Origin of the sequence: Sphingobacterium paludis, from assembly GCF_004364125.1 — a bacterium.
GTDB classification, from domain to species: Bacteria; Bacteroidota; Bacteroidia; order Sphingobacteriales; family Sphingobacteriaceae; genus Sphingobacterium; species Sphingobacterium paludis.
This window is the reverse complement of sequence record NZ_SNZV01000005.1, coordinates 1-57,671: the sequence shown is the minus strand read 5'-3', so window position 1 is coordinate 57,671 and position 57,671 is coordinate 1. Positions and strand designations below refer to the sequence as shown.

Genomic DNA, 57,671 nt, shown 5'->3' with positions numbered 1-57,671 from the left:
CCAGGTTTTCCTTCATCAAAGAACTGACCGATAGCCCATGTGTAATATATGATACCAACCACGCCAGCAGTCCCTAGCAAATTGTAATGCAACAGACCCTGGATAAGGGCAAACAAGGCGAATATCAGCATCCCGATGCTCATGACGAAACATAGCAAGATAAGAATTTCAAAAAAATTATAAGGGTATTTTCGGAAGAAAAGCTTAAGACACCATGCAATAAAAACGCCCATAATTATATTAGCATACCCGTAATGGCTTTGTATCCATTTGAAGATCGATACAAGACTAGTATCTGCGACGCCATCGTATTTCATATACTGGTCTTCAATATGAAAAAAACCATTAATAAGACTATATATCAAGGAAGAGATAATGATAAAGATAACCGGCTTCACCAGTCGGGTACGATCATTTGTTAGAAACTGATGGATACTTTTCCCAGGACGTAATAGCAATTGTTGAATGGTGTACAATATCCCCTTCTCAAAATGGAGGATATGTTCAATTTCATGAACGATGTAGTGGCCATTTATGCGTTTTAATTTTAGGGCTCTCCCACAACTAGGGCAGTAGTTGGAATCAACTTCCCCGCTGCAACATGTGCAATTCATACGTATGTTAGTCTAGATTAATAGTATTGTTTATTAGATTACTAACCCGGTTGCACCTGATCAGCTTACGCGAATATAGTATAATAAAATCTTATTTTTCAAGAAATCATTTCCTACTTGCTTTCATAGTATATCTTGAATCTAATTGAGGACTATGTAGCAAAAATCAGATACTATATTGCTTATTATTCCACCTTCCCCATTTAGGATACGAAAATGCGCGATTTGGCTACATTTCAGCGCGGCTAGTCCTCGATATTTGTAATATCAATTTTAAAGAAATGCATATGATCGATCAAAAAACAAACGAAGGTATAACAGATAGCCTGGGTACAAGAAATACAAAGGAAACAAAAGTTTGGTTCATTACGGGCGCATCGCGCGGTTTTGGGCGAATATGGGCGGAGGCAGCACTGAAGCGGGGCGACAAGGTCGCAGCCACAGCCCGCAAGCTGGAAAGCATTGCCGCTTTGAACGAACAATTCGGCGATAATGTGCTTACCTTGGCACTGGATGTCACCAATGCTGTACAAGCGAAGGAAGCCGTGGCGCAAGCTCACGCTCATTTCGGCAGACTGGATATTGTGCTAAACAATGCCGGTTACTCCTTGGTAGGTACGATTGAAGAAGCGAGTGCCGAAGAGGTAAAAGCGATGTATGATACCAATATATTTGGTGCGATTAGCGTCATCCAAGCCGCTTTGCCCCTGCTACGCGAACAGGGCTATGGCCATATCCTAGGCACGTCAAGCAACTTAGGACATGTGACCCTACCGGTGATAGGCTACTACGCCTCTTCGAAATGGGCATTTGAAGCCATCCACGAGAGTCTGGCACTTGAAGTTAAAGACTTCGGTATCAATGTCACCATTATAGAGCCTGGCGCCTACGCAACGGAGTTCGGATCGCAGGAGTCGCTTAAATTTGCAGCGGGTATGGAGGTGTACGAGGATTTCAAAAATAAGTTTTTCCAACAACTCCAAAATATGGAGCGCGGAAATCCAGAAGCTACACCAACCGCCTTGTTTGCAGCTGTTGATAGTGAGAAACCGCCGTTGCGCCTATCCTTAGGCAGCCAGAACCTGGCTTGGGTAACGGATGAATATAACAAGCGTTTAATGGAATGGGAAGCCTGGGAAGATGTAGCGATTGCTGCACAGGGATAAAGACAAAAAAAAGAGAGATAGCCGCTAGTCTCAAGACAATCGGTTATCTTTACTTGAAACCTTGACGACATGAAAAAAGAAGAAAAGCTACCGCACAGTTTCAGCTCACTAGCCGAGGCCGCACGCACTTTTGGTTTACCGGAGCCAAACCATCCGCTTATTGCTATATTGGGTATTGAAAGCACGCAAATCGTCGAACACAACGTTCCGCAATCACATATCCTCAATTTCTACAAAATATCGTATAAGCCCCGTTTAAGCGGCCGCATCAAATACGGCCAGCACTATTACGACTTCGATGAAGGTGGCCTTCTATTTGCAGCGCCCGGACAGATTATTGGCAGTGACGAAACCCACGGTGGCGTATGTTCACAGTATACATTGTTGATCCATCCGGACTTTTTTCTTTCCTACGCGCTGGCCAAAAAGATAAAGCAGTATGGATTCTTCTCCTACTCGGCAAATGAGGCACTGCATCTGTCAGATAAGGAAAAAGCAACCATAATCTCCATTTTTGAAATTATTGAGGAAGAGCTCAACAGCCGGTTGGACGACTTTAGCCAAGATGTAATCATCTCACAAATTGAACTGCTACTCAACTACGCTAACCGGTTTTATCGTCGCCAGTTTATCACACGAAAAGCCGTTAGTAACAACTTACTGCAAAATCTAGAAGATATTTTGGATACGTATTTTGAAAACGAGCAATCGCTGAAGAATGGCATTCCTACGGTGCAATACCTTGCCGATAGCCTCCACATCTCGGCGAGCTACCTAAGCGATATGCTGCGCTCCCTTACGGGGCAAAATGCGCAGCAACACATCCACAACAAATTGATAGAAAGTGCGAAGGAGCAGCTGTCGGTAACGAGCTTGTCCGTAAGCCAAATTGCCTATCGCTTGGGGTTTGAGCACCCCCAATCATTTAGTAAACTGTTTAAGACCAAAACGAATCAGTCTCCGGTAGAGTTTAGAAAGCGCTTTAACTAGCCTAGTTAAACGCTGTGATAGGTCGTCGTAAAAAGCATGCTACCCGTGCGCTTCACCAACAGCGCATGAGCGGAGCTGCAATACCGAAGTCGGCAATAATTTCGCCATACAACACTTACTTATCCGACCAGACGGCCAGCTCATTGCCGGATGGATCGGCAAAATGAAAGCGGTGCCCCCCAGGAAATGAAAACACATCCTTTACAATCGTTCCTTCTGCATCGATTACTTGTTGTTTTGCAAGGGCGAGGTCTTCATGATATAGCACTGTCAGGGCGCCATTGACTACTTCTTCTTCTGTTCGCTCGAAGCCTCCATCTAGACCACTTCCGGCAAACGCAATATAATCTGGACCGTAATCTACAAAAGTCCAGTGAAAAGCTGTGTTATAAAATTCTTTTATAGCGTTCAAATCCTTGGCTTTAAACTCTATATAATTAATGTGGTTATTGATCATAGAATAATCCTAAAAGCTGTATGCAACACAAATTTACATTTTTAAAAAGTAAATCCTCGAAATATATCCTGCCCTGTTTAGAGACGAGACGCGTTGTGGTAAAACTCCTTGATTTCGAAATTATGCTGATTTAGTTTTGTCAATTCTTTGATCAGGTAATAGCGATGGAGAAACCCCGTTAAGACCAGGATTTTTTTACCTGGATACTGAAGAGATATATCGTAGATATTTTGTGCCATGGTCTGGTTCCGCAAGTCCCAAAAACCGGCCATCCGTTCAAACCCATCTTTGTAGCTGATTTTCTCGCCGTCCGGCTTCGTGACAAATCTCTCGGAAAATTCGGATCGCCTATTCGTTATCTTAAGTAGCTCGTTATATTGGTAGCGCTGTCTCTTTTCTGCAAGACTATCTGTCTTCGCATTGTTAAAATGTTCGGGTGCGAGCGCAGCGATGTTCATAAGCTCATTTGTGATATTTTTAAAGGTGCTGTATATATGCTCCTCTTCTATAGTCAGTTTCTTCGTGTTAAATAAGCTATCTATTAATCGGACAGTCAGATTATCCGTAGGCACCATCCCCGCATTTCTTCGATAATTGTTTCTGTCCTCGTAATCAAAGGGAAATCGCAGTAAGCCTGGGTTTTGCTGTAGGTAAGCGTTACTCGCTTGAATTTCATTACCCTTGAAAGCTATTGCGTTAGCTTCATATTCGCTCATTCATTCACGGTCTACTTCGTGTAAAATAATATCAGGCTTTATGTCATTCATGATCGCCAATAAAATTGTCGGATTATAATTCGGGACGCTGTCGTGTATGTTCCCTATAATATAGACTTCTGTATTGGCCCTCTGCCCAAAGGCGTTGTTAATTAATAAAAATAAAGCAGCAAATAGGATCGAATTTTTCATAAGGGGTTTCGCTGAGCAATAATGTTGGTTGATGCAATGTATACTATTCTTTGACGGCAAAAGTGCCTAAAATAAATGGAAAGGACAACCTAAGTAGACAACACAAGGCTAGACGGCCCTAATTTAAAATATCTAGACCCCAGCAATGCGTATACATAGCAGCTAGCCGATTGCACATCGGGATAACTACACCGTGTACAGACTAAAACATCCATAATCGGTTCGTACACCTAACTTTTCACCAATAAAAGCGATGTTATAACGTTTCACAAGATGTTCGATTTTAAAGCTGTGCAAAAGTTTTTTACGGGCGAAATCAAAAATATGCGCTCTGTTGTGCTGTACCAGAACCAGTTTAGCTTAGTCAGCGTTAAAACAAAAAGCGTTTACATCTTTTGAGTATTCGGGAATCTCGATCTCTTTTATCTGAATTTCGTCATAATTAGTGAGGTCGAAATTGCGCATACCCCAACTTCCATATTGCTGCCTTACCACCAGTACTTTATTATCGTCAGCAAACTCGAATTGGTACACCATTTTTCAGTAGCTGTCTGCCTCCAATTTGGAAAAGCTATATTCTTTAGATCTTGCGGATCGCAGACCTAATGTTCATCCCTATAAAGCTGCTGACTTATTCGTTTATTTTCGTTGGCCGAATCCCTTTAACGTTTTGCCAGTCAAGCGAGTTCCATCCGGGTAAGCCCAAAAAAATGATGGATCGTCATATTCAAAAGTAATGGAGTTTGTGCCTACTGACCTATACGCAACAACGGGTGTATCGAGTCTGCGCCACGCGATGGTATCGATTTTCAATAGACTTTTTCTAAATAAGACTTCGGGAATCGGCCCAATGCGCTACTTTCCTATAAAGAAGCCCATTCATATGGCATTATAAAAACACCCATAAAAAAAGAACATGTATAAAAAAGCATCGCTATTGGTATTTGATACGAAAACGGGCAGCTTAGAAAACAGTTTCAAAACTTGGTCGTACTGCCCACTAAACATCGCACTTGATCTAAAGCAGAACAGCATTTTCGTCAGCCAATCTAACGACAACAATATCACCGTATTGGACGGCAACACGGGCGAGATTATTGATAAGGTATACCTCGGCGTTAACAGCTCCCCTATCGGCCCGCTTTACGATGCGGCGAACAACCTTATTTACAGGGCCAATCGGGTAAAGCAGGAAATAGCCGTCGTAGACGCAACGACTTACAAAGTCATCGACCGGATCCCAACCGAAGGGCTGCCGAATACCATTAGCTTGGATCCGCAAACCGGTATAATTTACGTGACAAACAAAGAAGCCAACCGCAATGCGGAGCCCCTGGAAAACGGCAACACGGTTATGAGAATACGGTATAAAAAAGGCTAAAACGACCCCATAATTTCGAACGTCAACATGACTTTATCATTTCGCTTACTCCCCTTACTATGCATATCCGTTGTTTCTACACTTTATGCACAAACAACAATTAAAGGCCGCGTGCTGACGGCGGGCCATGCTCCGCTGGCAGGCGCCACGGTAGCTTTGCTACACTTGCCCGACAGCACGCAAGTTGTCCAGCAACAGAGCGGTGCAGACGGCAGCTATCAATTGCACATCAACAGAAACGGCAGCTATACCTTGCAGGTAAGGGCATTAGGCTTCGCCGAATACCACTCGCCTTACCTGGATCTCAGCGCCGCACAGCAACGATACATGGAGGATGTGTATCTCGACGACGAAGCCACGGAAATTGCGGCTGTCTCCGTGAGTGGGCAGCAGCCGGCCATCCGCCAATATGTGGACAAATTGGTCGTGAACGTCGAGAATTCCGTACTCGCTGAGGGCAATAATATGTTGGAATTGCTGGAAAAAACACCCGGCATTGTATCAGACGGCAAAGGGAATTTTTCCATACAAGGTCGAGCAGGCGCGAATGTACGCATCGACGGACGCGAAACCTACCTCACCGGCGCACAACTGTCCAACCTCCTACGTGGGTTGCAAGCTGCCGATGTCGCGAAACTGGAACTGATGAGCAACCCCTCCGCCCGGGAAGATGCCGCCGGAACCGCAGGCATTATCAATATCGTGACCAAGCGAAACAAACGAAATGGATTCGGAGGAGACGCATTTGTGCGCGGCTCGCAAACCCGACGTTCGCAAGGAACCGTGGGAGGAAGTATCCACTACAAAGTCAGCGGCCTAAATATCTATGCGAACGGCTCGGTGGGAAGGGAATACTCGGAAGACAGCACACGGATAGAACGTCAATTTTTCAACGGTGGTCAGCTCCAGACTACGCAGCGGCAAAAGGAAACAAAAGAGCTGAGCCCAGGTAAATTTCACAGCCTACGCACAGGCGCCAGCTACGAGTTTCAAGATGGTGGCGTCCTCGATGCCAGCTTTCACTGGCTTCGTGGACGCTTCATCAGCAGCGCATTAATTGCTATGGAAACCAGCACGAGCAGCGGCTCTATCACACAATTTGCCAGCACGCAGAATAATTTTGATGAACAGTTTAACAACCTAAACTTCAACATCAATTACGTCAATAAGTATGCTGGTGAAGATCATTTTTTGAAAATTAACTTCGACTACGCGCCCCACAGCAACGATTATAACAACCGTTTTCGGACAGATATAAACGACCTACCGAGCAGCAACATTCGTACGTCAGCACGGGCGAACGTACAAGAGCTGACTAATACGACCTATGCTGGACGGTTGGATTACAGCAAACCCTTTAGCGAGCAGGCCAAGCTGGAAATGGGCTGGAAGGCCACCTATTTCTTTATTGACAATGACGTGCTCAATGATACGTTGCGTGGCGACGACTGGCAGCGTGATGCCAATACCTCCAACCAATTTCAATACACACAACATATACAGGCGGCTTATTTGCTCTATTCTGGAAAAATAAAGCGCTTCGAGTACCAGGCCGGTTTGCGTGGGGAATATACCTTTATCAAAGCCAATCAACTAACACTTGATGACATCAGCCGTCAGCGGTATTTCGATTTGTTTCCTAATGGCTTTCTGTTGTATAACATGAATGATAATCATAGCATCCGTGGTTCATTCAGCAGCCGCATCGAGCGGCCCGGAGATCACGATATCAATGCCTTTCGGATCTACGAGGATGCCTTTACCTATTCCGAAGGTAATCCAGAGCTGAAGCCCGAGCGCAGCTATATCAGCGAGATCGGCCATGCCTATAAAAATTCGCTCATCAGCACGCTCAGTATGAGCTATGGTTATGACGTAATCAATTGGATTGCGCGCGCAGGAAGCAATCCCGGCGAAAACCTGACGCGCCCAGTGAACATAGGCAACTATAAAAACTACAGTGCCAGCGTGATGTACAACCATCGCATAAGCTCATGGTGGTCGGCCAATCATTATGCCAATGCCTTCCACAACCGATACCGTGGCGAGATTGAAGACATCGTGTTGGATTCGGAAGGTTCTAGCTGGTCGGCAAACAGCCGCCATACCCTGGAGTTGCGCTGGGGCCTGCGTACAGAGATATCGGGCTATTATAACTCGGGTGTAACGACGGGCGCCATGCGAACGGATGAACGCTATGGCTTAGACCTAGCCGCAGAAAAGAAGCTGATCAACGATCGGGCCATGCTAAAACTGGCCGTCACAGGCCTAATCCGTAACGGCAACCCCCGTTATACAAGCACCTATGGCGACTTGGTCGTTAGGAACTCCGCCTATCCCGACAACAGAAAGGTAATGCTCTCATTAAGCTACCTCTTTGGTGATTGATACGAAGCTTACGCAAATTAAAGGAATAATGTTATGCGCCACAATAAAACACAGCAGGCTATATTGGACGTATTAAACGAACAACCGCATCCGGTATACGCCGATTATATCTTTATGCAGCTCAATCTGCTAAGCAAATGCCACAGTTATGCGGCGATATATCGCAACATCCGGGTACTGTGTGAACAAGGATTAGTAATAGCAGAGAAGACAGGGAGCGCAAGACGAAAAAAAATACAAATTGTCCGTTGAAAAATAGCTGCAGGAAAACAAAAACATTATTTATAATAATTCTAAATAATTGTATATTTGCGCTGCCTTGGATCAACAAACATCGCCTATACACGTTAATCATGCTACGTTCGAGCAACTGTTCGAGCGGTATTGGAAACGTATGTATGCCTTTGCGGTAAAGATTACTACGGACGAGGAAGATGCCAAAGAGATTGTGCAGGATATTTTTAAATCCTTATGGGAAAGACGTGAAGCGCTCAATATACAGGATGCCGAAAGGTATTTACTGCGCTCAGTAAAACTTAAAACGATGGAATACATCCGCAACAAATCAACTCGGCAACGGCACCATGATGTGATCTTAAACACAGCGCAGATCGAGTATGAAGACCAGCAGGTGGAATGGAAAGAACTGAATGGAAAGGTGCATGCACTGGTTGAAGCACTGCCCAAACAATGCAAAAACGTATTTAAAATGAGCCGGGAAGAAGGCCTGACCAACAAAGAGATCGCCGGGCTGCTGTTTATTTCAGAACGTGCCGTCGAGTACCACATCAGCAAGGCCGTCTCTACACTGCGATTAGCGCTAAAAAGATGTTATTGAAACCCTTTTTTCCTAGTCAAGATAAGGCCTTTCCTTTTAGGGTAAAGTTTCTATTTATTAAACAGTTTGTCCAGCCCTCATCCCTTCCGTCCTTAGCCAGGACATGGCGTTCCTTTTGTAGGGCAAAAGGAACCAAAACCCCGTCGCTTACTTTTGTTGCATCCTTATTGGATAGTGCAAAGCCAAATGTCTACAGACGCAACAAAACTGATGCGACATGCCGTTTAATAAAGGAAGGTGCAATTGAAAGTAAAAATTCAAAAGTTAAAAGTTAAAAGTCAAAAGTGAGAAGTTACAAGTTAAAAGTGAAGAGTTAAAATGCAAGAATGATAATTTGAAAGTCAAAGATCGCATTTCCAAATACCAAAATCTGCATCCTAACATCTCACTACTAATATCTAGATTCTCACTACTGCCCCAGAAAGATTGCTTCGTTGTGCCTCCTCGCAAAGACGCTCATTTTCGCATTACGCAATACGCACTACGCGTCACCCATTCTCCATACTAAGTACTATATACTACGCATCTAAAACATACCTCTATTACGCATGATCCATCAACCTAGTAGTCTCGCTAAAGCAAAAGTGAAAATTGCTTCCTCGTGCCTCCTCGCAAGGACGTTCATTTTCGCATTACGCACTACGCATTACCCACTTCACCCATTCTACATACTAAGTACTATAATCTACATACTAGTCAAGCAATACACCCTACACAATACTCGCAAATATATATTATCTTTGTTTTGTGGATAAGTTGAAGATCAGCAAAGAACTCTTGGAACGCTATGAACTTGGTCAATGTACCGAGCAGGAACAGGCTACCGTAAGACTTTGGATGGATGCTGATGATTTAGCGCTGGATGAATCGCTATCCGTGGAGGATCTCGGCGTCGAGCAGGATAACACAACCTCGGCAAATCAGAGCGATGCGAAAGATCGGGTCGTCAAACAGGAGCTGTGGCACAACATCAGTGCACATATGCAGCGCCCATCTTCAGCTATGGAAACAAAAAAAGCCTGGTCTTCCTCCTCGGTCGGCTACCGCGAACTGCGCAAAAGGTCCTTCCGGCAGGCGCCTACTTGGCTGTCCATTGCGGCGGCAGCAGCTGTATTCTTGTGCATAGATTGGTGGACGCTGTCTAAGAGCAACAGCAAATCGGGGAATTTTAATGCAACTAACTCCGAACAATCATTGATGCTTTGGGAGGAAGATGGCTTCGCGTTAACACTGAGTCAAAATAGCTCTGCCTCAATCAACTTGCAAAGCGAAAACATTACCGTATCAGGCGACGTACTTTTTACGCCAAAGCGAGATTTCGTGTTGCATGATAAATATGGGAAAACAGATTTTGATTTTCGCCAAGGCCAAGTTTACTATATATCCACGAATCCCAATACCAGCAAATTGATGGTGTTCTCCAAGCGTGAGCTCCAATATTTGCCGCCTATTCTTCAAAAACATATTCGTAAGCAGTTTAACCTCACCTAGACAATGCGCCTGTTTACCTGCTCCTCGCCTACCTATTTTATAACCCTATGTATAGCCTTTGTAGCAGCCGGTCTCGGAGTTTCGTGTAATACATCTGGAGGAAGCTCAGACAGCGACAGCGAACAAGAGTTGCTAGCGCCCGACACAAACAATCCCTTTGTGCCTGCGTACTCCTTATTTGCCAGTAAAGCTGGCAAAAACACGTTTATTTTCATTGATAGCAGCTGGACGCGCATATCCACTGCACCGATACCACACGCCGAGTTCAATCGGGAATTCATTTTGCGGAAGGGACATCTCTACCAAGTTAATCCAAAGACGGACTACTTAATTCAATACCGAATCGGATTCGACGGCTTAGCGGCGTTAGATTCGATACAACTGATTAACGACAACATCGAACAATACCACTGGAAAAATGATTCGGATACCCTGTTAATCTGTAATGTCGTACATGCTGGACAGGAGACTGCGCGCTTTTACGAAATTGACACCAAGAACTTTTCGTTACTTCGCGAGGCCGAACTGCCTTTACCAGCAGCTGTAAACGATTTTGATATCCTCAGCCTGGGCTTGTTACGATACCAGAACGATAAACTATGGATAGCCTATGCCTACAGCAAGATGCTGAGTCGCACGGCATACAGCACAATAGATACGATGTATTACCGGACGCTAGACTTCGCCTCACTCCGCGTATTATCGGAACAAAAAGACACTCGATCAGCCAACCCTGGCGGGATCAATACCATACAGTCATATAGTGGCACAGCCGAAAATGGCGACTTTTATTTTATGAGCGGACCTGGGATTGCTGCTGGAAACGCCATGCATCTGCCTACAGCTATATTCCGAAGGAAACATGGTACAGAACAGGTTGATCAACAGTTTATGATCAATGTGTCCGAGCAGATCGGTAACCATGCTTATGGCTTCTGGTACCTGGGTGATAACCAGGCGCTGGTGCGCAGCGAACAGGCAGACAAGTTTGCGGATTTTTCAAATCACCACTTGGTACATCAGTTTGATTATTTTCTGACGGATCTGCGATCCGGCAAGATGGCAAAACTGCCTCTTCCGCTTGATAAAGGTACCCGCAAAGAAAACTTGGTTCAGCAAGGCAACGACCTCTACATTGCCATTGATGATGCAGACGATCGGCATAGCGTATGGCGTTATGACTTGAATTCCAAGAAAGCTACCCGTTACCTAAGTCCTAAACTTTCAATCGATTATCTCCTACGATTGGATAAAATCCGATAATTTCGGCTTTTTTTTACACCTGACCTTCGGTAATGACACGCATACGCTACTTTCTTATGTGTCATTAATCTAAATAAATATATGTTAGGTCTTAAATGGAGACTTTGTCTTCTCCTGTGTATCGCCGTATGTGGAGCATACGGACAGGTCGCGGGCGTAAATGGGTGGGTGAAAAGTAAAGATAATCAAGGGCTGGAAGGCGTTACCATACGTATCAGACAGCAAGAAGCCGTAGCTACACGAACGGATGCATCCGGGAAATATTCGCTTTCGGCATTAGCATCTGGCGAATACACCATCGAAACCCAGCTAGTGGGTTATAAAAGCCAGCAGAAAACGATTCGTATTGATTCAAGTGTATCCACAACAGTCAATTTCACCTTGGAAGAATCTGCTGAGCATATCGAGCAAGTGGAGGTAACTGGGCAAAGCAAAACCAAAGAGATGTTGCAATCTGGCTTTAACGTCAACGTGATTGAGACCCAGCAATATGCAAACACGAATGCCGACATCAATCAAATCTTAAATAGAAGTACGGGCGTTCGCGTTCGGGAACAAGGTGGATTAGGCTCTAACTATTCCTTTTCCATCAATGGGATGTCTGGCAATCATATTAAATTTTTTATAGATGGCGTGCCTATTGAAGCTTATGGCAGCGGCATGTCATTTAATAATATTCCAGTGAATATTGTGGAGCGTATTGAAGTATACAAGGGTGTCATCCCAGCGCATCTCACCTCGGACGCCTTGGGCGGTGCCGTCAATATCATCACGAAACGTGACCGTCGCAAGTCGATCGATGCCAGCTATAGCTTTGGCTCGTTTAACACGCATCGGGCAGGGCTAAGTGGAAGCTACACCGACCCGAAAAAAGGGCTGCATGTCAATGTCAATTCCTTTTATAATTATTCGGATAACGATTACCGCATGTATAGCAATCCGGAAGCCCGCGTTTACCTGGATGTAGTAAACCCGAACAATTCCAATCAGTTTGATACCATTTCCTCTGCCAAGCGCTTTCACGATGCATACCGATCGTATATGACGCAGGTAGAAGCCGGATTATCTAGCAAACGATGGGCCGATGTATTTGTGCTGGGCCTTACCTACAACAACATTTATAACGAGGTACAGACCGGTGCTACGCAACAAAAGGTTTACGGTCACGTGTTTGAAACGAGCCGAAGTATCGTCCCTAGCCTGCGCTATCGCAAGGAAAACCTCTTTGCAGAAGGTCTGTCAGCCACCATCTTTGCTAATTTTGCGAACGATCGCTCAGTAGTAACGGATACCAGTTCCTACCGTGTATACCGATGGGATGGTCGGCCAGACAGCTATTTCCCGGAAGCGGGCGAGATCAACCTGACCAAATCCATACGGCATTACCAAGGCTATAACAGCCTAGTGCAAAGCACGTTGAACTACGAGATAACCGCAAAACAAATCGTGAACCTCACGCATTCATTTACCGGCAATCATCGTAAAAGCTACAATGAGATTGACCCCTACAACCACAGCTTCCGACAGAACAACCGCGTGAGCCGCCATGTGCTGGGATTAAATTACATGCACGATTTTTTCGAGAAGAAGTGGCGCAATCAACTGTTTAGCAAATACTATCATTTTGGCGGGCGTGTAGAAAATGCAGATAGCTCGGAAAGCCGGCAGTCTAAAAGCTACTTGGGCTATGGAGCGGCTTCCAGTTACGTCTTTACTAACGGGCTTGGCGTGAAAGCGTCTTACGAACACGCTTATCGTTTGCCAACCCTAGTGGAACTTTTTGGAAACGGCGTAGATGTATACCCCAATGCTGGACTGGTTCCCGAAAGTAGTGATAATTACAATCTAGGCATTTTTTACAATGGAATTTTGCGAGAGAAGCATGGCATCTATGCAAGTGCAGCCATATTTTACCGGAATGCAGACAACTACATACACCGCACGCCGCCGGGGGTGGTTTCTGGCTCGTCAGAGAGCTTTAGCCAATACTATAACTACGGCGGGATACAGGTCGAGGGAGCGGAAGCGGAGATCACCTATTCGTACGGAAATCTATTAAAGTTCACTGCCAATGCCAGCTACGAAAGCGCAGTAGACCGGGAACAATATGTTCGCGGCACAAACCGCATCAAAGTGACCTATGGCAATAGACTGCCGGATAAGCCTTGGCTATATGGGAATACAGACTTCATCATCGGCAAGAACGATCTGTTGGGCGTAGGCACACGATTGGAATTCAATTGGTTTATGCAGTATGTCAACGAATACTCGACCACTTGGTCCAAGCTGGGTGATCGATCGACCAACTACTACATCCCTACGCAGTGGATCCAGAATGTAGGGTTGACCTATTCCCTTAGGAATGGCCTTTACAACTTCACCTTGGAGTGTCGCAACCTGACCGACCAGATTGCCTACGACAATTCCAAGCTCCAGAAACCCGGACGATCTGCCTCTTTAAAATTTCGTTACAATTTAAATATTCATTAATTAACACATTTGATATGATCAAATTAGCACACACAAAAAAACGTGTATGGGCGATAGCGTTGGCTTTCGCCGCTGTAAGCTTGACGGCGACCTCGTGTAAGAACGATGATGCGCCGGCAATAGATGATGTAGTAGACCCTGAATTTGCCGTGATTGTCGGAACCGACAACGGACGCTATATGCTTCCTATTGAGGATCTGATGCGTGGCGTTATCTCGCCGGTAGGCAAAGGTACGAACGTATCCGATATCCTAAACTGGGAAGAAAACTTGATGCAAAAAGGTCGGGATATCTACCATGTAAATCCGGAAGCTAATAAATTTGGAAAATACCGATTCGAAGATGGTGTATTGAAAACCATCCGCGAGATTCCTTTCTCTCAACTGCCGAGCTTGTATTTGGGCTGGCACGCTTGGCTCAGCGATACAGAACTGATGTTTGGGGCGCGCTCCAATAATTACTATGCTATCGTTGATGTAGAAAATATGGTGGTAACCAAAAGCGGCGAGTTCGAAAAAACCGGTGTTCCGGCAAACCATAGTCGTCGGGTATTTTCCGTGATTCCGCAAGGCAGCAAACTATTTCTTGCCTATGGATTATACAACGAAGAAACGAAGATACATTACGATAAATCATACACAGCGGTCATAGACTATCCAAGCCTAAGTAATTTACAGGTTACTGGAGAAGACTCACGTTCTGCCCCACTAGGAACTGTACGAAATTCCTACTTCAGCAACTTCCACGATAATGGTTATACCTATATTCTGACCATTCCGATGCCGGTGTTGGGCGGTGGTAAGGCAGCTATGCCAACCGCAATATACCGTGTGAAAGATGGCGAAAGCAAGCTTGATCCAAATTATTTCTTTAATATCAGCGCGCAGCGCGGCGGCGACAATCAATTGGGCGTAACCTACATTGGAAATGGTAAAGCGATGTTGATTAGCGCGCATGATACGCAAACCAATATCAAGGAATTCAACGACTGGTGGTATGCGGCTATGTGGGAATACCTTATTATCGACGTGAACACGCAACAGGTGGTGAAGAAACTAGACTTTCCACTGGTGGGCAACTCGCGCTCTGGCGTCGTGCACAATGGCAAAGCATACATTGCAGTGAATGACCCGAAAGCGGATGGTGTATACGTTTGGGAATACGACTCGGCGGCAGATAAATTGACGCGCGGAGCACGTATCGACGGTGCCGATGGTGATACGCCCATGCTTTACCGCCTAAAATAAGTTTGTATATACTACCTATGATCCTCCGGTCTCATCTGTTGACCGGAGGATATTTTTTATCAATTATCCTGAAGAGATTCCGAGAACATGAAAAAAACACTAGTAAAGATCAATGCCTGGCTTCACCTTTGGCTGGGCTTGGCATCAGGCATTATTGTCGTGATCCTTTCCATCACTGGCTGCGCGCTGGTGTTCGAGGAAGAAATTAAGTATTCTTGGCTATACAGCGCTTCACCGACGACCGAATCTGGAAGTGAAATGTTGTCCCCTAGCGTGCTTTATGAGCGAATCAAAGCTGTACATCCGCAAAAGGAAATGGAAAGCTTTTGGTATTACGGTCACGGGAAACCAGTTAAAGTTAGTGTAAGCGACGGCGATACGCTGTTATTTGTTAACCCTTACGATGCACATATCTTGGCTGAGGTAGACCATGAGGATTTCTTCCATTTTATGGACGAGGGACATCGGCATTTATGGCTCCCGTCAGAAATAGGACGCCCTATCGTGGGCTGGGCGACACTGCTATTCTTCGTTATTACGCTCTCTGGATTGATCTTATGGTGGCCGAAACGCTGGAACAAGCGTATGATCAAGCAAAGCTTTACCATCGACTGGAAAACGAAATGGAAGCGTATCAACTATGACTTGCATAATGTGTTGGGTTTTTACTCGCTGATATTGGCATTAGTCATGGCCTTTACGGCGATGATGATGTCCTTCCCTTGGTTGCGCAAATCCGTTATTGAACTTGCGGGTGGCTACCCCCGACCGCCGCGACAAACAACAACGGAAATCATACAAGAAAATAGCGTCAAAACAGATGCCCTACAGGTGGCCGATGCCATATGGCATAAGGTTCGTACGGAAATAGCCATGCAAAATAAAGACGCGGTGATTGTTCACATCCCTGAGGATGACGATAACTTGGTATATGCCTGTACCGATATGTATCGGGGCAGCTGGCGCGACCTACGCTTTGATCGGTACAGCATGGAGTTGCTCCCGAGCTCGCAAAAGCCAATAAGTGAAGCAAAAAGCGGCGAGTGGATCTCCCGTTCAAACTTCGGGCTGCATACAGGTTATATCGGCGGACTGACGACCAAGATCCTCTACTTCCTAGCTAGTTTGATCTGCGCAACATTGCCTATCACGGGATTCTATGTGTGGTGGCATAAGGGGAAAAACGCGACTAAAGGCAAAAGGAAGGTTGTTAAACCCGCATTAGCTTAAGATTTATCCGCATGGTGTCTATGAATATGTTAGGCAAAGAACCAGCAGCATACTCGGAGAGATTTGATCAATGCATTTGTTTTTGCAAAGTAAGGGCAAAAATGATTGTACGTTGTGAGCTATAGTTGTGTAGCTTTTAAGGGTTGATTAGCTGCAATATGCGCATGTTTTTGCTGAAATACTATCAAAAAAATACATGCCCTAGTTAAAATTGGATTGAACCTATTCAAGGAAAGAAAGCATCAGCGACTACGCTGAAGCACATACGCTTCTTTTTTTCTTATTTTTTGACCTACGAAGCTTTTTGCAACAAAGCCCAACCAAAATGCATCTTCCGCACGCACCGGCTCTTCATCATTTCGTTTAAATTCCACGACGCTTTCAAGATCATTAAATTGAAAAGTGATGCTATGAGTCGTCCTTATACCAGCGCCAAATACGCTGTCATCCAAGCTATCTAGAATACCAGCTATAATATCTTCGCTTCCGGTAATTTTCATATTCTCTGAACGTCGTCGAGGGCTTTTGGTTTTAAGAAATCGCCTATTTTCTACTGAAAAAATGATATTAGATCGTTTTAGCACAAACTGTAGATATTGCACGATCAACGAATCTACCAGCTTTAACGAAAAAAGCAAGGTGGCGACTACACAGTGGCGCCACCTCGTTTAAAAATAATTTAAGGAACTATTTACCAAACGACGCATTTATATTGTGTTTCAATGCATACTGCTCGCCGAGATCAATCAGATGAACATATTTCTCTTCGAATGCGGGACCATATGTCTGGATAATATGCGCTGATGCATCGTGGATTTCTTTCTCCGGTTGTTTTTTATCGCACATAGTTGCAAGCGCTAAATATTCTTTCTTGTATACGGGTAAAGCATAGTTAAAAAGCTCCAACGATTTTTGTTTAATCATTTCGCCCTCATCATCTGGAGCGCCGCTTTCTTCAATTCTTTTAATGGTTTGTTCGATGTACGCAATTTTTGCCTCGACGACCTGCTGCGCTTCATTGCCATTTTTCTTACTGGCAGGCACATCGGGAAACTCAACCGTTTCATCATGCAGACTCTTCGTAAAGCGCTCCGAGCCAAACCCATGCAGTATATTGGTATTCAAGATCGTGGTTTGAAAAAGCTGATCGGGCGTTGAGCGGCCGCAGCTTGCAAGCAGCGCAAATACAATAATTACAGGAAACAAAAGAGCTTTAAAGGTTGTGTGTTTGTTGTTCATGGTGATAAAATAATAAATATTCAAATTTTAAGATATAGATTACCGATTTGTAAGGCGACAGCTTAACGCACTACGCCAATGCCTCCTTTTATAAGGCGAAAGCAAGCTTATGCAAAAATCAGTCCCTGTCTACCCTATTGGCCGACAAAACTACAGTTAAATCATATTTTTAGTAAGAAAGGCATTTGTTGATGTCCATGCTCTCCATATAACAGAAAACAGCGGCATAATACCTCGTGAGAAAACTTTATTTCATTTGTTGTTTGACCCAGTCTGCGTAGGACAATACACCTAAATGCGGCTGGCTTTCGCCATCCAACATCGCTAGAAACTCTAGTTGGTTTCCATCGGGATCATTGAAATAAATGGCCAAGGCTGGCATCCAGCAAAATACCATCGGCGCTGTTGTTCCATCCTTCAAAAAATTGTAGGGTTGTAAGTTATGCTCTTGCAAGAAACCTACCGCATGATCCAGAATAAAATCTCTGTCGCAATGGAAGGCGAAATGGCGACGCTGCAAATTGACAGTTTCTTCCCAAAGACCCAGCATACTCGTCTTATCATTTCCGGGCATAAATAGAAAAGCAATCCGCCTACCTTCGTCCAAGTACGCCACTTCCAGCTTCAACACCGTGGTGTAGAATAGTATTGCTTCTTCCAGATTACTTACCTGAACGTGCGTTTCGTAAATTCCTTTTATCATTTTTTGAATTAAATTTCGATACTGTGTAAAATCCATATGGCAGCGGATCCAACCTACTACGCTATCAAATACTGTGTCTATCGTTTTCGCGAACTTCTCTTGATCACGTAGCACGAATTTGAGTAGTTATGCTGATAAAAAACGCACAAATTGGGTGAGAATTTAAACTTTTACCGTCGTTTTACATGACGTACGTAGTTGTTTATGCAAAATGGAGCATAATCCTCGTTCCATAATAACTTCGGTTAAAATTTGAGCCGCACAGCAAAGTAGTTTCGCTAAGTTAGCAGTAAGTTTGTGTTTAATTGTTCGTGCTCTTTGACCAACAAGAAAACAGTTTAGAAAAATATGTGTTTTCTTAAAGAACTTGTCAGAAGACACGGAAACAGCAAATAAACATAAAAACTATCCTTATGAGTACATTTTCAGTGAAAGCATTCGGTACGGATGCGGCAGAAGCAGATTTGAAGGAAATAAGCATTGAACGTAGAGCCGTAACCGCTACGGACGTTGAAATCGAAATCTTATTCTGTGGCGTATGCCATTCCGACCTACATACCGCGCGTAATGAATGGCACAATACCATCTATCCTAACGTTCCCGGTCATGAAATTGTAGGTCGCGTCACGAAGGTTGGCGAGAGCGTCAGTAAATTTAAAGTGGGCGACCTAGCGGCCGTGGGCTGTATGGTAGATAGCTGCCGGGAATGCGAAAGCTGTAAAGAAGGTCTGGAGCAATACTGTGAGAAAGGAAACGTCGGCACCTATAATTCTCCCGATGCACATTTAGGTGTGCAAACCTTTGGCGGCTATTCGCAAACGATTGTCGTGGACGAGAGCTACACGCTACGCGTTCCAGAAAACCTGGATCCCGCAGCTGCCGCACCGCTCCTGTGTGCAGGAATTACAACCTACTCCCCGCTACGTCATTGGAACGTTGGACCAGGACAAAAAGTGGGTATTGTCGGGATTGGCGGTTTAGGGCATATGGGCGTTAAATTAGCCAAGGCGATGGGCGCTCACGTCGTAGTAATCACGACATCTGCATCGAAAGTAGAAGATGCAAAACGTCTAGGTGCAGACGAAATCATATTATCAACCGATGCAGATCAAATGCGTAAAAATGCTGGAAGCCTACACTTTATACTAGATTGCGTATCTGCATCCCACGACATTAATGCTTACCTAAGTTTGCTAAAGCGTGATGGCTCCTTAACGTTGGTTGGTGCGCCCGAACATCCGCTACCCGTAGCGCCGTTTAGTCTCATTCCGGCTCGTAAAAGTTTCTCTGGATCCATGATCGGCGGCATCCGCGAAACCCAAGAAATGCTAGATTTTTGTGGTGAGCATAACATCACTTCAGATATTGAACTAATCAATATGCAAGAGATCAATGATGCTTACGAAAGATTGCTCAAAGGCGATGTGAAATACCGCTTTGTGATTGACATGGCCTCATTAAAAAACTAAGTTAGCCCGATTTGAAGGCGCATATCACGCTATAGTAAATTAGAATAAGTCCCCGCCAAGTCTGACATGATTGACGGGGATTTATGCATGTATCTGCTACCCCAACAACAATTCTTCATCAACATTCTTGCACGAAAACCCGTCAAAAATTAATACTTTAGCAAGATAAGTCTATGTCTGAACCAAAAATTTTATTACATGTCGCTTGATCTTAAAAGCTTTATTGCATACGTTGGAAAAAGAAACCCCAATGAGCCCGAATTTTTACAGGCCGTAACCGAAGTAACCGAAGATGTTATACCCTACCTGAACCGACACCATCCCGAGTGGAATGATCTAAAAATATTAGAACGAATGGTAGAACCTGAACGCGTTATATCATTCCGTATCAACTGGTTAAATGATAATAATGAGGTAGAGGTAAATCGGGGCTACCGTGTGCAAATGAATAGTGCTATCGGTCCATACAAAGGCGGATTGCGTTTTTCGCCAACGGTCAACCTGAGCATTCTCAAATTTTTGGCCTTCGAACAGGTCTTTAAAAACAGCCTGACAGGCATTCCACTTGGTGGTGGAAAAGGCGGAGCTGATTTTGATCCCAAAGGCAAATCCGACAACGAAATTATGCGGTTTTGCCAAAGTTTTATGACCGAGCTCTTTCGGCATGTAGGCTCCGAAACCGATGTGCCTGCTGGCGATATCGGTGTGGGCGAGCGCGAAATAGGTTACCTATTCGGTCAATATAAGCGTCTTCAAAACGCTTTCACCGGTGTATTGACTGGCAAAGGCAAGACTTGGGGTGGCTCAAACATACGTCCGGAAGCCACGGGCTATGGCTTGCTTTACTTCGTGAAGGAGATATTGGGACATAACGGTCAACAGCTTGATGATAAGCGTGTAGCTATTTCTGGCGCCGGAAATGTCGCCTATTTTGCTGCACAAAAAGCTATCGATCAGGGTGCTACGGTGATTACCTTATCAAACAGTACCGGTACACTCTACGATCCCGAAGGCTTTGATGGCGATAAACTAGATCTTTTAGGCACGCTGGGACGCGACCTGCATCGATACACCGAAACATACCCCTCGGCTGCTTTTCATAGCGATAAAAAACCGTGGAGTTTCCCCTGCGATATTGCATTACCTTGTGCCACACAAAATGAACTCGATGCAGAAGACGCCGCGCTGTTGGTCAAGCAAGGCTGTTTCCTCATAGCAGAAGGCGCAAATATGCCCTCGACAGCAGAGGCCATACACATTTTCCAAGAAGCGAAAGTGCACTTCGCACCTGGAAAAGCAGCAAACGCCGGTGGTGTAGCCGTATCAGGGCTGGAAATGTCTCAAAACTGGATTGGCGAACAATGGACCCGCGAAGAAGTTGATCGTAAATTGCAAGCTATCATGGCCCGTATCCATACAACCTGCGTAGAATACGGCCAAGAAGATGGTAAACACGTCAATTACCTCAAAGGAGCCAACATCGGAGGGTTTATAAAGGTCGCCTCGGCGATGAAAGCGCAGGGATTGGTTTAATTTCAACTGCTGATTTAGAACACGTAACTTTTGACTTTTAAATTTAGACCTTTCACTTGTTACTTATCACTTTTGATTTTTTTATTGTTCACTTTTTACTTTTGAATTTTTACTTATCACTTTTGAATTATCACTTTTGATTTTTTTATTTTTTACTTTTTACTTTTGAATTTTTACTTATCACTTTTGAATTTTTTACATTTGAATTTTTTACTTTTCACTTTTTACTTTTGAATTTTTTACTTTTTACTTTTTACTTTTTTAAAATGCGTATCATTGCTGAACTCCCTCATCCCGATTGTAAGATATCCATCTTCGCGATGAACCAAAAATTTATCATCAAATTTGAGCAAGGAACCCTAGAACAGTCTTATAAACTCGCCGAGACCGATGTTGTTGGTGGTGTGAATGGCGTATTCGAGCTGCTCGATGAAACATTTATTCAGGCCGTATTGACAAGCTTCACTTCGATGCGTTCATCGTTTATTGATGCCTATAGACGTTATGAATCTTAACTACTGTGCAACTTTTAATAGATACTACAAAACACTGTATTTTAACAATATAAGAATAGATAAATAGTGATACAGAATAAAATTCTGTATCACAGATGCGTTTCTAAAGTATCTTTGACTAAACTTTAAATGAATACACGATATAAAATAGCATATCGTACTCGTAAACAATCGCTTAAGAAACCGTTCAGAATATTATTCGGTTATTAATTTCCTCAAAATAGATACGCCTTCGGTAGCCGCAGCCGGTATGCGTTTGATATGCCCATCAACGGAAAATGCCGCCGCGTTCGGATCGATTAAATACACCGCACAGTTTGCGTTGACTTCATAGAGTAAGTTGGCCGCTGGATATACCTGCAACGATGTGCCGATGACCACAAATATATCGGCATCCCTGACCATCTGCGCTGCGATCTCTAAATTAGGGACAGCTTCACCAAACCACACCACGTGCGGGCGTAGCTGACTCCCCAATTCACAGGTATCTCCCATATTTATTGCGTCGGTATTCATCCCGTACACAAAGCGTGGGTTAAGCGACGATTGCGCTTTCATAATTTCACCATGCAGGTGCAAAACATGGCTGCTGCCAGCGCGCTCATGCAGATCGTCGATATTTTGGGTGATAACTTGAACATCAAATTCGCTCTCCATTTCGGAGAGTGCACGATGCGCGGCGTTGGGTTGCGCAGCAATACACTGCTCCCGTCGAAGGTTGTAAAATTCCAATACCTTGGGTGCGTCCTTTTTCCACGCCTCGGGTGTTGCGACCTCATCAATGCGGTAACCCTCCCACAATCCATCTGATCCTCTAAACGTTTTCAACCCACTCTCGGCAGATATGCCTGCACCCGTGAATACCACTAATCTTTTTGACATTCTGCTAAGTTATCTATAATCCTCCGATTTTTGGCACGCATTGGCATCCGTAATAGAAGGTACGAAGTCATAGGGTCTACTGCATACGACACCTAAATTATTGCTTCAGCGCTGGATCGTTAAAGGTGTTACCATCCTGTATGTTACCCGAATCGTATCCCTTCTTGAACCAATACGCGCGTTGCTCGGAAGTACCATGTGTAAAAGATTCGGGGTTCGAACTGCCATACGCCTGTTCCTGCAAATGGTCGTCGCCTACTGCGGCTGCCGCACGCATGCCATCCAAGATATCGTCATAGCTCAGCTCGATTGCGCTGTACTCTTGCACATAATGCGCCCAAACACCGGCGTAAAAATCAGCCTGCAACTCCGTCATGACCGATATTTTGTTATACTCTCGTTCGCTTAACTTCGCACGCATAGCGTTAGTTTTCTCCAGCACGCCCAACACATTTTGAATGTGATGGCCAACTTCATGCGCAATAACATAGGCCAACGCAAATTCGCCCTTGGCGCCATACTTCTGCGACAACTCCTTATTAAAACTTAAATCCAAGTAAATCTTTCTATCACCCGGGCAATAGAATGGACCATAGCTTGACTTGCCGGTACCACATCCCGCCGTTTCAACAGCGCCGTTGTATACCGTTAACACCGTTTTCGGATAGGTTTCGCCCTCCTTTTTGAAGATATTGGCCCATACATCCTCGGTACTCCCTAATACAACATCAGCAAAATCCAATAACTTGTCTTCCTCCGGCGTCGAGTCGTAAGGCGCTTCGACAGCCGAAGAGCCCGTCGGCTGACCGCCCTGTTGCATCTGCTCCAATATCTGCGCAGGATCTCCGCCCATCAAAAGACCAACAATAAGGACGATCACGCCACCGATGCCGCCCAATGTTAATTTTTGCCCGCCGCTCATGCCGCGTTTATCTTCTACATTGCCGCTTCTGCGGCCGCTTTGCCATTTCATATACAAGTTTTTTAGGGTAATTTGGACTATTTGTATGCTATTACCAGTCGCTGATCATCCGTACTATTTCCGCAACCAATCTTTCACTTATTCCTCCAGAGCAAAATATCGGCCAAGTGTAAGTCAACAAAGTAAAATACATAGCTCGGCAGAATTTTGTATTTTCGCGCACAAATACAAAGCACATGTCAATCGAAAAGCAACTTATTGAACGCAGCAACAATGCTTGCGAACTTTGCCTTCATCCTGCAACGGGCTTACGGATGTATACCGTGCCACCACATGATCAGCAAACGCTAGAAACGAGCCTGTATAGTTGCGGCACATGCATCGACCAGATAGAAAAAAGAGAACAACTAGAAGCGGCGCATTGGCAAAAGCTGCCGCAAACAATGTGGTCTGCACATGCGCCCGTACAAGTAGTTGCTTGGCGGATGCTAAGCCGCCTGCGGCAGGAGTCTTGGGCAGCAGAAAGTCTGGATATGCTCTACCTAGACGAGGAAACCTTGGTTTGGGCAAAAACAACCGGCGACCACGAACAGGATGGCACCGTGCACTTTCACCAGGACAGTAATGGTATGCGGTTACATGATGGCGATACCGTGGTACTGATCAAGACCTTGGATGTAAAGGGCTCTACACTTACGGCAAAACTAGGAACGGTCGTCAAGAATATCAGGCTGGTGGCCGATAGTGTTGAACAGATTGAGGGTAAAGTAGACGGGCAGACAATCATCATTCTGACTAAATACTTACGGAAGGGCTAAATCCTTATTATTTCCAATGGAGACTAATTGTTTAGCGTCCATTGGAAATAATGACCTTCTGCATATAGCACCTCTTCGCGGTATACATATCGGAAATCGATATAGTCGTCGTTACAGCCCGTGCTGTCTGCGCAACAAAAACGACGGCTTACCTTGAAATGTAATCTAAATGACCCTGTTCCAGATTCCTTATCGTATTGAAATTTGCCGATATGTAGATCAATCAGTTCCGGGCCGCCATCGCTATCTGACAATTGGTCTACGACGTAACCCTGGACGCGCTTCGTGTCCATATCGCTGATGCGCTTCAAAATTTGGTCCGGATGTGCGGCGCCCGCTACCACCAGCTCTTGGGGTACATGTATGTTAATCGCAAGGGTATGCTGTGTATTCATGGCATAAAATTTTTTCAGTAAATTTTCGATCTGGGAAGTGCTGCTGCACGACTTGATCATCCAACTGTATACTATGGAAATAGCGGGTAACCGCACGAAATACGGTGTAGTTGATTTGCTCCTGTGTGAAGCGATGCAGACCGCTGTCAAATGTTATGCATGCTCGTTTAGCATCGGTCAGGTAAGGGCGCTTGTCGTTTTTCCGGAATTTTACTGTAGCTACCGATACAGAAAAGAAATCCTCCCACTTGTCTAGGGCAGCGAAGACAACCTGCTGGAGCAGGATATGCCTGATCCGGTCTGCTGCATAAACGGTCAGAGAGGTTGCAGGAATATAGCTGTAAATAACACCCTCATGCATATATGTTTTTTGCGACTTTTTGATGGACATAATGGGCCATCGTCTACCAAAGACAGCTAGTTCCTGCATACGTAGCGCGCCAGCAACTTTATTTTTTTGCCGCAGTAAATTTCGTATAGCCCATAAGGCTTCACTTTTTGGCATAGTGGCAGGAATGCATACAATCTTTACACGATCATCCCAGCGCGTGACCGCCACGGCGTCAGCCTCACTCACAAAAACATCAATATGCTGATTATCCACCTCCCATTGCATAGGGCAAAATACGCAAAAAAACACAAGTTATGTTACGTAATCGTTACGGATTTTACGAACAACTTTTGCTAAGTTTGCAAGGATACACTAAATAACAGGATGGAAAACAAGATCGTTTTTTCGATGCCCCCTTTGGCAATGTTGAAAATCGGATTGTTTCGTCAATTTCAAACAACAAATCAGTAACATGAAAAAAATTCTTGCTATGGCGGCCATCGTGGCTGCATCTGGAGGATTCGCTTTTGCGCAAGAACATCAAGCGATCAACTTATCATATATGGACAAAAATGTGCGTCCACAGGATGATTTCTACAACTATGTAAATGGTAACTGGATGAAAACAGTAGAAATTCCTTCAGACAAGGCACGTTGGGGGTCCTTTGATGAGCTCCGTGAACACACGGATGGCGCCGTATTGAAAATCTTGAAAGAGTCATTGGACAACAAGTTTGACAAAGGCAGTGACGGACAAAAAATTGCCGATCTTTACAAGTCATACGTAAATTTCGAAACACGTAACAAGTTGGGCACCGCCCCAATAAAACCCTATCTACAAAAGATCGATGCGATCAAAAATTTCAACGATCTCTACGCCTATTTGCTTGAGGTAGGTCCAGAACGCGGAAATCCATTTTTCAGTGCGTATGTTTCTGCACACATGAAAAACAGCGATATCAATGCCGTGTATTTAGGCGGTGGGGGTCTTGGTTTGGGTCGATCTTATTATCAAAAAGTGGATGAGAAAAATACGGAAACCTTAGGACAATACGCGGAATTTATCTCCAGCTTGTACAGCAAGGTGGATCAACGTACACGCGATCTGAAAGGCCCTAAAGTGCTTGCTTTTGAAAAAGAAATAGCATCAAACCTGAAGACTATCGAAGAATCGAGAGACGCTCAAAAGCGCTACAACCCAGTCGCTGTAGCAGATTTAGGTAAGCTCGTGAAAAATATCGACATCGCGAAATACATCAAACAACTAGGTTTTACAGCCGACACTGTCATTATCGGCGAACTTAAATACTACCAAAACCTAGACAAGATTTTACAGCCTAGTAATCTACCACAAATTAAGGAATACTTGAAGTTCCATGTCATGAATGATGCTACGGGCTACTTAAGTAAAGAACTTGATGAGTTGTCATTTGATTTCTATGGCAGAAAATTGCGTGGTCAAAAAGAACAACGCGATCTTGACAAGCGCGGTCTGGAATTTGTTAACGGTACCGTTGGCGAGCTTCTTGGAAAGCTTTATGTCAAAGAAAACTTCCCACCGGAAGCCAAAGCTGCTTGCGAGGAAATGGTGCAGTATCTTGTTAAATCCTTCAACATGCACATCCAAAATCTAGATTGGATGTCGGCGGAAACAAAAACAAAAGCCTTAGAGAAATTATCCAAATTTAAGGTGAAAATTGGCTACACCGATAAATGGAAAGATTATTCTAAGCTAGCAGTGGGCACATCACTTTTTGACAACATCAAAGGGATCAGCCGTTGGAGCTTCCAGGAAAACTTGGCTAAACAAAACAAGCCTGTTGATAAATCGGAATGGGGCATGACGCCGCAAACGGTTAATGCATACTACAGCCCGTTGTATAATGAGATTGTATTCCCTGCCGCTATCCTGCAGGTGCCCTTCTACGATTACAAAGCCGATGCCGCTGTGAATTTCGGTGGTATTGGCGCAGTAATCGGCCATGAGCTATCGCACGGTTTTGACGACTCGGGCTCACAGTACGATGGAAACGGTAACTTAAACAACTGGTGGACACCGGAAGACAAAGAGAAATTCGAAACGGCGACAAATGCATTGGTTGCTCAATTTGAATCCTACGAGCCTGTACCGGGAGTGTTCGTAAATGGACGCTTTACGTTGGGCGAAAACATTGGTGACCTTGGTGGCTCTTCCGTAGCATTCGATGCGTTAAAAATGTATCTGAAAGATAAGGGCAACCCAGGTCTCATCGACGGTTTTACACCAGAGCAACGTTTCTTCCTCTCTTGGGCAACGATCTGGCGCACAAAAACGACCGATGAGTTTGTCGTCAATCAGGTTAAAACAGATCCACACTCGCCGGCACAATACCGTGCATTTGCACCTATCGTGAACCTAGATGCCTTTCATGAGGCTTTTGAAACCAAACCGGGCGATAAGCTCTATAAAGCAAAAGAAGAGCGTATCAAAATTTGGTAATCCTGCGTTTACTAAACAATATCAAGAGGGTGGCATGCAAAGACAAGCCACCCTCTTTTCTTTAATGACCGATTGACTAGATGCTGCGCTTATAGCCCGGCTTATTCATCATCTCATCCAATGCGTATTTTCCCGAACCTGATACCAGAAAAACCAATAGCAAAGCCAGCACTAAAATGGAAAACCAAAGTTCCGAGTTCAGAAAGCTAAAGCCATTCGTGATATTGACAAAGAAAACGGCACCGATCAAAATAGGCAGCTGTATGATCACGGCCAATCGGGTTTGAAACCCCAGCACGATAAATAACCCACCGACCAAATGGGCAAATACAACATAATGCACAGCAGACCAAATGGAAAGCTGGAAATGAGCCTGTCGAAACAATTCTGCTACGGTATCGCGATCGTTTACAAAACTGATTCCTTTAGCAAAAATAACGACTCCCAGAATAATGCGCAGATAGTCCAGCCAACGTGGATGATGACGATCACCCCAATGTTCAATTTTTTGTACTAGATTCATAATAGACCTCCTATTTAAATGTATAATAAAGGTAATACGTATTGCGTGTTGCCTCTTGCGTTGAACCAATGATAGGTTTATAAGTCAATATCGCACAAAAATCATGCTTAAAATCATCAATCGCTTCTTCGTTGTCGATACTTTTTAATACATTTAACACGAGAATGTCATCATGTAAAGGGATAATAAAAAATAAATTCTATAATGGTAATAATCAACAATTTTGAAGAGTACAAGTCGCACGAAGGAAAACAGCTTGGAGAGTCCGAATGGCATACGATAGATCAGCCCCAAATCAATAAGTTCGCCGACGCAACTCTCGATCACCAGTGGATACATGTGGATAAGGAAAAAGCAGCATCCGAGGGACCTTTTAAATCGACCATTGCTCATGGTTACCTCACACTATCGTTGATTCCTTATCTCTGGAAACAAATTGCCGATGTTCGAAATGTGAAAATGGAAATCAACTATGGCATCGAAAACCTCAAGTTTGGTCAGCCCGTGTTGGTGGATAACCAGGTGCAGCTGCGTGCAAAGGTAAAATCTATTGTAAACCTCCGTGGTGTAGTGAAAGCTACAATCGAAGCCACATTAGCGATTAAAGATAACCCAAAGCCGGCCTATGTTGGTGATGTTGTATTCCTCTATCATTTCGCATAAGCACATAGCGCTGTAAAAAAAAAGATCTAATGAGGTGCTCATTAGATCTTTTTTTTTAGCTGCTACGTCGCTATGTTACACCTCATAAAATTCAATCGGCAGCTCATCAGGATCAGCCGCAAACGTAAATTTTTTCGCAGTCAATGGATCGATCCTGACCGTTTCACAAAGCACGCCAAATCCTTCCAGTGTTCGGATGGTCAGATCAACATCGTCCACTGCAAAGGCGAGATGCCGCAAGCCTGCCGATTCTGGATACGAAGGCCGAGCAGGTGGGGAAGGAAACGAAAACAGCTCGATAACATACCGCCCATTCAGAGCGAGGTCAGCCTTATACGATTGCCGCTCGGCGCGGTAGGTTTCTGATAGAAGCTCCAAGCCTAGTATATCTCGGTAAAAGAATAGCGATTTCGTATAATCTTTGCAGATAATCGCAATATGGTGTACCCCCTTCAATCTTAGTGACATAGCGCTACAAGTTAAATCAAATGAAAGAGATCCGTAACACCTAATATCTTGCGGGCTGTAAAGCCCTCTGCATACCGCACCTGAATACTGCGACCCAGCTCGGCCGCACGCCCTTTAGTGGATTCCATAAAATCTGGGTTGGAGATGTAAGTTTGTGGCTCCGCATCATCGGCAACGGCGTTAAACTGTGTGGTATACGCTAAAATTGCTTTTTCTTTGATAGACCAAAATGCAGTGATGTCCATCAGTATGTCGGGCTGAATGTATTTATCCTGTATCAATTGCAGTTGAAGACGTGGCCTAAAAGCCTCCTGCTCCTTACCGTCGAGCGTTGTGGCAATCCGCCGCAAGCCACTGAGAAATAGGGCATCATTGACCAATACACTTGCACGGCCATGATCCGGATGCCGATCATCCAAAGCATTCGTGATGACGATCTCGGGCTGATACTTTCGTACCGCACGAATGATCTGCAACTGGCTTTCCTCGTCATTACGGAAAAAACCATCGCGCAGTGCAAGATTTTCCCGCATATGTACACCCAATATCGATGCCGCTTTTTCGGCTTCATCGCGGCGCGTCTCCGCCGTACCGCGTGTACCAAGCTCACCCCTCGTCAAATCGATAATGCCGACCGTTTTACCTTCCGCAACATATTTTGCAATAGTGCCCCCCGCACCCAGCTCCGCATCATCGGGGTGTACCGTCATGACCAGTAAATCTAACTTCATAAATGCAATTCTTTAGGCAGCAAAGATAAACGTTTAAACGTTTACAGTTCGGAAATTAATTGTTCGATTTTCGTCATAACCCGACCAGACTGTGGACTGGTGAAACTATAGAAAAAGTCTACCACTTTGCCATTTTTATCAACCAGATATTTATGGAAATTCCAGTAGGGCCTCACGCCCACGTTTCCATTCTGCTCCCGATCTGCCAAAAACTTATACAACGGATCGCAGTAGGCTCCGACAACATGAATACGCTTGAACACCGGAAAGGTAACCTGTTCATGGATACGGCAAAAGGTCTCGAGCTGGAAGCCCGTCATGGGTTCTTGCTCATGAAAGTCATTGGAAGGAAAAGCCAATATTTCAAAACCGTGGTCTTTGTATCGCTGGTATAGCTGTTCTAAAGAACGGTATTGTTTCGTGAAAAAACAACGGCTGGCGGTATTAACAATTAGGAGAACTTTGCCAGAAAAATCTGCCAAAGACTTCTTTTCGCCGTTGAATTGGAGACCGTGGAATTTATAGATCGTCTGCATAGCATATCCTTTCGTTTTATATGGTTAGTATAGACCAGCGCCTGCATGCAGCTGGATGGTTTACGGGACGGCGGAGCTGTTAATGATATAGGTTTTTTATAGGGCGCATCCGTTCGTAACCACGTATGATATTTTCAATTTCAAAATCCTCTTGCGGGTCGTACACCGATTTTAGATTGTGTCCAAACACCTTCGCCACGCCCTGATAAAAGAATGCCGAAAGTCCACCTTTCATCTCTTTGACCATTTCATAGCTGGTATTTCCCGTTTGACGTTGCACCAATTTGATCAAGATTTTCCCTTGTGAAACGCTCAAGTTTTTAATTTCAGCGTTGAACTTATTTTTTATCTCCTCTTCACAAGCGTTAACTAAACGAGCCTCTTCTCGTTTTGAGGAAACCATAGCTAAATCGCGATCCAACTGCTCGTATCGTTTTTGGGCGTAGATTGCATAAGGCAAGACCCGCAACACGTTGCGCTCTAAACGCAGGTATTTAAGGCGATCTTCTTCTGATTTAAATGTACGGCGCGCAGTGACCGTTACATCCTCAATCGGAAACCACGGAAGCACCTCACCCGTCTCTAACCGCGTGGTCATGTATCGCTGTAATGTTTCCCCTTCTCCATCTCCATAATGCGGAACCTGCAATGCCTGGCCCTTAACCATATTGGTTAAGAAAAACAGCATAAAGCCCAACACTATAAACCTCGTCATCATGAAATGGAAAAATTAGCCTATTTTATAATCTGTAATATATTTGCTATATTTATATATTGTTCCCGACGGTTACATCGCCCTCGAGATTGCATTAATAAAATTACAAACAAAAATAAAAAAAACCAACTTTTTTCAGCGCGTTTATGGAAGATTATGTGATTGACATTGAAGCAGAAAACAAGGAAATAAGAAAGAGATACCGCGCACTACTCCGTGCTTGTAAGCCCACCCTACAACGTGGCGACAAGCAAGAAATACGCAAGGCCTTTGATTTGGCTTTGGAAAGCCATCAGGAAATGCGCCGTAAATCCGGCGAACCTTATATTTATCATCCTATTGCCGTAGCACAGATTGCCGCCGAGGAGATCGGCCTGGGCACGACATCTATTGTCTGTGCCTTGCTGCATGATGTGGTCGAAGACACCGCCATCACGCTGACCGAGATCGAAGCGCAGTTTGGCAAAAAGGTGGCACGAATCATTGACGGATTGACCAAGATTTCCGGAATATTCGACCCAAACAGTTCGATGCAAGCCGAAAATTTCCGGAAGATGCTGTTGACGCTTGCAGATGATGTGCGTGTAATTTTGATTAAGCTTGCCGACCGCCTACACAACATGCGCACCATGGAGTTTATGGCGCGCCATAAACAACTCAAGATTGCATCCGAAACAAGCTACCTTTACGCACCCTTGGCCCACCGGTTAGGACTATATGCCATTAAATCTGAGCTGGAAGATCTTTCCATGAAATACACTGACCCCGACACCTATAAGTTCATCGCACGAAAGCTCAATGAGAAAAAGGCAGAGCGGGAAAAGTTTGTCGCCGATTTCATTGGCCCCGTCAAGAGCATTCTGGAAGAGCAGGGCATCAAAGCGCAGGTGTTTGGCCGACCAAAATCTATTTTTTCCATTTGGAATAAAATGCGAAAAAAATCGATTCCTTTCGAAGAGGTCTATGATCTTTTTGCCATCCGCGTCATTATCGACACGAGCACAGAACGCGAAAAAACGGAATGCTGGAAGGTGTATTCCATTATTACCGACTTATATCGCCCTAACCCGGATCGGCTACGTGATTGGGTATCCTCACCAAAAGGTAATGGCTATGAATCATTACACACGACGGTAATGGGGCCACGCGGGCAATGGGTGGAAGTACAGATCCGGACAAAACGGATGAACGAGATTGCGGAGAAAGGATTTGCTGCACATTGGAAGTACAAAGAATCAAACTCGGATAGCGGCTTGGATCAATGGATTCAAAAGGTGCGCAATATGTTGAGCAGCTCAGAGCAAAACGCATTGGACTTCGTCGACGACTTCAAAATGAATCTATTCTCTGACGAGATCTTCATTTTTACGCCAAAAGGCACGTTGGTACAATTGCCAAATGGCGCTACGGCCCTCGACTTTGCCTTCGAAATTCATTCGGATATCGGTGCTACCTGTATTGGTGCTAAGGTAAACCACAAACTGGTACCGTTGAGCCATCACTTGCAGAATGGAGATCAGGTTGAGATCATCACCTCGAGCAAACAATCCCCTAAAGAGGATTGGCTGAGTTTTGTTGTTACAGCGAAAGCCAAGTCTAAGATCCGGTCGTCGCTGAAAGAAGAAAAAAGAAGAGTGGCCGAAGACGGCAAAGAGGTATTGGAAAGAAAGCTGAAAAGCCTCAAGATCACATACAATACCGACAACATCAACAAGATAGCAAATTACTTCAAGTACGCCAGTTCGCAGGACCTGTTTTACAACGTAGCCAAGGGGCTTATTGATGCAAAGAGCCTGCGCGAATACGCGGCGAGCGAAAAAACGACGACGCATACCCACAATCAATTTTCGTCCCACATATCGGGCTTGGTAGAGAAAATCAATAAGAAGGATGTCGATACGATCCTGATTGGGGATGACTATCAAAAGGTGGATTATACCTTGGCTCCCTGCTGCAACCCTATTCCGGGCGATGATATTTTTGGGTTCTTAACGGTGAACGACGGCATAAAAATACACCGCACCAGTTGCCCGAATGCGTCTAAACTTATGGCAAATTATGGGTACCGGATTTTAAAAGCGAAATGGGCTTCCTCGCAAGCGCAAATCTCCTTTTTAACCGGGCTTCGGATCGTCGGCATTGATGATGTGGGGCTTGTCAATAAGATCACCAACGTAATTTCAAAGGATTTTAATGTCAACATCCGTTCGCTATCCATTTCCAGCAACGAAGGTATCTTCGAAGGAAACATCATGGTGTTTGTCAACCACACGGAGCAACTGGAAAACTTGATGAAAAACCTAAAGGACATCAGCGGAATTACAGGTGTTACCCGTTACGACGCCGACCTATAATCCGCCGAATGTCATCTATGCTGAAAGCATCGTTTTTTACATGGAAAAGTGGTAAGTTTGTATGGGATATTAAATAGAAGTATGAATCAGGCCGAAAACTACCAAACGGTAAAAAAAATTTTCGAAGCTTACTTGGAGAATAAAAATCTGAGAAAGACACCGGAACGTTACGCGATTTTAGAAGAAATATACTCTCGCTCAGATCACTTTGATGTAGAGTCGCTCTATATCCATATGAAGAACAAGAAGTACAGGGTGAGCCGTGCTACGGTTTATAATACCTTGGAACTTCTGGTTTCTTGCGATCTGGTCACGAAGCATCAATTTGGCCGTAATATGGCTCAATTTGAAAAGTCATATGGATTTAAACAGCATGACCATGTTATTTGTATTGAGTGCAATAAGGTGGTCGAGTTTTGCGATCCGCGAATCAATCAAATCCAAAGTTTAATGGGTGATTTGTTGAAGTTTGATATCAAGCACCATTCCCTTAATCTATACGGTGTTTGCGAAGATTGCCAGAAGAAAAACGCACCGGAAGCTGCGCCGGTTCAAACAGCGTCTGTAATTTCAAATTAATGCAGTAATCGCGGATTAATGTATTACCTTTGTTCAGGAAGGATAGGCACGCCTAATTTTTCCTGAACTTTATATTTTTAGGGACAGTTGAAACTATCATTTAATTTTAAATCTCAATATATCCAATATTATGCAAGTTGATGTGCTTCTGGGCCTGCAATGGGGCGACGAAGGTAAAGGAAAGATCGTGGACGTTTTTTGTCCGAAGTATGATTTGATCGCCCGCTTTCAAGGTGGTCCTAATGCCGGACACACATTAGAATTCGACAACAAAAAATTCGTTCTAAACACGATCCCATCCGGGATTTTTAATGAAGACACCCTGAATCTGATCGGAAATGGTGTAGTCATCGATCCCATTATCTTAAAAAGGGAGCTAGACAATTTGCGCACTGCGGGCTTTGATCCTGTTGGCAAAGGCACCTTGGTGCTGGCCAGGAAAGCGCATTTAATTTTACCTACGCACCAGTTGCTAGACGCTGCATCGGAATCGAAAATGGGCGCTGGCAAGATAGGTTCTACCTTAAAAGGTATCGGGCCTACCTACATGGACAAGACCGGAAGAAACGGCTTGCGCGTGGGCGACACCACACTTTCTGACTTTCAAGAACGTTACGAAAAGCTAAAAGCGAAGCATTTAGAGATTTTGTCGCACTACGGCGAAATCCCTGATTTTTCTGAAAAAGAAAACGCTTTTTTAGCGGCAATCGAATTTATCAAAACCATACCGCATGTAGATGCTGAACACTTGGTTAACAACTACCTCAAAGAAGGGAAAAACGTATTGGCAGAAGGTGCGCAAGGTACACTGCTGGATGTAGACTTCGGTTCTTATCCTTTCGTCACATCATCCAACACCACAACGGCAGGTGCGTGTACAGGACTCGGTATAGCCCCAAGCAAGATTGGTGCTGTTTACGGAATTTTTAAAGCGTATGCGACCCGCGTGGGTGGCGGTCCCTTCCCGACCGAATTAGACGATGAAACTGGAGAAAGACTACGAAAACTAGGCCATGAATTTGGCGCAACAACCGGCCGTGCACGCCGGACGGGCTGGATTGATATACCTGCGTTGAAGTACGCGATTATGCTCAATGGCGTAACCGAATTGATCATGATGAAGGCTGATGTACTCGATACTTTCGAAAAGATTTATGTGTGTACGCATTACAAGTATGATGGCGAAACCATCGATTATATGCCCTATGAAATTATCACCAACACAGCGGAGCCTGTTTTGGAGGAGATCGAAGGTTGGAATCAAGATATCACAGGTATCCGATCAACGGAAGAAATACCTGCAGCATTAAAGAACTACATCGCTTATTTAGAAACAGCGCTAGAGGTACCGATCAAATTTTTGTCGGTGGGTCCTGATCGCGTGCAAACGATAGCCTTGTAAGACAGATATGGCTAAAGCCATTTTTGACATAGATAATACCGTATTTGAGGATCAAGCACTGCGTTGGGCGCAACAATTCAATGAGCTTTGCTTTCTACAGTCCAATGAATACGCCGATCCGTATAGCAAAGTAAAAGCTGTATTGTCGGTGAATGCCACGGAGAGCTTTCGCTCTGATGATGGCCAGGACGCGTTTACGAAACTAGAACATTTTAGAACCAGGCATCCGCATACATGGATGCCTGGTTTTTTAAGTTACGACCTGAAGAACGATACCGAATCACTAGCGATAGCGGGCCGGATAGATGATTTGCATTTCCCGGAAGCCTATTTCTTCGTCCCAAGCATACACCTACGCTTTTTCGCAGGACAGGTGGAAATTCAGGCAGAGCAGCCGGATCAGGTTTTTCGCCAGATCCAAGCTATAGCGATTGAGCCTTTACGATCATCATCGCGGTCGAATCCCATACACGTGCAGATGCGTTTTTCCAAATCGGCTTATGTGGATGCGTTCGAGCACCTGCAAGAACACATACAGCGCGGTGATATTTATGAGGTTAATCTCTGTCAAGAGTTTTATGCCACCGCTACTGAACTAGACCCGCTAGCGCTCTACCAAACACTTAATCGAGTCTCACCTACGCCCTTTTCCTGCTTCTTTAAAGTAGGCGAAAAGTATATTGTATCAGCGTCCCCGGAGAGGTTCCTGGCAAAACGTGGTGACACCCTTATCTCCCAGCCTATAAAAGGGACGGCAGCACGGGGCGATACGGAAGAGAAGGATCAAGCTTTGAAAGATGCTTTGCTTCAAAATCCGAAAGAGATAGCCGAGAACATCATGATTGTAGATCTGGTGCGAAACGACTTGACACGAAGTGCCTTAGCGGGCAGCGTCGACGCTTCGCGACGGCTTGAGTTGCATAGCTTTAAACAAGTGCATCAACTGATATCTACCATCACCTGTACAAAAGATCCGCACATCTCGGATGTACAAGCGATTAAAAATACCTTTCCTGCTGGCTCCATGACGGGCGCGCCCAAAATTAAAGCGATGGAATTGTGCGAAAAATATGAAGGGAGTAAGCGCGGTATTTATTCCGGTGCAGTAGGGTATTTTGCTGAAGACGGTGATTTCGATTTCAATGTTGTTATTCGTTCTGTGTTATACAACAAGGAGAATGGCTACTTGTCATTCCATACGGGCGGAGCGATTACTTTGGATGCGCAAGCTGACAAAGAATATGCGGAGTGTATACTGAAAGCGTCGGCTATTGTGGAAGCGCTATCGGAAACCGCGGATGTGTAACGTTTGCCAAGTTATTTGGCTGTAATCTTGTTGTACATGCATGACCATTCTACCTGGGCAAGTATTATCGCTAGAAATACGATGTAAACTACTTAAAAACAAAAGAATGCCGTCCCGCTATCGTTAAAAAGAGTATATTTGATTATGCATGTTCCTTATATCGACATACATACGCATTGTACCTTGGAGAGTACCATTCACGAATTTTCCTTGCCTAATATCATTATCTCCAAAAACTACTTGTACCCCCTTCCCTGTTCACTTGGCATCCATCCTTGGTATATCGATAGTGCGCCGACATCCCAATTGGATGTATTGCATGATCATGGAAAGAGAAAGCAGATACTTGCCATTGGGGAATGTGGTTTAGATAAATTGTGCGATACCGACTGGGCATTGCAGGTGGATGTTTTTAGAAAGCAGATAACCTTCGCGAATAGTGTCCAAAAGCCATTGATCATTCATTGTGTGCGTGCCTACCAAGAGTGTTTACAGCTCTTAAAACAAGAACGAGTCACCGTGCCTGTTATCTTCCATGGCTTTGATAAGCACCCGACCTTAGCACAGCAAATTTACCGAGCCGGTTACTATATGAGCTTTGGCCCCAGCATCCTCTCAGGAAAAAAGGACGATCTGATACGGCAAGCGCCACTGGATAAGATTTTTCTAGAAACGGATGATAAATCTACTAAGATAGTAGATATTTATATGTATTTTTGCCGCGTTCGAAATATTGACCTGAATCAATTGAAAGAACGTTTGGTGCAAAACTTTACAGATACATTTAATTATCAATTAGGAGAATGAAGGATTTATCGTGGCTTTCGCGAACTGAAGCCTTGACGGGACGCGAGGCTCTGGAGAAATTGGCCAATACGCATGTTATGGTATTGGGATTGGGTGGCGTAGGATCATTTGCCGCAGAATTTATATGTCGTGCTGGTGTAGGGAAAATGACGATCATCGATGGTGACACCGTCGATCCATCAAATAGGAATAGACAGCTGCCCGCTTTGGCGACCAATCATGGCGTGGCAAAAGCGCAGATAATGAAAGAGCGTCTGCTCGCCATCAATCCCGAGCTTGAGCTGCATGTGGTCCAAGATTTTATTATACCTGAAAAAATACCCGCATTATTGGAGATGAAACCTGATTACTGCGTAGAAGCAATAGACAGTATCACGCCTAAACTTTTCTTCATCCGCAGAGCGTTGGAGGCAAAAATTCCTTTTGTAAGCTCTATGGGTGCTGGCGGAAAGGTTGACCCGACGAAAGTGCGCATTGCCGATATCGGCGAATCCTATAATTGTAAACTTGCCCAACATATCCGCAAGAAACTGCGCAAGCATGGAATAAATTCCGGTATTAAAGTAGCTTTTTCAACAGAGCTTCCCAATAAGGATTCTCTACTCTACACCGATGGGAGCAATTATAAAAAATCGGCCTATGGCACCATGTCGTACCTTCCTGCTGCTTTCGGCGGCGCTATTGCTTCGGTAGCCATTCGGGATTTGATTGGCTTAAAAATCAGGTAAGGGTCAAAATACGTTTTCTACCCTGCCGTAAAACAGTTTTTTTCCCAAGCTCTGCAATAATACTAATTAAATTAGTATTATTGCATTGTGATTAAACAAAAGAACTTTGCGATAGTTGATATTGAAACCACGGGCAGCCACGCCGGCGGCAGTCGTATTACCGAAATAGCAATTTTGATCCATAACGGTAAAAAAGTGCTGGAGCAATATCATTCTTTGGTTAATCCACAGTGCGCTATCCCATTGGCAATTCAAACCTTGACCGGCATCACGCCGGAAATGGTTGATCACGCACCAGTATTCGAAGATATTGCTGAGGATGTATATCATATGCTTCAAGGCAAGATATTCGTCGCGCACAACGTGAATTTCGATTACACCTTTCTGCTAAAAGAACTGAAGCACGCGGGATACGATTGGCAAGCGTCTAAGCTATGTACTGTACGTTTGGCACGCAAAATTTTTCCTGGCCGCCCATCCTACAGTCTCGGAAATATTTGCAAGCAATTTTCCATACACATTCTTGATAGGCACCGCGCCATGGGTGACGCAGAAGCTACCGTCAAATTATTTGAATTGCTGTTGGCGAACGACGATCAAGACTATGTGGGCGAAAGTTTACGCAAAAACATAGAGCACCGACTTCCCACGCATCTTTCCATCGAGCAGTTTAACAGACTGCCGGAATCCGTAGGGATTTACCTTTTCAGGGATAAGAAAGGGAAGATCGTTTATGTAGGTAAGGCGATCAACATCAGAAAGCGGGTGTTGAGTCATTTCAGTGGGTCCAATACCGGATTACGCCGACAGCAATTTATAAATGATATCTGTACAATAGACTTTGAAGAGTCGGGTACGGAACTCATGGCTCTCCTTATGGAATGCCAATTGATAAAGAAACATTGGCCTGTACATAACCGTGCTTTAAAACGCTATGAGCCAAAGTATGCACTTATTTACTACCAAGACATCCGGGGCTATGATCGATTGGCCATCAGCAAGATAAATAAACAAACGGACAATTTGCGGTATTTCGAAACGGTAGGCGAAGCAAATTTGTTCCTGCGCAAACTCATGGATACATTTAGCTTGTCTCCTGCCCTATGTCGTTTTTTCTCTCCATCAACACAATCTCGTGAAGATCGTAAAGTCGACTATAAGGAGTTACCGGTCCTAGCCGATCATAAGGCTAAGATGGAAGCAGCCTTCGACCATCTAAAGAACGCCAAACATTCGTTCATCTTATTGGATAGCGGACGAAACGAAGACGAGTATAGCTACATCTATTACAAGGAAGACGCGCTGTATGCCTTTGGCTTCGTGGAATGTATCGACCAATGGTCAAATGTTGAAGATATCGTATCTTACAGAGACAAATGCATAAGCAACTACTATATGCAGCAGATCGTGCTACAATATGCAGAGCGCTATCCAGAAAAGGTTAATGTGTTACCACGACTCTCAGAAGTTTCATAAAGGCCATCCATAAAAGCTTGTACCGTTTGCACCATCTGCACACTGCCGATCACAATAGAGGTTCGCTGGTGCAGCTGCGTGGGCTGTATGTTTAATGTCGACTCCCGGCCTGAAAGTGATTTCCCTCCGGCCTGTTCTACGATAAAAGCTAATGGATTACATTCGTAAAGCAATCTCAGCTTACCTTGTGGATATTGGGAAGTTTCGGGATAAAGAAATATGCCACCGGTGATAAGTGTTCGATGCAGGTCGGCCACCATGGATCCTATATACCGCGACGTATATGGCCTGTTGGACGCTGGATCTTCAACTTGGCAGTATTTAATGTAATCTTTAATATACTGCGGAAATTTTAGATAATTTCCTTCATTAACCGCATAGATATTTCCTGACGCTGGAATCTTCATATCCGGATGTGAAAGGCAGAATTCGCCAATGGACGGATCTAGCGTAAACCCATTAACTCCTTTCCCAGTAGTATACACCAGCATCGTCGAGGATCCGTAGATGATGTAGCCCGCTGCAACTTGTTTGTCGCCACTTTGCAACACTTCTTCCATCGAAATTTCGCAGCCATCTTGTTTTGTACGGCGATAGATCGAAAATATAGAACCTACCGAAACATTCAGATCTATATTCGAAGAACCATCCAATGGGTCTACGCACACGATATACTTACCGTGCCGGCAACCTAAATTTACGGACAGGTCGATACCATCTTCATGCTCCTCAGATGCGATGTAGCAACACTCACCCCCTCTGCTCAACGCTTCGATAAATTGCTCATCGGCATAAACATCAAGCTTTTTCTGCACTTCGCCCTGGATATTTTGCACACCACTTTCGCCCAAAATGTCGGCCAAACCAGCTTTATTCACTTCCCGATTGATTACTTTCGCTGCGATGCCGATGTCGCGAAGTAAACGAGATAATTCGCCTTTGGCGTATGGAAAGTCAGCTTGCTTTTCAATGATAAATTGACCTAATGTTTTGAACGCCATAAAGATTGATGTTTAATTTCGTGGTGTAAAGCTAAGCATCTTTAAGGTTGTAAAAAACTGAAATACAGCTTATTGTAATTTATACACAGCAATAGTTTCTTGATAGCCAGCGCTTTACTAGCGTAAAAAAAATGTCGAAAATATACGGAAACGATTACAGCGAACAACCCCTATCAATGAACCCCATTATCAATGAATTTCCTTTTGTTAAATCTCCATACCAAAAGATTTTTCATGTAAATATCGCCAATACCGACGTGGTACGTGCTGGAGATGTAATTTCATGTTACGCCGTTCTTTGATATTAACAGATTTGAAGTAGCGCTTCCATAGATCCGCATACAGTTCTTCTTGCGCATCGTGGAGATCAATAAGCGTTGCATGCGCCATCGTGGCCGTATGATCCATCGTGACTTCACTGGTCGATTGGCCGTCATACAACAATCCGTAACGTCTTTTTACATCAAAAATTAACCAACGTTGATCCGCATAGCGATCTTGGAAATGCTGTTGTACAAGAGGAAGCACATTAAAATCGGGTTCGATAAGGGCAACATACAGGCCATCTGCTAACAATTGAAAGCGCGTAAATGCCTTCATTCGATGGCGTTCTCTCGAGACTGATTTTACGATCTTCTTCATTTGCAAAATGTGATCCTGCGCAAAATTTAAGCGCACATTTTTTTCCTCATGGAAATAATAGGTAGCAACGCGCACGACAAGTAGCGCGGCTTCTGGTAGTTCAGACAGATAGGTATGCCATAATTCTGCATAGCCTTTTTTACCCACCTTTGCTATCAACCCATGCATCACACGATCTGCTTTATCTTGCTGTGTAAATACTTCACGTTCAGTTTGAAACATACCCTGCTGCCTTTCACCTGTGCTGCGCAAGGACAAGGGCACAATTTTAAATTCAAAAATTTCGAAAATGGTGGTTAACAGGCCTGCCCAAGAACCATCATAATACAGATCGACATGCTGCATCGTTAAAACAATTGAAGTTGCTGATTTCCTGTGACTAAATATTTACTTTTTGACGAATGTAAAATATAGCTCTTTATAATATCAGAACGCTTGTCTGCATAGATCTGCATAAATCCTTTACAAACAATAAAGTATTTTGCTCGATTGATAGCCACGCCAATTTTTTTGAGATGATCTAAATTCAGCGGGCCGAAACGCCTTGCTGCAATAATCTTTTGTGCAGAACCGACACCTATCCCCGGCACGCGTAAAATTAGCTGATAATCATCTTTATTGATATCAATCGGAAAACGATCCATATTGCGCAATGCCCAACTTAATTTAGGATCAATATCCAAATCGAGTAAAGGATGGGTATCATTTACAATTTCATTTGCTTGAAAGCCATAAAACCGCATGAGCCAATCGCTTTGGTATAATCTATTTTCGCGCGCCGTGGGGACTTCCGTTCCAATGGCTGGCAGGCGGCTATCGTAGGAAATGGGGACATATCCGGAATAGTATACGCGCTTCATATTAAACTTCCGATAAAAATAATTGGCTGCTGTAATAATTTGTTTATCGGTCTCTCCCGTTGCTCCTATGATAAGTTGTGTGCTCTGCCCTGCCGGAGCAAAATGCGGTGTTGATTTAAATATCTTCTTCTCTTCTTTGGTTTTTATTAATTGATCTTTGAGATACGTCATCGGTTGAATCATATCTTCGCGGTTCTTTTCCGGCGCCAATAGCTTTAATCCCGAATCGGTTGGTATCTCTAAATTTATGCTCAATCGATCTGCGTATAATCCCGCTTCGTGAATTAATTCCGGTGAAGCAGCAGGAATCGTTTTCAAATGGATATAGCCGTTGAAGTTGTGCTCCTGCCGCAGCTTCTTTGCAATCAACACGAGCCGCTCCATCGTATAATCGGCATTTTTAAAAATGCCGGAGCTCAGGAATAAACCTTCTATATAATTTCTTCGATAAAAGTTTATGGTGAGATCTACTACTTCTTGCACCGTGAACGCCGCACGCTTGATGTCATTACTTTTTCGCGATACACAATATGCACAATCATAAATACAATGATTGGTCAGTAGAATCTTAAGCAAGGATACACAGCGGCCATCTTCCGTATAGGTATGGCAAATACCTGCCCCGGTATTTCCTAGCCCTTTTTCCTTATTCTTACGATTACTACCACTAGAGCTGCAACTCACATCATATTTCGCGGCATCTGCTAAAATTTCTAGCTTTTCCTTAATTCTTTCACCCATATCACCCATTTACGAAACTCAAATATACTAAAATAATTAGCATATTTGAGTTTTATACAAAGAGGTATATACAGATCAGGTAGAAATCGCGGAGCTATTTATAACTGACCGACGATGATCTTCGTAAGATCATTAAAGTTGAAATACTTTCGGGCAATCTCTTGTACACGTTGAGCATTCATCTGTTGGATGGTCGCAGCGTAATGTTTAAAGTAAGCATACGTAAGGCCGGAGAAATAGACAGTTTTGAATTTATCAGCATGGGAGAAAATTGATTCGAGGCTGCCCAGCATGGATCCGAGCATGTAATTTTTGACCAGATCAATTTCCTGATCGCTGGCTAAGGTATGGCTTAAAGCAGCAAATTCTTTCTCGATTTCGGTTAGGGTTGCTTGCGTAGATTCGACGCCAACTTCTGTAGCAATAGTAAAAAATCCATTGTATTTTAAACTTGCTAATGCCGAGCCAATACTGTACGTAAAACCCTTTTCTTCCCGTATGTTTCGCATAAGACGAGAGCCGAAATAGCCGCCGAAGAGCGTATTGACGAATTGTACAGCCGGGTAATCGGCATGGGTCCGGTTTATACCGGGCATGCCTAAGCGAATTGCAGACTGCAGCGCTTCGGATCGATTTTCCACGATAGTTTCAGGCTTGAAGGCCGGGAAAACCGGTTCCTCATACGTTAAATCGATGCTATCGTTTGTCCAGGCACCTCCAAAAAGCTCCTGAAAAGCATGTATAATCTCATTGGAGACATTGCCGGAAAGAAGTAAGGTGCAGTTTCCTGGTTGGATTTGACGCGCATAAAGTGCCGTCAAATCTTCACGGTTTAATTGCTCGTAGGATTCGATGGTAGGCGTCTGTCCATAACGATTCTTTCCAAACAGCTGCGTGTAAAACAACCGACGCGCTACATAATCGTTTTTTTGCAAGGATATTTGCAGCGTCTGCTTATTGTTTCGGATATATGTTTCCAATTCTGCTTCCGGAAAAACCGAATGGTTCAACACATCATGCAGGACGGGTAACACGGAAGCGACATGCTTGGTTAGCGTATACAATGTTAACGATGTGTGATCAAAGCTGTATTCAGGAACAAGATAAGCGCCATAAAAATCTACTTCTTCAGCTATTTGAGCACTCGAGCGGCTCGTCGTGCCTTCTTTCATCATGTGGCTGAGGCAAGTATGCAGCAGAGGGTTTTCCGGTATCGAAAAATGATTTTGGAAGACAAATTCAGCTTTTACAAGATCTTGATCGTTAGCGCGAAAAACAAAAGCTTTTAAACCATTACCAAAGGTCAATGCCTCCGGCTCTATAAGGTCAATATGTTGTATATGATGTTTTCGGGGAGCTAGGCTTCTATTCAGCATGTTGTTTTTCTTTAGCATGATACAGCAAGGTGGATGAATTCTCTTTTACAAAGATATGTTGCGCTACGCGTTGCAAGTCTGTAGTCGATACAGCAAGGTATTTTTCTACTTCTTCGTTATAGAGCGCAGCGTCTTGCAAAGCTTCGTAAAAGGCAAGATTCATCGCTTTATCCAAAATGGATAGCTCCGCAAAAACCATCGTAGATTCTACCTTATTCTTTACTTTTTGAAGTTCCATATCGGTCACATTCTCTTGTTTTATGAGCGCCAATTGGTTCCATAACAGTTCTTCTGCTTCTGCAAGGGACACATGCGGCAATGGCTTGCCCTCGATCACAAAGAGATTATTATCCACGGATCCCATGACGTAAGCATTGACTTCGCTGAAAAGCGGCTGATCTTTAACAAGGGCTCGATACAGCCGTGATGAACTGCCTCGGGAAAGAATATCGGATAAGAGATCCATGGCCGGATAGTCCGGGTGCAGCCGATCGACGCCATGGAAAGCAATATACAGGCTATCAACAGGCACATCCGCTTCTACTATTTCGCGCCGCGCCTCAGTTTGCCGCGGCTCGGCAGGCAGATTTCGCTTTTCGAGTTTTCTAGAAGGGATACTACCAAACCATTTTTCGGTCAAGGCTTTGACCTGTTCTACATCGACATCGCCACTAACAACCATAATCGCATTATTCGGCACATAGTACTTTTGAAAAAAAGACTTCACGTCTTCCATCGTCGCTTCCTCGATATGGCGCAGATCTTTACCTATCGTTGCCCAGCTATATGGGTGCACCTTATAGGCTAGTGGCCGTAAACGAAGCCAAACATCTCCATAAGGTTGATTGAGATAACGCTGCTTAAATTCTTCGGCCACGACATTGCGCTGCACTGCTAAACTCTGTTCGCTAAAGGCTAGACTCAGCATACGATCGCTCTCCAACCAAAATGCTGTTTCGATATTTGCCGAAGGCAAAGTGATATAGTAGTTGGTTATGTCGTTACTGGTAAATGCGTTGTTTTCTCCACCAACCTCTTGAAGAGGCGCGTCGAATTGGGGAACGTTGACCGATCCTCCAAACATGAGATGTTCAAAAAGATGGGCAAAACCGGTCTTATCCGGTGATTCGTCCCGTGCGCCCACATCATATAATATATTGACGCAGGCCATCGCTGTATTGTGATCCTCGTGAACAAGGACGCGTAAGCCATTATCTAAAGTAAAACGTTTATAATGTATCATTAAAATCTGTCTAATAAGTGGTTAAACCACCCAATTGATATCCTTCTTTAGCAAGGAAAGCGTATGCTCTTCCAAGGAGTTTGGTTGTGGTTTGTAATCGTATGCCCAATTCGCTTGCGCTGGCAAGCTCATTAAAATAGACTCTATGCGGCCGTTGGTTTCCAAGCCAAAACGCGTACCAGAGTCGTAAACTAAATTGAATTCTACGTAACGTCCTCGGCGAAGTAGTTGCCAATTTTTTTCTGCGGCGCCAAAGTTGGAATTTCGGTTTCGATTGACAATTTCGGTATATGTAGGAACAAAAGTTCTAGCTAGATCGCAGGAAAAATTGAACAATTGCTCTTCTGATAGGTTTGTTTTTTCAGGTGTCAATTTATCATAAAAGATTCCGCCAATACCGCGAGTCTCTTGTCGATGTTTTATAAAAAAGTAGTTATCTGCCCAGGTTTTAAAATCTTGATAGAATGTCGGATGATGTTTGTCGCAAACATTTTTCATCATCTGGTGGAAGAACCGGGCGTCATCTTCGATCACGTAATGCGGGGTAAGATCAATGCCTCCACCAAACCATTTTACTTGGTCATTTAGTTCAAAGTAACGCACATTCATATGGATGATCGGCACCCATGGGTTGTTTGGGTGAATGACGATACTGATACCCGTAGCAAAGAAATCTTCATCATCCACTCCAAAAGCTTTCTTAATTGCTTCTGGTAGTTTTCCATGCACGGCAGAAAAATTAACGCCCCCTTTTTCGAATACATGACCGTCTTGTAGTATTCGTGTTCGGCCGCCACCGCCACCATCGCGTTCCCAAATTTCCTCTTTAAATAGCGCTTGACCATCCAACTGCTCTAGCCCCTTCGTTATTTCGTCCTGAATCGTTCGATAGCTTTCTGCAATATATTCTTTTGTCAAACTCATTATGTCAGTTTCGTTGCTAATTTGTTCACTTCGCTGTTCGCGGTTTGTTTGTTGTATAAAATTTGGTATACCATGTTGCAAATTGGCATATCCAACCCATAGCGCTGTATGATATTTTGGATGCAGGCTGAAGCATAATAGCCCTCTGCCACCATATTCATTTCTAACTGCGCGGACTGTACGGTATACCCCTTACCAATCATGTGCCCAAAGGTACGATTGCGGCTAAATTGCGAATAGGCGGTGACGAGCAAATCGCCCAGATACGCCGAGGCGTTGATATCGCGATCCGCTTCAGGATCAATAGCCAATACACAAGTTTCCATCTCGCGAATCGCGTTGGATACGAGTACAGCCATAAAATTATCGCCAAAACCAAGACCATGGCAAATCCCACCCGCTAGTGCATAAATATTTTTCAAAACGGCGCCATATTCTACACCGAAAACATCTGTTGAAATGATCGTATTGATATATCGATTACGCAGCACAGCGGCGACGCGTTCGGCATGCGCGGATTCTTTTCCTGCAATCGTTAAATAAGATAATTTTTCTGCAGAAACTTCTTCGGCGTGGCAAGGACCTCCGATGACTACAATGTGAGAAAGTGGGATACCGTATATCTTTGCCAGGTAATCGCCCACAATCAGATTCTCATCGGGGATAATGCCCTTGATGGCAGTTACGATAATCTTACCTTCGAAATCGGTAGCGCAAACTCCTTTCAGTGCATCTTTTAGATATGCAGACGGCGTGTTTAAAATGACAATATCCGACTGCTGAATAACTTCCCGCGCATTCGAAAGCAGATGTCTTGCATCGATGCGAAGTTCCACCGCACTCAAATAAGTAGGATTATGTTTATACGTCCTTATATACGCTAAATCTTCTTCTTTCCGAATCCACCAAAGCACGTCTTTTTTCTCCTGGTTGTCGCCCAACATCTTGATCATCGCTGTGGCCCAACTCCCACTTCCCACCATCCCGATTTTTTGTTCGGTTTCTTCCATTATGTGTTTGTTAATTTTTAGCTAACAAATATACATATAATAAATCGACCGTCCATTAAAATGGACGGCCTATTGTGTATTTCATTGCCATGTTTTTGACGTTGTGTGTCGTATGCGCTATCGATATGATTGTTCGGCTCTCCAGCAGAAATTTGCATGTCCATGCCGCTTATGATGGAAATTTTTGCGCTTATTGCAATACGCTTAGATTCAGTTTTCCCACAATATCTTTTAGTTCATCGAGTTTAAAACCATCGCCCTCTAACTTTACCAAATAACGATCTTTATAGACAAAGGTGATATCCGAATCCACGACGCTGCCCTCCTGTTGTGGCTTGGTTTCTCGAGTCGATGCACGATAACCTTGCACGTCCTTATTTTTTGTAACCTCGTACTCCGAGTCCTTCTCAGCGTCCATCGTTAAACTCATTGCCATCAAGGAGACAACGGCCGCCCCCGTTTCGCCCGCTCCATCCGTCAAGGTTAACATAAGCTCTTTATCATCGGGAGCTTCATAAACAGCTTGTCCTGAAGCAACATCTACACCATAAGCTTGGTTGCCTCCCGAATAAGCTGCACGGCGCCATCCGTTTAGATCTTCGGGAAAGAAAGCCTTCAGTTCCTCGTTTGTGAGTTTCGTGATGTTTTTTAACTTCGCTTGCACCTCTTCCATTTTCGAGGCTCCATCTTGAAGATTGCCCGTAGTATTGATGCGCGTTGTGCTATCATGTTGGTCTTGCGTTGATTCCCTCCCGCCGTTACACGCTATCAGCATTGATGTTGACAACGCCATCGTCCAGGCTAATTTTGATACCTGTATCATATGTCTGTTATTAAATTTGCTTCACTGCTGCAAAAACACGTCCAAATCCTTGAATTGGAAATCATTTTGCGACTATTTCAGCTATCAGCAATAACGAGTTACAACTTAGGTTTGGTAGAAAATAAGAAAATTATATACCTTTGTGCTTATAATTTAGCGTATGTAAGATTTGATTATTTCTTGAGTAGGAAAAGCGGATGGCTGTGAAGGCCGATCTGCCATTTTATTATTGTAAGACTATAATCATGTTTACCATACAACATTTAACTTATATCCATCCGGATAAAGAAACGCTATTCAGCAAGCTCTCTTTTTCCCTCTCTAAACATCAAAAAGCGGCTTTGATCGGTGACAACGGCACAGGTAAATCCACGCTATTGCGACTCATTGCTGGGCAGATTTCGCCCGCAGCCGGAGAAGTATCTACCGATGGTTCGATCTTTTTTGTACCGCAACTCTACGGTCAATTTGATACGCATACCGTAGCCGAGGTGTTGGGTTTTTCTGAGAAACTAAATGCGTACTACGCAATTTTAGACGGCAAGGTGGATCTTGCGAACTACGTTATTCTGGACGATGACTGGGATGTTGAAGAGCGCTGCCTCCGCGCGTTAGCGCACTGGGGCCTCCCAGCTGTTGCGCTGACCACTTTTTTGGGCGACCTCAGCGGAGGCGAAAAAGTGAAAGTATTTTTGGCAGCAGCTTGGCTCTATCGGCCGGATCTTTTGTTGCTGGACGAACCAAGCAACCACCTTGATGCAGCAGGACAGCAAATGCTCTACCAATTTATCAAGGAAATGAATTGTGCTATGCTTATTGTTAGTCACGATAGGCAATTGCTTCAGCTATTCGATAGCGTTCTGGAACTTACGCCCAGCGGAATCATTTCTTTCAGCGGCAGTTACACCCTTTATAAAGAACAAAAAGATTTAGCGAACGATGCACTGCAACAGAAAATAGCCAGCCAAGAAAAAGAAGTGCGCAAAGCGAAGGACAAGCAACGTGATACCTTAGAACGGCAGCAACGGGCTGATGCGCGAGGCAAGAAGAAACAAGAGCAAGCAGGTGTAGCACGCATCATGATGAACACCTTGCGCAACAGCGCCGAAAACAGCACGTCTAAAATACGCTCGATTCATACGGAGCGTATGGAGGGGCTGCGCAAGGAATTGACAGATCTACGCGGCGCACGCCCAGCGGCCAGTACGATGCGGTTTACGTATGCGGAAAAGCCGATAAAGTTAAGCGGAAAAGTACTACTGGACCTTGCGCAAGCCAACATTCGTATACAAAGCAAAAATCTTTGGTCTGCGGCTCTTAGCTTTCAACTGAAAGCGGGCGAACGCGTGGCTATTCAAGGTGCAAACGGTTCTGGAAAAACTACCTTTGCGCAGATAGCAGTCGGGTATATGCAGCCCACGGAGGGTGTGGTCAAGCGGTATTGGCATCAAGCATTTTACATCGATCAGGATTATAGCCTACTCGATAACGACTTAAGTGTCTATGAACAGGCGCAACAAGCAAACGACGGAGGCTTTTTAGAGCATCAAGTAAAAACAAAACTAGATCAATTTCTATTTTCTGCAGACTGCTGGACGAAACGATGCAGCATGCTTAGCGGGGGTGAGCGCATGCGTCTAGCACTGTGCTGTTTAAGTTTGCGCAAGGAAGTGCCGGATCTCTTGATTCTTGACGAGCCCACAAACAATTTAGATATCCAAAATATTGAAATACTGACCCACGCAATCGCAGAGTACCCTGGAACATTGCTCGTTATTAGCCACGATCAACAGTTTTTGGATGAACTGCATATCACAAGGATCGTAGCGTTATAAAACGGCCTATGAGCAACCTTCTGGTCCGCATGAGGGGCCGTCGACAACATCTAGAGCAGGATTCTTGTCGCCGGCCCACTCATCGAAAGCTTTCGTAGCAGTTTGTATGAACACGTCTACCTCTTGCGCGCCTGAAATGCCATACTTGCGATCATAAACAAAAAACGGAACACCACGTACGCCGATTTGCTGCGCTTCATAAACGTCTTGGCGCACTTCATCTTCGAAGACATGATTTTCCAGTGCATGCTGCAGTGCATGAGGATCTAAGCCCAATGCAACGGCTATACCGGTTAACACACCGATATCATCTATGTTTTCCCCTTTGGTGAAATGCGCTTGAAACAAAAGCTCTTCGGCCTGGTCTTGCTTGCCATAGCGCTTCGCGAAATGAGAAAACTCGTGTGCGCGAAACGAATTGGCAACAACAGCATGATCCAACACGAAGTCTAATTGTACACTTTTCGCGAAGCCAACGACTTGATCACACATTGCCCGTGCTTCATCAGGCGATATACCTTTGCTCGTCGCCAGGTTATCGTAGTAATTCTGGTTGCTATCTGTCTTTAAATAGGGGTTCAGCTGATAACTTTTCCATTCCAACTCAATTTGGTTTCGGAAAGGTAGTTCGGCGAGCGCTTGCTCAAACCGCCGCTTTCCAATATAACAGAAGGGACACATGATGTCACTCCACACCTCAACTTTCATCATTTCTGCCATGGCTCAACTTTTTATTAAAACTAACAAAACACCCTTTTCGTTTTTTCAAAGCTTGGTAAAAGATCGCAAATAGCAAAAAAATGACGATCGATTGCCATTCAACTACTTGAGTAACGCCTTGCCTGACGAGCTATTTTACGCCGAAAAGGAAAAGTCGCTTGAAGGCATAAATAGCAGGCAATTTCGGAAAGGCTTCGGCAATGCGTTTTTTAAACTGACCAACAAACATCTCTTGTTGTGTAGTATCTAGCCTCTCCATATAAGGTATAAGTGCCGAACCGGCGATAAATTTAAAAAACGTTTCGTGCTGCTCCGCAATTATTGGGTATATGCGTTGCTCGATCCGGAGGTTAACCAGTCCCGCTTCAAACATTAACTCCGCATATTCTTGAGCGCTTAACACCGATGAGCCTCTGTTCCAGCCGTTCAAGAATGCGCGAAAAGGCTCCTCATCGGCCAAGTCGAATAGAATCTGGTTCAGTTTATTTTCTGTTTGCATGGGCATTTGCACGGCAAACTGTCCGCCCGGATTAAGCAGACCAAGCAATTGCGGGAAAAGGTTAGCGTGATCATCGGTCCATTGCAGTGCTGCGTTGCTAAACAGCAGATCCCACTTTTCCCCCGCCGAAATCAGATCCTCAATCGTTTGTTGGCGAAAGCGCAGGTTAGCGAGGGCATCAACTGGCGCGTCAGCAAGCATTTCCACCGACGAATCGATCCCTAGCCAAACGGTATTTGGCAGACGCTCCGCTAAAATAGCGGTTTGCTCGCCAGTGCCGCAGCCCAAGTCGATGCCATTAACAAGAGGCTGGTGGGGGTCAATAAAGCTTAATAAATCGTAAAAGGGTTGATACCGGATATCTTTAAAATCATTGTAGAGGTTCGGGTTCCAAGGCATAGTCTTTTGTCGGACAAGAAAACTGCCCTGAAGCACGATGTTCTTCAGGGCAGTAAAGTCAGTTACATTATTTCAAATCGAAACGATCAAGGTCCATCACCTTCGCCCAGGTGTTAATAAAATCTTTGATAAATTTCTCTTGTGCATCGGCACTTGCATATACTTCAGCAATCGCACGCAGCTCGGCGTGGGATCCAAACACGAGATCGGCGCGCGTTGCTGTCCATTTCAAGGCGCCCGATTTACGGCAGTGGCCCTCATAAACTTCTTTCGAGCCGTCAATTGCTTTCCACTCGGTCTGCATATCCAAAAGATTCACAAAAAAATCATTTGTCAACTGCTGAGGTCTTGCTGTAAATACGCCATGCTTTGAACCGTCGTAATTGATATCCAAAACGCGTAGTCCGCCCAATAGCACAGTCAGTTCAGGTGCCGTTAGGGTTAGTAGCTGCGCTTTGTCAATCAACAGCTCTTCGGTAAAAGCGGGGGCCTTAGGCTTTCTATAATTCCGGAACCCGTCGGCAAGCGGCTCTAAATAATTAAACGATTCTACATCTGTTTGTTCTTGGGACGCGTCCATACGTCCAGGGCGAAAAGGTACCGATACGTCATGACCCGCACTTTTTGCTGCCGATACGATGCCCACACAACCTGCCAAAACGATCAAATCGGCCAAGGAAATCTTTTTGTTGCCGGTTTGGGTTTCGTTAAATTCTTTTTGAATGCCTTCCAAAACGTGTAGCACCTGCTGCAATTGCGCAGGATTGTTTACTTGCCAGTCTTTTTGTGGTGCCAATCGAATCCGGGCACCATTTGCTCCACCCCGTTTATCTGATCCGCGAAAGGTTGATGCAGAGGCCCAAGCTGTACTGACTAACTGCGACACGGACAGGCCAGATTCTAGGATACGCTTTTTTAAGGACGCTACATCATCCTCGCTGATCAGGGCATGATTGACTTCTGGTATGGGGTCTTGCCATAGTAATTCCTCCGCTGGCACTTCGGTTCCCAGATAGCGCGACTTCGGTCCTAAATCCCGGTGCGTCAGTTTAAACCAGGCCCGCGAAAAAGCATCGGCTAACGCATCTGGATTCTCCAGAAAATGACGTGATATTTTTTCAAATTCGGGATCAAAACGTAGCGAAAGATCCGTCGTGAGCATAGTCGGGCGATGCTTTTTGCTTGCATCATAGGCATCCGGAATAATGGTATCGGCGTCTTTCGCCACCCATTGATGGGCTCCCGCAGGGCTCTTGGTCAGTTCCCACTCAAAGGCAAATAAATTTTCAAAAAAGTTATTGCTCCACTGCGTTGGCGTTGTTGTCCAGGTTACTTCCAAACCGCTGGTAATCGTGTCCGGACCTTTTCCTGCGCCAAAGTTATTGCTCCACCCCAATCCCTGCGCTTCTATCCCGGCAGCTTCCGGCTCTTTGCCGACATGTGTGGCGGGTGCGGCGCCATGCGTTTTCCCAAACGAGTGGCCTCCCGCGATAAGCGCTACGGTTTCCTCATCATTCATGGCCATACGACCAAACGTGTCACGAATATCTTTAGCGGCTAGCAGCGGATCTGGGTTCCCATCGGGACCCTCCGGATTAACGTAGATCAACCCCATTTGAACGGCGGCCAAGGGCTTCTCTAAGAATCGGCTGTGCACATCGCCATCGGCATCGTCATCAGATACGACCACACCGTGTTCTTTACCCGCTCCATCTGATCCATGCGCATAGCGTTCATCGCCCCCTAGCCAAGTCGTTTCCGAACCCCAATATACATCTTGGTCGGCCTCCCAAACGTCGGCACGTCCACCTGCGAAGCCAAACGTTTTAAAACCCATGGATTCCAAAGCTACGTTGCCCGTCAATATCAAGAGATCCGCCCAAGAGATCTTTTTGCCATATTTCTGTTTGATTGGCCATAGTAGACGTCGAGCTTTATCAAGACTCACGTTATCTGGCCAGCTGTTTAAGGGTGCAAAACGCTGTTGCCCCGCTCCAGCACCACCACGGCCGTCGCCTACTCTATACGTGCCCGCACTATGCCATGCCATGCGTATAAATAAAGGTCCGTAGTGACCAAAATCCGCAGGCCACCAGTCTTGCGAATCGGTCATAAGTGCGTGCAAATCCGATTTAACGGCCTGTAGATCCAAACTGTTGAAAGCCGCCGCATAATCAAAATCTCCACCCATTGGATCCGTCAATGTTGAGTGCTGGCGTAAGATATTTAGCTTTAACTGATTAGGCCACCAGTCGCGATTGCTGGTGCCCCCGCCCCCTACCGGGGATTTCATGTCGCCATTGTGAAATGGACATTTACTAATGTCATTTGATTGGTTTTCCATGTTGTATGATCTTTATAAAGTGTTAACACATTCATCGAAGGTATGTTTTTCTTCGAGACATAAAGTTAATCGATACCAAGCGTTTAATGCAATCAATATTTTCTATAACATATCAAAGATTGCAATAGGCGGACCCGTCGGCTGATGAATTTGCAAATTAAGCTTCAATTAAGCGGCGATAAGTGTATATTTATCCATCAAAACAAAACCGAATTCCTTGAAGAGTACCTTTTTATTTATAGACACGGAAACATCCGGCATTCCAAAGCGTTGGAATAAACCGTACTCGGACCAGAAAAATTGGCCTTCAGTCATTCAGTTGGCTTGGATCGTCTACGCGTCTGATGGCACGGAACTCAAAAGAGTTAGTAAATACATTGTTGAAGATGATATCGTCATCTCCGCGGACTCCCAAAAAGTGCACGGCATCAGCATGACGGATCTGCAGGAAAAAGGCGACCGACGCAAAAATGTGCTACGGAAACTCGCATATGACATCAAAAAATATTCGCCGTTAATCATAGGTCATTTCTTAGAGTTGGATGTACAGGTCCTCAGCGCCGATTACTATCGAGCCCAACTTCATAATCCTTTTCTGGATCAAACTTTTTTTTGCACGATGCTCGAAAGCAAAAAATATGCGCTAAACCCGGTGGTGGAATATCTGCGCTTGGTACAATTGCATGAGGAATTGTTTGATGAGCGGCCTGAAGATCTACACGAGGCCGAGCGCGACGCGGAAATTACAGCACGGTGTTTTTTCGAACTTTGGCGCCGAAAAGATATCACGGAACAGGATTTTATAAAACAACAAACACAGTTTTTGCAGAAACTTAACTTTGCAGATAAGCTGAAAGCATAATTTTGCAATAAGAATAACGATAAGTGTATGGAAAATTTGGTAGAACTTCTTAAACAGACTGCCCCCTTTAATCTTCTGCCGGAAAGTGTTCTTGCCGGCATATCGGATTCCTTGATCCCCACAAAATTCTCGAAAGATACGCTCGCCTATCGACAGGAAATAACCGAGATGAAGGGTGTAGATATTTTGGTGACTGGCGAATATGAAACGTTTTTTTTCGACGCAGCAGAAAACAAGAGGTCCATTGAAACCCATCATTCCCCCTACTGTTTCGGTGGAATTTCGGTGCTTCTTAATAGAACAAAAGCCTTAAAGTCTGTTATGGCGAAGAAAGGTACGGTCGTATACAACCTACCCCGAAAAGAATTCCTGGAACTATGCACCGCGTATGAAGAATTTTTTGAGTACTACACGACTGATTTTGGCAAGCGAATGCTGGATGATGAGTTTTCGCATTTTGTTAAAACGCCTGCCAGTTTTGAAGAGAGCTATATTGCTGCCGAGCAGCTCTATTCGCGCAAAATTGACGGCATCATCTACAAGGATATTGTTTCCTGCTATGCAGAAACACCTATTTACGAAGCCGCACAGCATATGGCGAAACATCGCGTGAGCTGTATCTTTGTAAAGAATACCGAGGACGACATCATCGGCTACGCCACAGATCTTACACTACGAGACAACGTTATCGCGCGCCGCGTCGATGCCGAAAAACCAATCGCCAGCGTAATGGATAACCCAATACTGTCCATATCGCATCAAGCTTACCTCTATGAAGCGGTTCTGATGATGTTTAGTACAAAAGCGCGCTACCTTCTGGTCGAGAAAGATGGCAGATATGTGGGCTTCTTAAGTAGAAACCGACTGTTGAGCGAACAAGGTCAGTCTCCCTTGGTTTTTATCCAATCTGTTAAACTAGCAGAAACAACCGACGAGCTTCGACAAAAATGGAACTATGTACCGGAGGTCATAAAACAGCTTTTAGGACGGGGCATCAATGCAGAAATAACCAACCAAGTGATCACGACCATTGCCGACACCATCGCCATAAAGGTTATTGAAAAGGTAATTCGCGAAATGGGCGAACCACCAGCGAAATTCGTATTTATGGTCACGGGCAGTGAAGGTCGAAAAGAGCAAACGTTAAAAACGGATCAGGACAATGCCATCATCTATGAAGATAAGGCAAATGAACAACGGGAAATGGTGCGCGCTTACTTTTTGAGCTTTGCTACCAAGGTGTCGGACTACTTGAATGATATAGGATTTGTGTATTGTAAAGGTGGTTACATGGCCAGCAATCCCGATTGGACGCATTCCCTTTCGCACTGGAAAAAGAACTATAAAAATTGGATTGATGATTCCGTGCCTGAAAATGCGATCAAATTTTCTACCTTTTTTGATTGCCGCCTGTTGTATGGCGACAGGACGATCATCGACCAATTGAAGGAGTTTTTAGAGGAAGAACTGCAGCGGCCAAACGAACGCTTTTTTGCTTTTATCGCGAAAAATGCGCTGCAGTACGAACCACCACTTACCTTCTTTAAAAATATCAAAACGGAAACGATAGGAAAAACGGAAGTGTTTAATATCAAAAATGCGATGACGCCTATTGTTGATTTGGTCCGCGTACATGCATTACGAAAACGCGTATATCAAGAAAATACAGGGGAAAGACTGAAAAAATTAATGGAACTGGGTGTCTTCACTCCTTCGCAATACCAAGAGCTGTATCAGTCGTACTATTACCTGATGGCATTGCGTCTGGAAAATCAAGCAAACCAAATTTTGGTCGAGAAAACTGAACCCAACAATTATATAAAGATTGATAAACTCACAAAAATTGAGAAAGTAACGTTGAAAGAGATCTTTAAGACCATCCATAATTTTCAGGTCGGCATCAAGATGCGTTTCACAAACAATATCTTAGGGTAAGGGGGGAATGAGTATTGCGTAGTGCGTATTGCGGAATGGGATGTTTCTTTAGATTTTAGTATGTAGTACTTAGATTTTAGTATGTAGTATATAGAAAGGCGTAATGAGTAGTGCGTATTGCGGAATGGGATGTTTCTTTAGATTTTAGTATGTAGCACTTAGATTTTAGTATGTAGTATATAGAAAGGCGTAATGAGTAATGAGTTGTGAGTAGTGAGTAGTGCGGAGTGGGATGTTTCTTTAGATTTTAGTATGTAGTACTTAGATTTTAGTATGTAGTATATAGAAAGGCGTAGTGCGTAATGAGGAGTGCGTAGTGAGAAATGAGACTGTAACGCGAACTGTGTCAATGGAATAATTTGATAAGATTATTTATATTTAATTATTCAAACGATACGGTCATGAAACAACAGACCCCAT

General features: G+C 44.4%; 53 protein-coding genes (1 of these 53 running past the window's edge). 26 read left to right on the top strand and 27 right to left on the bottom strand.

Annotated elements, in window-relative coordinates:
- Window positions 1-614 carry the 5' portion of a DUF3667 domain-containing protein gene (locus B0I21_RS10545; protein WP_133640444.1) on the bottom strand. The gene continues 103 nt to the left of window position 1, outside the view, so 614 of the gene's 717 nt are visible here — the first part of the coding sequence; the start codon lies at window positions 612-614; the stop codon falls past the left edge of the window.
- A gap of 287 nt (window positions 615-901) precedes the next feature.
- Between B0I21_RS10545 and B0I21_RS10540 the strand changes: the two genes are divergently transcribed.
- Together B0I21_RS10540 and B0I21_RS10535 are read left to right on the top strand one after the other, a co-directional pair.
- Window positions 902-1,780 (top strand): SDR family NAD(P)-dependent oxidoreductase, encoded by an 879-nt coding sequence (locus tag B0I21_RS10540; protein WP_133640443.1) that lies wholly within the window; start codon window positions 902-904, stop codon window positions 1,778-1,780.
- 69 nt (window positions 1,781-1,849) lie between these two features.
- The gene (locus tag B0I21_RS10535; RefSeq protein ID WP_133640442.1) at window positions 1,850-2,770 is read left to right on the top strand and encodes a helix-turn-helix domain-containing protein; all 921 of its coding nucleotides are present in this window, start codon (window positions 1,850-1,852) and stop codon (window positions 2,768-2,770) included.
- Window positions 2,771-2,885: 115 nt separating this feature from the next.
- Here B0I21_RS10535 and B0I21_RS10530 read toward each other — a convergent pair whose 3' ends face one another.
- From B0I21_RS10530 to B0I21_RS20130, 3 genes are all read right to left on the bottom strand, one after another.
- Entirely contained in the window at window positions 2,886-3,227 is a 342-nt protein-coding gene (locus tag B0I21_RS10530) for a VOC family protein (protein ID WP_208292320.1), read from the bottom strand.
- Window positions 3,228-3,304: 77 nt separating this feature from the next.
- Window positions 3,305-3,943, bottom strand: coding sequence for a hypothetical protein (locus tag B0I21_RS10525; RefSeq protein ID WP_243836035.1), 639 nt, complete (start codon window positions 3,941-3,943; stop codon window positions 3,305-3,307).
- Between the two features lie 552 nt (window positions 3,944-4,495).
- Window positions 4,496-4,672, bottom strand: a complete 177-nt coding sequence (locus tag B0I21_RS20130; protein WP_166637833.1) for a hypothetical protein — start codon at window positions 4,670-4,672, stop codon at window positions 4,496-4,498.
- A 379-nt stretch (window positions 4,673-5,051) separates the two neighbouring features.
- Here B0I21_RS20130 and B0I21_RS10520 point away from each other — a divergent pair, with 379 nt between their 5' ends.
- The 8 genes from B0I21_RS10520 (at window position 5,052) to B0I21_RS10485 (ending at window position 16,463) form a co-directional block, all read left to right on the top strand.
- Window positions 5,052-5,516: a YncE family protein gene (locus B0I21_RS10520; RefSeq protein WP_133640441.1), complete on the top strand. Its 465-nt coding sequence runs from the start codon at window positions 5,052-5,054 to the stop codon at window positions 5,514-5,516.
- Window positions 5,517-5,543: 27 nt separating this feature from the next.
- Window positions 5,544-7,904 carry an outer membrane beta-barrel family protein gene (locus B0I21_RS10515; RefSeq protein WP_133640440.1) on the top strand — a complete coding sequence of 787 codons (2,361 nt, stop codon included), beginning with the start codon at window positions 5,544-5,546 and terminating at the stop codon, window positions 7,902-7,904.
- Between the two features lie 319 nt (window positions 7,905-8,223).
- A complete protein-coding gene (locus tag B0I21_RS10510) occupies window positions 8,224-8,742 on the top strand; it encodes an RNA polymerase sigma-70 factor (protein ID WP_243836033.1) in 519 nt (172 codons plus the stop codon).
- A 747-nt stretch (window positions 8,743-9,489) separates the two neighbouring features.
- On the top strand, window positions 9,490-10,233 hold the full coding sequence (locus B0I21_RS10505; RefSeq protein WP_133640439.1) for a hypothetical protein: 744 nt from the start codon (window positions 9,490-9,492) through the stop codon (window positions 10,231-10,233).
- A 3-nt stretch (window positions 10,234-10,236) separates the two neighbouring features.
- The gene (locus tag B0I21_RS10500) at window positions 10,237-11,496 is read left to right on the top strand and encodes a hypothetical protein (protein ID WP_133640438.1); all 1,260 of its coding nucleotides are present in this window, start codon (window positions 10,237-10,239) and stop codon (window positions 11,494-11,496) included.
- A gap of 81 nt (window positions 11,497-11,577) precedes the next feature.
- Entirely contained in the window at window positions 11,578-13,986 is a 2,409-nt protein-coding gene (locus tag B0I21_RS10495) for a TonB-dependent receptor (RefSeq protein ID WP_133640437.1), read from the top strand.
- A 14-nt stretch (window positions 13,987-14,000) separates the two neighbouring features.
- Window positions 14,001-15,233, top strand: a complete 1,233-nt coding sequence (locus B0I21_RS10490; protein ID WP_133640436.1) for a hypothetical protein — start codon at window positions 14,001-14,003, stop codon at window positions 15,231-15,233.
- A gap of 87 nt (window positions 15,234-15,320) precedes the next feature.
- Complete coding sequence (locus B0I21_RS10485; RefSeq protein WP_133640435.1) at window positions 15,321-16,463, top strand: PepSY-associated TM helix domain-containing protein; 1,143 nt, start codon at window positions 15,321-15,323, stop codon at window positions 16,461-16,463.
- A gap of 242 nt (window positions 16,464-16,705) precedes the next feature.
- Here B0I21_RS10485 and B0I21_RS10480 read toward each other — a convergent pair whose 3' ends face one another.
- The 3 genes from B0I21_RS10480 to B0I21_RS10470 all read right to left on the bottom strand — a co-directional run bounded on the left by B0I21_RS10480 (window position 16,706) and on the right by B0I21_RS10470 (window position 18,405).
- Window positions 16,706-16,963 carry a hypothetical protein gene (locus B0I21_RS10480; protein WP_133640434.1) on the bottom strand — a complete coding sequence of 86 codons (258 nt, stop codon included), beginning with the start codon at window positions 16,961-16,963 and terminating at the stop codon, window positions 16,706-16,708.
- Window positions 16,964-17,150: 187 nt separating this feature from the next.
- Window positions 17,151-17,702, bottom strand: coding sequence for a hypothetical protein (locus B0I21_RS10475; protein ID WP_133640433.1), 552 nt, complete (start codon window positions 17,700-17,702; stop codon window positions 17,151-17,153).
- Between the two features lie 247 nt (window positions 17,703-17,949).
- Window positions 17,950-18,405 (bottom strand): VOC family protein, encoded by a 456-nt coding sequence (locus tag B0I21_RS10470; RefSeq protein ID WP_133640432.1) that lies wholly within the window; start codon window positions 18,403-18,405, stop codon window positions 17,950-17,952.
- Between the two features lie 413 nt (window positions 18,406-18,818).
- On the opposite strand from B0I21_RS10470, the gene B0I21_RS10465 reads away from it, so the two are divergent.
- The 3 genes from B0I21_RS10465 to B0I21_RS10455 all read left to right on the top strand — a co-directional run bounded on the left by B0I21_RS10465 (window position 18,819) and on the right by B0I21_RS10455 (window position 21,922).
- Window positions 18,819-19,874, top strand: coding sequence for an NAD(P)-dependent alcohol dehydrogenase (locus tag B0I21_RS10465; protein WP_133640431.1), 1,056 nt, complete (start codon window positions 18,819-18,821; stop codon window positions 19,872-19,874).
- Between the two features lie 198 nt (window positions 19,875-20,072).
- Complete coding sequence (gdhA, locus tag B0I21_RS10460) at window positions 20,073-21,407, top strand: NADP-specific glutamate dehydrogenase (protein ID WP_133640430.1); 1,335 nt, start codon at window positions 20,073-20,075, stop codon at window positions 21,405-21,407.
- A 266-nt stretch (window positions 21,408-21,673) separates the two neighbouring features.
- Window positions 21,674-21,922: a hypothetical protein gene (locus tag B0I21_RS10455; RefSeq protein ID WP_133640429.1), complete on the top strand. Its 249-nt coding sequence runs from the start codon at window positions 21,674-21,676 to the stop codon at window positions 21,920-21,922.
- 195 nt (window positions 21,923-22,117) lie between these two features.
- Here B0I21_RS10455 and B0I21_RS10450 read toward each other — a convergent pair whose 3' ends face one another.
- The gene (locus tag B0I21_RS10450) at window positions 22,118-22,804 is read right to left on the bottom strand and encodes an SIR2 family NAD-dependent protein deacylase (RefSeq protein WP_133640428.1); all 687 of its coding nucleotides are present in this window, start codon (window positions 22,802-22,804) and stop codon (window positions 22,118-22,120) included.
- A gap of 97 nt (window positions 22,805-22,901) precedes the next feature.
- Window positions 22,902-23,777 carry a KPN_02809 family neutral zinc metallopeptidase gene (gene ypfJ, locus B0I21_RS10445; RefSeq protein WP_133640427.1) on the bottom strand — a complete coding sequence of 292 codons (876 nt, stop codon included), beginning with the start codon at window positions 23,775-23,777 and terminating at the stop codon, window positions 22,902-22,904.
- Window positions 23,778-23,962: 185 nt separating this feature from the next.
- On the opposite strand from ypfJ, the gene B0I21_RS10440 reads away from it, so the two are divergent.
- Window positions 23,963-24,544: a PhnA domain-containing protein gene (locus B0I21_RS10440; protein WP_133640426.1), complete on the top strand. Its 582-nt coding sequence runs from the start codon at window positions 23,963-23,965 to the stop codon at window positions 24,542-24,544.
- Between the two features lie 23 nt (window positions 24,545-24,567).
- Here the strand turns inward: B0I21_RS10440 and B0I21_RS10435 are convergent, their stop codons facing one another.
- Both B0I21_RS10435 and B0I21_RS10430 read right to left on the bottom strand, forming a co-directional pair.
- On the bottom strand, window positions 24,568-24,939 hold the full coding sequence (locus B0I21_RS10435) for a hypothetical protein (protein ID WP_133640425.1): 372 nt from the start codon (window positions 24,937-24,939) through the stop codon (window positions 24,568-24,570).
- The gene (locus tag B0I21_RS10430) at window positions 24,911-25,555 is read right to left on the bottom strand and encodes a hypothetical protein (RefSeq protein ID WP_133640424.1); all 645 of its coding nucleotides are present in this window, start codon (window positions 25,553-25,555) and stop codon (window positions 24,911-24,913) included. Before B0I21_RS10430 ends, B0I21_RS10435 begins: the two co-directional genes overlap by 29 nt.
- A 187-nt stretch (window positions 25,556-25,742) precedes the next feature.
- On the opposite strand from B0I21_RS10430, the gene B0I21_RS10425 reads away from it, so the two are divergent.
- A complete protein-coding gene (locus B0I21_RS10425) occupies window positions 25,743-27,749 on the top strand; it encodes a M13 family metallopeptidase (protein WP_133640423.1) in 2,007 nt (668 codons plus the stop codon).
- 76 nt (window positions 27,750-27,825) lie between these two features.
- Here the strand turns inward: B0I21_RS10425 and B0I21_RS10420 are convergent, their stop codons facing one another.
- A complete protein-coding gene (locus B0I21_RS10420; RefSeq protein ID WP_133640422.1) occupies window positions 27,826-28,272 on the bottom strand; it encodes a DoxX family protein in 447 nt (148 codons plus the stop codon).
- A 204-nt stretch (window positions 28,273-28,476) separates the two neighbouring features.
- Between B0I21_RS10420 and B0I21_RS10415 the strand changes: the two genes are divergently transcribed.
- A complete protein-coding gene (locus B0I21_RS10415; protein ID WP_133640421.1) occupies window positions 28,477-28,935 on the top strand; it encodes a MaoC family dehydratase in 459 nt (152 codons plus the stop codon).
- A 75-nt stretch (window positions 28,936-29,010) separates the two neighbouring features.
- On the opposite strand, the gene B0I21_RS10410 is transcribed toward B0I21_RS10415, so the two are convergent.
- The 4 genes from B0I21_RS10410 to B0I21_RS10395 form a co-directional block, all read right to left on the bottom strand.
- The gene (locus B0I21_RS10410; RefSeq protein ID WP_133640420.1) at window positions 29,011-29,403 is read right to left on the bottom strand and encodes a VOC family protein; all 393 of its coding nucleotides are present in this window, start codon (window positions 29,401-29,403) and stop codon (window positions 29,011-29,013) included.
- An 11-nt stretch (window positions 29,404-29,414) separates the two neighbouring features.
- Window positions 29,415-30,134 (bottom strand): bacillithiol biosynthesis deacetylase BshB1, encoded by a 720-nt coding sequence (bshB1, locus tag B0I21_RS10405; RefSeq protein ID WP_133640419.1) that lies wholly within the window; start codon window positions 30,132-30,134, stop codon window positions 29,415-29,417.
- Window positions 30,135-30,175: 41 nt separating this feature from the next.
- Window positions 30,176-30,670 (bottom strand): glutathione peroxidase, encoded by a 495-nt coding sequence (locus tag B0I21_RS10400; protein WP_133640418.1) that lies wholly within the window; start codon window positions 30,668-30,670, stop codon window positions 30,176-30,178.
- Window positions 30,671-30,749: 79 nt separating this feature from the next.
- Window positions 30,750-31,385: a DUF4294 domain-containing protein gene (locus tag B0I21_RS10395; protein ID WP_133640417.1), complete on the bottom strand. Its 636-nt coding sequence runs from the start codon at window positions 31,383-31,385 to the stop codon at window positions 30,750-30,752.
- 146 nt (window positions 31,386-31,531) lie between these two features.
- Here B0I21_RS10395 and B0I21_RS10390 point away from each other — a divergent pair, with 146 nt between their 5' ends.
- The 7 genes from B0I21_RS10390 (at window position 31,532) to B0I21_RS10360 (ending at window position 40,037) form a co-directional block, all read left to right on the top strand.
- Window positions 31,532-33,739, top strand: coding sequence for a RelA/SpoT family protein (locus tag B0I21_RS10390; RefSeq protein ID WP_133640416.1), 2,208 nt, complete (start codon window positions 31,532-31,534; stop codon window positions 33,737-33,739).
- Window positions 33,740-33,820: 81 nt separating this feature from the next.
- A complete protein-coding gene (locus B0I21_RS10385) occupies window positions 33,821-34,318 on the top strand; it encodes a Fur family transcriptional regulator (RefSeq protein ID WP_133640415.1) in 498 nt (165 codons plus the stop codon).
- Window positions 34,319-34,448: 130 nt separating this feature from the next.
- A complete protein-coding gene (locus B0I21_RS10380; protein ID WP_133640414.1) occupies window positions 34,449-35,720 on the top strand; it encodes an adenylosuccinate synthase in 1,272 nt (423 codons plus the stop codon).
- A 7-nt stretch (window positions 35,721-35,727) separates the two neighbouring features.
- A complete protein-coding gene (locus B0I21_RS10375) occupies window positions 35,728-37,026 on the top strand; it encodes an anthranilate synthase component I family protein (protein ID WP_133640413.1) in 1,299 nt (432 codons plus the stop codon).
- A gap of 144 nt (window positions 37,027-37,170) precedes the next feature.
- Window positions 37,171-37,833, top strand: a complete 663-nt coding sequence (locus tag B0I21_RS10370; protein WP_133640412.1) for a TatD family hydrolase — start codon at window positions 37,171-37,173, stop codon at window positions 37,831-37,833.
- Window positions 37,830-38,561, top strand: coding sequence for a tRNA threonylcarbamoyladenosine dehydratase (locus tag B0I21_RS10365; protein WP_133640411.1), 732 nt, complete (start codon window positions 37,830-37,832; stop codon window positions 38,559-38,561). Before B0I21_RS10370 ends, B0I21_RS10365 begins: the two co-directional genes overlap by 4 nt.
- Before the next feature lie 87 nt (window positions 38,562-38,648).
- Window positions 38,649-40,037 carry an exonuclease domain-containing protein gene (locus B0I21_RS10360; protein ID WP_133640410.1) on the top strand — a complete coding sequence of 463 codons (1,389 nt, stop codon included), beginning with the start codon at window positions 38,649-38,651 and terminating at the stop codon, window positions 40,035-40,037.
- On the opposite strand, the gene fbp is transcribed toward B0I21_RS10360, so the two are convergent.
- The 8 genes from fbp to B0I21_RS10320 form a co-directional block, all read right to left on the bottom strand.
- Window positions 39,989-41,038 (bottom strand): class 1 fructose-bisphosphatase, encoded by a 1,050-nt coding sequence (gene fbp, locus B0I21_RS10355; protein ID WP_133640409.1) that lies wholly within the window; start codon window positions 41,036-41,038, stop codon window positions 39,989-39,991. The genes B0I21_RS10360 and fbp overlap by 49 nt on opposite strands.
- Window positions 41,039-41,245: 207 nt before the next feature.
- On the bottom strand, window positions 41,246-42,025 hold the full coding sequence (locus B0I21_RS10350) for a TIGR03915 family putative DNA repair protein (protein WP_133640408.1): 780 nt from the start codon (window positions 42,023-42,025) through the stop codon (window positions 41,246-41,248).
- Window positions 42,026-42,027: 2 nt separating this feature from the next.
- A complete protein-coding gene (locus B0I21_RS10345; RefSeq protein WP_133640407.1) occupies window positions 42,028-43,281 on the bottom strand; it encodes a putative DNA modification/repair radical SAM protein in 1,254 nt (417 codons plus the stop codon).
- A 98-nt stretch (window positions 43,282-43,379) separates the two neighbouring features.
- Window positions 43,380-44,657 (bottom strand): M16 family metallopeptidase, encoded by a 1,278-nt coding sequence (locus B0I21_RS10340; protein WP_133640406.1) that lies wholly within the window; start codon window positions 44,655-44,657, stop codon window positions 43,380-43,382.
- Entirely contained in the window at window positions 44,647-45,900 is a 1,254-nt protein-coding gene (locus B0I21_RS10335; RefSeq protein ID WP_133640405.1) for a M16 family metallopeptidase, read from the bottom strand. The genes B0I21_RS10340 and B0I21_RS10335 overlap by 11 nt, the downstream gene beginning before the upstream one ends.
- A 21-nt stretch (window positions 45,901-45,921) precedes the next feature.
- On the bottom strand, window positions 45,922-46,824 hold the full coding sequence (hemF, locus tag B0I21_RS10330) for an oxygen-dependent coproporphyrinogen oxidase (RefSeq protein ID WP_133640404.1): 903 nt from the start codon (window positions 46,822-46,824) through the stop codon (window positions 45,922-45,924).
- Window positions 46,824-47,834: an NAD(P)H-dependent glycerol-3-phosphate dehydrogenase gene (locus B0I21_RS10325; RefSeq protein WP_133640403.1), complete on the bottom strand. Its 1,011-nt coding sequence runs from the start codon at window positions 47,832-47,834 to the stop codon at window positions 46,824-46,826. Before B0I21_RS10325 ends, hemF begins: the two co-directional genes overlap by 1 nt.
- Window positions 47,835-48,024: 190 nt before the next feature.
- Complete coding sequence (locus B0I21_RS10320) at window positions 48,025-48,657, bottom strand: hypothetical protein (protein ID WP_133640402.1); 633 nt, start codon at window positions 48,655-48,657, stop codon at window positions 48,025-48,027.
- Window positions 48,658-48,902: 245 nt separating this feature from the next.
- Here B0I21_RS10320 and B0I21_RS10315 point away from each other — a divergent pair, with 245 nt between their 5' ends.
- Window positions 48,903-50,492 carry an ABC-F family ATP-binding cassette domain-containing protein gene (locus tag B0I21_RS10315; RefSeq protein WP_133640401.1) on the top strand — a complete coding sequence of 530 codons (1,590 nt, stop codon included), beginning with the start codon at window positions 48,903-48,905 and terminating at the stop codon, window positions 50,490-50,492.
- A gap of 6 nt (window positions 50,493-50,498) precedes the next feature.
- On the opposite strand, the gene B0I21_RS10310 is transcribed toward B0I21_RS10315, so the two are convergent.
- The 3 genes from B0I21_RS10310 to katG all read right to left on the bottom strand — a co-directional run bounded on the left by B0I21_RS10310 (window position 50,499) and on the right by katG (window position 54,454).
- Window positions 50,499-51,212, bottom strand: coding sequence for a DsbA family oxidoreductase (locus B0I21_RS10310; protein WP_208292319.1), 714 nt, complete (start codon window positions 51,210-51,212; stop codon window positions 50,499-50,501).
- Between the two features lie 130 nt (window positions 51,213-51,342).
- Entirely contained in the window at window positions 51,343-52,110 is a 768-nt protein-coding gene (locus tag B0I21_RS10305) for a methyltransferase domain-containing protein (protein WP_133640400.1), read from the bottom strand.
- A gap of 67 nt (window positions 52,111-52,177) precedes the next feature.
- A complete protein-coding gene (gene katG, locus B0I21_RS10300) occupies window positions 52,178-54,454 on the bottom strand; it encodes a catalase/peroxidase HPI (protein ID WP_133640399.1) in 2,277 nt (758 codons plus the stop codon).
- A 217-nt stretch (window positions 54,455-54,671) separates the two neighbouring features.
- Here katG and B0I21_RS10295 point away from each other — a divergent pair, with 217 nt between their 5' ends.
- Window positions 54,672-55,316, top strand: a complete 645-nt coding sequence (locus B0I21_RS10295) for a 3'-5' exonuclease (RefSeq protein ID WP_133640398.1) — start codon at window positions 54,672-54,674, stop codon at window positions 55,314-55,316.
- 27 nt (window positions 55,317-55,343) lie between these two features.
- Entirely contained in the window at window positions 55,344-57,251 is a 1,908-nt protein-coding gene (locus tag B0I21_RS10290) for a DUF294 nucleotidyltransferase-like domain-containing protein (RefSeq protein WP_133640397.1), read from the top strand.
- Window positions 57,252-57,671 lie beyond the last annotated feature (420 nt).

Bases quoted from the DNA above. Each gene is read 5' to 3' on its own strand.
- B0I21_RS10540 (WP_133640443.1), top strand. From the start codon at position 902: ATGATCGATCAAAAAACAAACGAAGGTATAACAGATAGCCTGGGTACA.
- B0I21_RS10535 (WP_133640442.1), top strand. From the start codon at position 1,850: ATGAAAAAAGAAGAAAAGCTACCGCACAGTTTCAGCTCACTAGCCGAG.
- B0I21_RS10530 (WP_208292320.1), bottom strand. From the start codon at position 3,227: ATGATCAATAACCACATTAATTATATAGAGTTTAAAGCCAAGGATTTG.
- B0I21_RS10525 (WP_243836035.1), bottom strand. From the start codon at position 3,943: ATGAGCGAATATGAAGCTAACGCAATAGCTTTCAAGGGTAATGAAATT.
- B0I21_RS20130 (WP_166637833.1), bottom strand. From the start codon at position 4,672: ATGGTGTACCAATTCGAGTTTGCTGACGATAATAAAGTACTGGTGGTA.
- B0I21_RS10520 (WP_133640441.1), top strand. From the start codon at position 5,052: ATGTATAAAAAAGCATCGCTATTGGTATTTGATACGAAAACGGGCAGC.
- B0I21_RS10515 (WP_133640440.1), top strand. From the start codon at position 5,544: ATGACTTTATCATTTCGCTTACTCCCCTTACTATGCATATCCGTTGTT.
- B0I21_RS10500 (WP_133640438.1), top strand. From the start codon at position 10,237: ATGCGCCTGTTTACCTGCTCCTCGCCTACCTATTTTATAACCCTATGT.
- B0I21_RS10495 (WP_133640437.1), top strand. From the start codon at position 11,578: ATGTTAGGTCTTAAATGGAGACTTTGTCTTCTCCTGTGTATCGCCGTA.
- B0I21_RS10490 (WP_133640436.1), top strand. From the start codon at position 14,001: ATGATCAAATTAGCACACACAAAAAAACGTGTATGGGCGATAGCGTTG.
- B0I21_RS10485 (WP_133640435.1), top strand. From the start codon at position 15,321: ATGAAAAAAACACTAGTAAAGATCAATGCCTGGCTTCACCTTTGGCTG.
- B0I21_RS10480 (WP_133640434.1), bottom strand. From the start codon at position 16,963: ATGAAAATTACCGGAAGCGAAGATATTATAGCTGGTATTCTAGATAGC.
- B0I21_RS10475 (WP_133640433.1), bottom strand. From the start codon at position 17,702: ATGAACAACAAACACACAACCTTTAAAGCTCTTTTGTTTCCTGTAATT.
- B0I21_RS10470 (WP_133640432.1), bottom strand. From the start codon at position 18,405: ATGATAAAAGGAATTTACGAAACGCACGTTCAGGTAAGTAATCTGGAA.
- B0I21_RS10465 (WP_133640431.1), top strand. From the start codon at position 18,819: ATGAGTACATTTTCAGTGAAAGCATTCGGTACGGATGCGGCAGAAGCA.
- gdhA (WP_133640430.1), top strand. From the start codon at position 20,073: ATGTCGCTTGATCTTAAAAGCTTTATTGCATACGTTGGAAAAAGAAAC.
- B0I21_RS10455 (WP_133640429.1), top strand. From the start codon at position 21,674: ATGCGTATCATTGCTGAACTCCCTCATCCCGATTGTAAGATATCCATC.
- B0I21_RS10450 (WP_133640428.1), bottom strand. From the start codon at position 22,804: ATGTCAAAAAGATTAGTGGTATTCACGGGTGCAGGCATATCTGCCGAG.
- ypfJ (WP_133640427.1), bottom strand. From the start codon at position 23,777: ATGAAATGGCAAAGCGGCCGCAGAAGCGGCAATGTAGAAGATAAACGC.
- B0I21_RS10440 (WP_133640426.1), top strand. From the start codon at position 23,963: ATGTCAATCGAAAAGCAACTTATTGAACGCAGCAACAATGCTTGCGAA.
- B0I21_RS10435 (WP_133640425.1), bottom strand. From the start codon at position 24,939: ATGAATACACAGCATACCCTTGCGATTAACATACATGTACCCCAAGAG.
- B0I21_RS10430 (WP_133640424.1), bottom strand. From the start codon at position 25,555: ATGCAATGGGAGGTGGATAATCAGCATATTGATGTTTTTGTGAGTGAG.
- B0I21_RS10425 (WP_133640423.1), top strand. From the start codon at position 25,743: ATGAAAAAAATTCTTGCTATGGCGGCCATCGTGGCTGCATCTGGAGGA.
- B0I21_RS10420 (WP_133640422.1), bottom strand. From the start codon at position 28,272: ATGAATCTAGTACAAAAAATTGAACATTGGGGTGATCGTCATCATCCA.
- B0I21_RS10415 (WP_133640421.1), top strand. From the start codon at position 28,477: ATGGTAATAATCAACAATTTTGAAGAGTACAAGTCGCACGAAGGAAAA.
- B0I21_RS10410 (WP_133640420.1), bottom strand. From the start codon at position 29,403: ATGTCACTAAGATTGAAGGGGGTACACCATATTGCGATTATCTGCAAA.
- bshB1 (WP_133640419.1), bottom strand. From the start codon at position 30,134: ATGAAGTTAGATTTACTGGTCATGACGGTACACCCCGATGATGCGGAG.
- B0I21_RS10400 (WP_133640418.1), bottom strand. From the start codon at position 30,670: ATGCAGACGATCTATAAATTCCACGGTCTCCAATTCAACGGCGAAAAG.
- B0I21_RS10395 (WP_133640417.1), bottom strand. From the start codon at position 31,385: ATGACGAGGTTTATAGTGTTGGGCTTTATGCTGTTTTTCTTAACCAAT.
- B0I21_RS10390 (WP_133640416.1), top strand. From the start codon at position 31,532: ATGGAAGATTATGTGATTGACATTGAAGCAGAAAACAAGGAAATAAGA.
- B0I21_RS10385 (WP_133640415.1), top strand. From the start codon at position 33,821: ATGAATCAGGCCGAAAACTACCAAACGGTAAAAAAAATTTTCGAAGCT.
- B0I21_RS10380 (WP_133640414.1), top strand. From the start codon at position 34,449: ATGCAAGTTGATGTGCTTCTGGGCCTGCAATGGGGCGACGAAGGTAAA.
- B0I21_RS10375 (WP_133640413.1), top strand. From the start codon at position 35,728: ATGGCTAAAGCCATTTTTGACATAGATAATACCGTATTTGAGGATCAA.
- B0I21_RS10370 (WP_133640412.1), top strand. From the start codon at position 37,171: ATGCATGTTCCTTATATCGACATACATACGCATTGTACCTTGGAGAGT.
- B0I21_RS10365 (WP_133640411.1), top strand. From the start codon at position 37,830: ATGAAGGATTTATCGTGGCTTTCGCGAACTGAAGCCTTGACGGGACGC.
- fbp (WP_133640409.1), bottom strand. From the start codon at position 41,038: ATGGCGTTCAAAACATTAGGTCAATTTATCATTGAAAAGCAAGCTGAC.
- B0I21_RS10350 (WP_133640408.1), bottom strand. From the start codon at position 42,025: ATGCAGCATGTCGATCTGTATTATGATGGTTCTTGGGCAGGCCTGTTA.
- B0I21_RS10345 (WP_133640407.1), bottom strand. From the start codon at position 43,281: ATGGGTGAAAGAATTAAGGAAAAGCTAGAAATTTTAGCAGATGCCGCG.
- B0I21_RS10340 (WP_133640406.1), bottom strand. From the start codon at position 44,657: ATGCTGAATAGAAGCCTAGCTCCCCGAAAACATCATATACAACATATT.
- B0I21_RS10335 (WP_133640405.1), bottom strand. From the start codon at position 45,900: ATGATACATTATAAACGTTTTACTTTAGATAATGGCTTACGCGTCCTT.
- hemF (WP_133640404.1), bottom strand. From the start codon at position 46,824: ATGAGTTTGACAAAAGAATATATTGCAGAAAGCTATCGAACGATTCAG.
- B0I21_RS10325 (WP_133640403.1), bottom strand. From the start codon at position 47,834: ATGGAAGAAACCGAACAAAAAATCGGGATGGTGGGAAGTGGGAGTTGG.
- B0I21_RS10320 (WP_133640402.1), bottom strand. From the start codon at position 48,657: ATGATACAGGTATCAAAATTAGCCTGGACGATGGCGTTGTCAACATCA.
- B0I21_RS10315 (WP_133640401.1), top strand. From the start codon at position 48,903: ATGTTTACCATACAACATTTAACTTATATCCATCCGGATAAAGAAACG.
- B0I21_RS10310 (WP_208292319.1), bottom strand. From the start codon at position 51,212: ATGGCAGAAATGATGAAAGTTGAGGTGTGGAGTGACATCATGTGTCCC.
- B0I21_RS10305 (WP_133640400.1), bottom strand. From the start codon at position 52,110: ATGCCTTGGAACCCGAACCTCTACAATGATTTTAAAGATATCCGGTAT.
- katG (WP_133640399.1), bottom strand. From the start codon at position 54,454: ATGGAAAACCAATCAAATGACATTAGTAAATGTCCATTTCACAATGGC.
- B0I21_RS10290 (WP_133640397.1), top strand. From the start codon at position 55,344: ATGGAAAATTTGGTAGAACTTCTTAAACAGACTGCCCCCTTTAATCTT.